This window comes from Pseudomonas atagonensis, assembly GCF_011369485.1.
GTDB lineage: Bacteria > Pseudomonadota > Gammaproteobacteria > Pseudomonadales > Pseudomonadaceae > Aquipseudomonas > Aquipseudomonas atagonensis.
In genome coordinates this window covers 69,454-125,106 of sequence record NZ_VXCA01000001.1, presented here as the reverse complement: position 1 = coordinate 125,106, position 55,653 = coordinate 69,454, and the positions used below count along the sequence as shown (strand labels likewise).

Genomic DNA, 55,653 nt, shown 5'->3' with positions numbered 1-55,653 from the left:
GTCGTCAAGGAAAACCGTCGCGCACTGCAGCTGGCAACCGATGCCAACGGCCGCCAGTTCGAGCTGATTGAGCTGTTTGAAGCCACCGACGCCGTGGACACCGAAGCCGAAGTGTTCTGCGCTTCGTACACCAATTTCTACATCGCCAACGGCGCGATCATCATGCCGGCTTACGGGATCGAGGCCGACAACGTTGCTGCCAAAGTGCTGGAACAGGCCTTCCCGGGACGCGAAGTGGTGCCGGTGCGCATCAACCATCTGGCCCATGGCGGCGGCGGTGTGCACTGCATCACCCAGCAGCAGCCAGCCTGGCCGGTGGAGGGTTGAAACATGACGATGCTGACCGTCGCCGCTACGCAGATGCCGTGCACCTGGGATTTGCCGGGCAACCTTGACCGCGCCGAACAACTGGTGCGCGAGGCCGCTGCCAAAGGTGCGCAAGTGATCCTGTTGCAGGAGCTGTTTGCCACGCCGTATTTCTGCATCGAGCAGAACCACCAGCATCTTGCGCTGGCGCAGGAGTATCGCGACAGCCACGTGCTTGATCGCTTTGCCGCGCTGGCCCGGGAGTTGGGTGTGGTGTTGCCGCTGAGCTGGTTCGAGAAGGCCGGTAACGCCTACTTCAACTCGCTGACCGTGGCCGATGCCGACGGACGCTTGCTGGGCGTGTATCGCAAGACGCACATTCCCAACGCCATCGGTTATCAGGAGAAGGAATATTTCAGCCCCGGCGACACCGGTTTCAAAGTCTGGGACACCGCGTTCGGCCGTCTCGGCGTGGGCATCTGCTGGGATCAGTGGTTCCCCGAGACCGCGCGGTGTCTGGCGCTGATGGGCGCCGAGGTGCTGCTGTTTCCTACGGCAATCGGCTCTGAGCCGGGCTGCGCAACGCTGGATTCCCGCGACCATTGGCAGATGACCATGCGCGGTCATGCGGCGGCGAATCTGCTGCCGGTGGTGGCGTGCAACCGGGTCGGGCGCGAAACCGCGAGCACCGATCCGATGCTGCAAATGGGTTTCTACGGCTCTTCGTTTATCAGCGATCACAAGGGCAAATTGCTCGCCGAAGCCGATCGCGACAGCACCGGCGTGCTGGTGCACAGCCTCGACCTGGCGGCCATGCGCGAAGACCGTTTGACCTGGGGCATTTACCGCGACCGCCGTCCAGACATGTACGGCGCATTGCTCACCCAGGATGGCCGTCACCTCCATGCACGCTGGAATACTCAAGGGGTTTGACATGACCACGAACCACAAGCGGTTACTCGGCGCGATGGGCCTGGCGCTGACTTGCTTCATGCCTGCGCTGCATGCCGAGGACAAGACGCTGCGGCTGTACAACTGGGCGGATTATTTTGCCGAAGACACCCTGAGCCGCTTTACCGCAGAAACCGGGATCAAGGTGATTTACGACGTCATGGACGGCAGCGAAACCCTCGAAGCCAAGATGCTTTCCGGTGGCAGCGGTTACGATCTGATCTTCCCCGGCGACACCGTGGCCGAACGCCTGATGCGCGCCGGCAGCCTGCTGCCGCTGGATCAGTCGAAGCTGACCGAACTGAACGACATCGAGCCCGGTTTGCAGAAGTTGCGCAGCCATTACGAGCACTCCAGCAAAGCCACGGTGCCTTACACCTGGGGCACCATCGGCCTGACCTACAACGCCGAACAGATCAAGCAGCGCATGGCCGATGCGCCGGTGAACAGCCTGGACATGTTGTTCAAACCGGAGCTGGCGGCGAAGTTCGCCGACTGCGGCATCTCGATGATCGACTCGCCGGACGAAGTGCTGGCAGTGGTGCTCAATTACCTCGGGCGTGATCCGCGCAGCGCGAAACCCGCGGATCTGGCGGCGGCCAGTGAAGTGCTGATGAAAATGCGTCCTTACGTGCGCAAGTTCCAGTCGCAACCGGTGACCGATCTGGTCAACGGCAACCTGTGCCTGTCGCTCGGTTACAGCGGCGACATGACCCAGGCGCAGCGCACCTCCGACAGCGCCGGCAAACAGACGAAATTCCAGTACCGGATTCCCCGCGAGGGCACCACGGTGTGGATGGACACCATGGCCATTCCGGTGGACGCCAAACACCCGGAGTACGCCTATGCGTTCATCAACTTCGTCATGCGCCCGCAGAACATGGCTGCGATCAGTAACTTCACCGGTTACCCGACTTCCAATGCCAAGGCACGGCCGAACGTCGATGCAGCGATGCGCGACAACCCGGACATCTACCTCGACGAAGCGACCTATGCTCGATTAATCCCCGGCAAGGATATTCCCCAGGCCGACATGCGCGCGCGCATGCGCACCTGGACCAAATTCAAAACCGCCACTGGCCAATGATCCACGGCCGGCGAGCCATCGCCGGCCTTCACCGTTACTCAGGAAAACCCACATGACGACACGTCGCGAATTCATCAAACAGGCCTCGGTACTCGCCGGTGTCAGCGCCGCGGTCATGGGCCTCGGCCTGCCGGGCAGCGTGCTGGCCGCCGCGCAGGGGCGCTGGTTCATGCCCGACGAGGGCGACAAACACGAGCGCGCCTACATCGCCTTCGGCGCGCAGGATGCGATCTGGGAAGACTTCACCGAAGACGTCCAGGAAGCCCTCGGTCGCATCGCCCGCGCCATCGCCCGTTATGAACCGGTCACGGTGTTCTGCCGCAAGAACGAGCGCAGCCTCGCCGAAGAGTTTTGCGGCACCCGCAACATCACCTACGTGACCGCCGCGCTCGACGATATCTGGATGCGTGACATCGGCGCCAACTTCGTCATCGACGACAAGGGTGGCCTCGGTGCCGTCGACTTCAACTTCAATGGTTGGGGCGACAAGCAGCAACACAGCAAAGACGCACAAATCGCCGCGCTGGTAGCCGATGACGCGCAAGCCACTTACATCCGCACTGAGCTGGTGGGCGAGGGTGGCGGCATCGAAGTCGACGGCCACGGCACCGGAATCATGACCGAGAGCAGCTGGATCAACCGCAATCGCAACCCCGACTGGAGCAAGGCCGACGTCGAGGCAGAACTGAAGGAGCGCCTGGGCCTGCGCAAAATCATCTGGCTGCCGGGCATCAAGGGCAAAGACATCACCGACGCTCACGTCGATTTCTATGCGCGCTTCATCAAGCCGGGTGTGGTGATCGCCAACCTCGACACCGACCCTGAATCCTACGATCACAAGGTCACGCTGGCGCACCTGGAAATCCTCAGGAACGCCACCGACGCCGATGGCCGCAAGCTGCAGATTCATACAATTTCGCCGCCGCTGAAACCGCGTAACACCAAATTCAACAAGAACAACCCGGATTTCGCTGCCGGCTACATCAACTACTTCGTGATCAACGGCGCGATCATCGCCCCGGAATTCGGCGACAAAGCGGCGGACAAAAAGGCCTTTGACCTGCTGGCCAAGCTGTATCCGGATCGAGAAATCGTCCAGCTCAACATCGACGCGATTGCTGCCGGTGGCGGCGGGATTCACTGCGTAACCAGTCACCAGCCACAGGCGTGATTGACTCTGCGGCGGATCGGGCCAACTATCGGCGGATAACAACATGACCGATGGACCTGACCTTGATCGAACGACGCCAATTCAGCGGAGGCATGAAGGGGAAAAACCTCCGCTATTTGAATGAGCAATCGGCTGACACCCGCATGACGCGCACCGGTTTCCTGCTGCTCGAACACTTTTCGCTGCCGGCCTTCACCCAGGCGCTGGACACCATCATCACCGCCAACCTGTTGCGCGCCGAGCTGTTTGCGTCGCGCACGTTCGGCTTGAGCGAAGCCGAGGTGATCAGCGATCTGGGCCTGGTCATTCGCCCGGACGCACGGATTGATCTGGCGGCGCTTCAGGAACTGGATTTGCTGGTGGTGTGCGGTGGTTATCGAACCGAGCTGAAGGCAACGGATGAGCTGATCGGTTTGTTGCGGGCGGCGGCGGAGCGGGGCGTGTCCCTCGCCGGTTTGTGGAACGGCGCGTGGTTCCTCGGCCGCGCCGGATTGCTCGATGGCTACCGCTGCGCGATCCACCCGGAACATCGCCCGGCGCTCACTGAAATCGCCAAGTCCACCCAGGTCAGCAGCGAGCCTTACGTGATCGATCGCGACCGGCTCACCGCGTCGAGCCCGTCCGGGGCTTTTCACATGGCACTGGACTGGATCAAAGGTTTGCACGGCAAGGCGCTGGTCGAGGGTATTGAAGACATTCTGGCGTTCGAGGAGTCGCGTTATCGGCGGATCAAACCGGATGAAAACATCTGCGTCAGTGCGCCGTTGCGTGAAGTTGTGAAGTTGATGGATGCCAATCTGGAGGAACCGCTGGAGCTAGAACAACTGGCGGTTTACGCCGGTCGCTCTCGACGCCAGTTGGAGCGCTTGTTCAAGGAACAACTCGGCACGACGCCGCAACGCTATTACCTGGAACTGCGCATCACCGAAGCGCGGCGCTTGCTGCAACACACTGAGTTGTCGCAAGTGGAAGTGCTGGTGGCTTGCGGGTTTGTTTCGCCGAGCCATTTCAGCAAGTGCTACAGCTCGTATTTCGGTTATCGGCCGTCGAAGGAAAAACGGCTGGTCAAATAGCGCTAGTGTCGTGTTGGGAGCCCTTATCGGAGAGCCAGCAGACGCAGTCGGTGGCATACATCCTAAAAGTGATGTCACAATGCCTTGATTGTGCGGATCGCCCGGTCCGCGCAATACGTCAACCATGAGCAATCTAGAACAGGAGTTCAGATGAGTACTTTCGATAGCAATCACAAACTGATAATTGCTGCCTTCCTGGCCTTGAAGAACAAAGCCATTATCTTGGAAAAGCACACGCTGCGCGGCAATTACCAGATCAACAAGAACCGCCTGCCGTTTTTTATGGTGCATAACTACTACTCGCACCTCAGGGATGTTTGCGACCTGCCGATCGTTTTCATGATGAATGAAGAATTGTCCAACACCGCTGCGAGACACTTATGCTCTGAGTTGTTGGTTGAGATGCTTGAAGAGCGACATTTGACCCCTCGTGTACAGGTCGATGGAAAGGGGGCCAATCTGGAACATGACGATTTCAATGCGTCGTTGTCGGATATCAGAGCGCTTTTCTCCGGTCGTATCAATGGAATGGTGGGGAGCCTGATGCTGGACTTCACCGTTTCGGCGTATTCCTGCTTCGAACACTGGATTACGAAGCTCTACGACGGCTACGCTGAAAGGTTGGAAGCGGATTACGAAAAAAGCCGGAAGGATAAGTTCATCGGGTTGCTCAAGCGACATAGCGAATCGAACTCAGACGAGGATAGGTCGAAGTACCTGAACGAAATTCTGGAGGTGCGCGGCCCTCACCGATCTATCCCGGACAAGATTAACGCACTTTACAAAATGGTCGACCAGCAAAAATACGGGCGGGACATCAAACACGACAAGAACATCATTCAGTTCTTGGGTGCCTGCCGGAATACGGTGCATAACGCAGGCTATCATCGAAAGGCTCCGCTCCAGATCACCTGTAACGGAATCACCTATTCCCTGGAAACTGACAAGCCTTGGATTAGTGCTAGCTATCCTCAATCGATCGCGTTGCTGGGTGAGTTGGCGGATATCTATAGCCACCTCATCAGATCTCTGGATGATTGGCCGTTGGAAGCGGGTTGTGAGGAAATCACTCGACAGCCAGATATGAAGCTCTTCGAAAACGCTGTCGAGCTTGCCTATAAGTCTGATGAGCAAACAGCGCTCGAGTATTTCCTCGTCGAGGAACTTGAGGTTGGCGAAGTGCAGGCGGCTAACATTGCGAAAAGTCTGGCAAGGATCAAGGCCGATACTTCCCGGGATCCCGACGAGTTTTGCATCTTTGAGATCCTTTCAGGCGACCTGCTGAAACCCGTCGAGCCTCAACCTGTGCCCTGATCCTCGCCGCTCATGAGCGCACCGCGCCGCAGCTCTTTCAGGGGCTTGGAAAACATCTCTGATTAGGCTGCTGCGCAGCCCTTTGCGAGTAATTCCGCACCTCGGCCACAGTGTTTAAACATCGTTACGCACACCCGTTTAACTTACACGCACTGTTACGCCATAACGGCTACAAAACCTTGCGCCGTTGCCTACGCGTACGCCAGAATCCGCCGGCTTACGCGGCTTGAGGCGGGCTGTATCGTTTCCTTGTCACTGCAAAAAAACAGTGGTCGGGTTTGGTAGCCCGCTTCATTTACAGTTATTGCGTCGCCATGTGCAGCCTCGTTTTTTAAGGCTGAGATTTATATGGTGGCCATGCGTGGGGCTCCCTCGGGAGCGCCGGGTTTACTGTTTTGACCGGTCTACCAACCCACAAATGGCCGCCACCCTTCGTTTGGTAGCGAGAGTGATGGCTCCTTTTATCTTTTAAAACAGGTGTCATTTATGTTCAAAATTACGCCCAACCCACCAGAATCCGACCCAATCCCCTACGACGCCGCGCTCGAACCTCAGAACATCAAAGAGGCCACAGAACGCGCCATCAACTTCTATCTCAATCCTTCAGCACTAAAGACCTCAATCCCCACCCGCAAGACCGGCAGGATCTACCTCGTCGCCCCCACGGTGGATGACGAAACGCTGCTCGTCGAGGCGACTGAAACGTTGTCCTCTGCCAGTGACATGGCGCGTGAACTCGCAGATTCGATAGACATTTCGCAGCGCCGAAAGATGCTGATCCTGCAACAGGTGATCATGCTCAGTGAGTTGGTCGTGGGTCGAGTCCTGGACAACCAGCGCTTGCCGCATTAGTCGCGGTGCAGATGGGTGAGGGGGCGTGCCTCCTCATTGCACGGAAGCATCCGCGAGTGCGCTTGACCATTACCTGTTGCCTGCCGCGATCATGGCCACACCCTACACGCCCAACGCTCTGTTCATGGCCAACCCGCATGCAGACACCGAGTCGTTGCTGACCAATGCTTGCGGATCCTTGGCGTCTGCCTCGGTCATGCTCGGCAATTTTGCCGGGGTGCTAGAAGGATCACACCGCCATACGCTGCTGGGCATTGCGCAAGTGGTCATGTTGGGAGAGTTGGCGGTGAACAAGGCGTTGGATCTTGTTGTGCCAACCGAGTAATCACGCACGTTAGTCAGGCTTGTGGGTGTCTGGTCAAGCGTCATCGCGAGCAGGCTCACTCCTACATTTGGAATGCGGTCTCCTGTAGGAGTGAGCCTGCTCGCGATGACGCCAGTTCAGACAAAGAATCTGCAAAACTCTTACACCGCATCTGACCATCCCTTGAGCCTCAACCCCACCATCAAACAGCCAGCGTTTGCTGCTGAGTGCTTTTTTGTTTACAGATGATCGGCGTCGATCACAGCCTTGGCAAACGCCTGCGGATCTTCCTGCGGCAAGTTGTGACCAATCCCGCCGTTGATCAAGCGGAACTGATACTTGCCGGTGAAGCGTTTGGCGTAATCCTCGGGCGCCGGGTGCGGTGCGCCGTTGGCGTCGCCTTCAAGGGTGATGGTCGGCACGCTGATCGACGGCGCGGTGGCCAGTTTCTGTTCCAGTGCGGCGTATTTCGCTTCGCCCTGCACCAGGCCCAGACGCCAGCGGTAGTTGAACACGGTGATGTCGACGTGATCCGGGTTCTCCAGGGCTTTGGCGGAGCGGTCGAACGTGGCGTCGTCGAATTTCCACTGCGGTGAAGCCAGTTGCCAGATCAGCTTGGCGAAGTCGTGAGTGTTCTTCTCGTAACCGGCGCGACCACGGTCGGTGGCGAAGTAGAACTGATACCACCACTGCAATTCAGCCTTGGGCGGCAGCGGATTCTTGCCAGCGGCCTGGTTGCCGATCAGGTAACCGCTGACCGAGACCAGCGCCTTGACCCGTTCCGGCCACAGCGCCGAGACGATGTCCGCCGAACGTGCGCCCCAGTCATACCCGCCGAGCACCGCTTGCTTGATCTGCAGCGCGTCCATGAAATCGATGACGTCACTGGCCAGCGCCGCCGGTTGGCCGTTGCGCAGGGTGTCTTTGGAGAGGAACTGCGTATCGCCATAACCCCGCGCATACGGCATCAGCACGCGATAACCCTTGGCTGCCAGCAACGGCGCGACCTCGTCGTAGCTGTGAATGTCGTAGGGCCAGCCGTGCAGCAGAATCACCACCGGGCCATCGGCCGGGCCGGTTTCGGCGTAGGCCACGTCGAGCACACCAGCCTTGACATGTTTCAACGGGCCGAAGGGCGAGGGCGCCGAATAGCTGACCGCAGCAGGTTCAGTGGTTTGTGCCTGAGCCGTGCCAAAAGCGCCGAACAACGACAGCGCCAGCATCGAAAGTCCGAAAGCGGTTTTGCGGGTGTGCAGTGCCATCTTCATGGTGACGTCTCCTGTGCGAGCCTTTGGCCAAGGGTTCCGAATGAATCCTTCAAACCTTGAGGGCATTTGAACGCGGGGACGTATCTGGTCTGTGTCGGAGAGGGGCGTAGTTGAATGGCGATGTATCGCGGCGGCGTTCGTACACAGTGTGATACACAGCGCCAAACGGGCAGATCATGGCCGGAATCCAGCCAAAATAATAAGTCGCTGTTTTAAAACAAAAAATATTTCACTTCGTGCTTCACAAAGTAAAAAAACCTTGGTAAATTGCGCCCCGTTCTCACAGCAAACCTCAACGAGGCGCTGGAAAGAGCAGTAGGGGCGTCGCCAAGCGGTAAGGCAGCAGGTTTTGATCCTGCCATGCGTTGGTTCGAATCCAGCCGCCCCTGCCATATTCGAAAAAAACGCCAACTTCGCAAGAAGTTGGCGTTTTTTTATGCCTGCGATTTGTCGCGCCGCGAAGCGGGGCAGGCGGGTACGGCGCCGGAGCGCCGTACCCGCCAACCACTCAGTGCGGTGCGCGCGGGATGGTTTTCATCAGGTCTTCGGGGCTGATGTGGCCGACCACGCTACCCGGTTGCGGCAGGTTGAGGATGTGGCCTTTCATCTTGCCGATGATGTGCATCTCGCACGGCTTGCAATCGAACTTCAGCGTCAGCACTTCATCGCCGTGAATCAACTGCATCGGCGCGACTTTGGTGCGCACACCGGTCACGCCTTTGGCCTGTTTCGGGCACAGATTGAAGGAGAAACGCAGGCAGTGCTTGGTGATCATCACCGGCACTTCGCCTGGCTCTTCGTGCGCTTCGTACGCGGCGTCGATCAGCTTCACGCCGTGACGGTGGTAGAAGTCGCGGGCCTTCTGGTTGTACACGTTGGCCAGGAACGTCAGGTGCGAATCCGGGTACACCGGCGGCGGGCTGGTTTCGGCTTTGCGGCTGCCACGCGGATGCGCGGCGACACGGGCAGCGGTCAGCGCTTCGATCACTTCACGGCGCAGGGATTTGAGCTGCGAGTTCGGGATGAAGAACGCCTGTGGCGCATCGAGTTTGATGTCGGTGGCGTGGTACTGCGTGGTGCCGAGCTGACCGAGCAGATCGCGCAACTGTTCCAGCGCTTGCTCAGGTTTGTTGGCCACGCCGAACGGCCCGTTCAGGGTGACGCTGGCGCTGATGCCTTCTTCGCTGGTGGCGGTGATTTCCAGCTGATCTTCGCGTAAGCGAGCCGTCCAGCTCAGGGCCACACGACGCTCGGAAGAGGTCTTTTGCAGCGCCTGTTGCCAGTTGTGGTCGAGGTTGCGATTGAGCGGGTGGTTCGGGCGCAGCTTGAACAGGCCTTCAGGCATTTCGTTCGGCTCGACGCGGTAGCGGTAGCGCTTCTCGCCGTCTTCTTCGAACTCACCTTTGGCTTCGGCGATGTTGGCGCGGAAACCGACCACTTCGCGCTTGACCAGCACGTTCAGGCCATCGCCGTTGGACAGCGCTTCGTGAGTCACGACCTGCATGTCACGCTTGCCGACTTTCTCGACGGTGCCTACCGGCAGGCCGGTAAAGGTTGGCGAGTCGAACGCGCCGATGTCGATCTTGCGATCAGTGACGAAGTAGTCGGTGCTGCCCCGGTGGAAAGTCTTTTCCGGGTCCGGCAGGAAGAAGTGCGCGGTGCGGCCGCTGGAGGCGCGGGCCAGGTCCGGACGGTCTTCGAGCACGTCGTCGAGGCGCTGGCGGTAATAGGCCGTGATGTTTTTCACGTAGCCCATGTCCTTGTAGCGACCTTCGATCTTGAACGAACGCACACCGGCCTCGACCAGTGCGCGGATGTTGGCGCTCTGGTTGTTGTCTTTCATCGACAGCAGGTGTTTTTCGTAGGCGATTACGCCACCCTTTTCATCTTTAAGGGTGTACGGCAAGCGGCAGGCCTGCGAGCAGTCGCCACGGTTGGCGCTGCGCCCGGTCTGCGCGTGGGAAATGTTGCACTGCCCGGAGAACGCCACGCACAACGCGCCATGAATGAAGAATTCGATGGCGGCGTCGGTTTCGTCGGCGATGGCGCGAATTTCTTGCAGGTTCAGCTCACGAGCTAAAACCAACTGCGAGAAACCGGCCTGATCGAGGAACTTCGCTCGCTCAAGGGTGCGGATGTCGGTCTGGGTCGAGGCGTGCAGCTCGATGGGCGGAATGTCCAGCTCCATCACGCCCAGATCCTGGACGATCAGCGCATCGACGCCAGCGTCGTACAACTGATGGATCAGCTTGCGCGCCGGCTCCAGTTCGTTGTCGTGGAGGATGGTGTTGATGGTGGTGAAGATTCGCGCGTGATACTTGCGGGCGAACTCCACCAGATCGGCGATTTCGCTCACTTCGTTGCAGGCGTTGTGGCGGGCGCCGAAGCTCGGGCCGCCGATGTAGACGGCGTCGGCGCCGTGCAGGATCGCCTCACGGGCGATGGCCACATCGCGGGCAGGGCTGAGCAATTCCAGATGATGCTTGGGCAAGGACATAGTTTTTTTAGTCAGGCTGTCACGGTTAGGCGCGCATTCTACCCCCGAAACGCGCGCCCGGCACGCCTGTGCTGCCCGAAGGTTGCTCCATGCAGAGCGATACCGAACCTGTGGTAGCGGGCTTGCTCGCGAAGGGGGCGGTACATTCAACATTGTTGTTGTCTGACCACCGTCTTCGGGAGCAAGCGCCCTTCCACAGGGATTTACCCCGTCGAATCAGGCTTTGGCGGCCATCGCGGTCACTTCGACGCGCATGCCTTCAACGGCCAGAGAAGCAACGCCGACCGCTGCACGCACAGGCCACGGCTTGGCGAAGTAGCGTTTGTAGACTTCGTTGAATGCGGCGCGATCGGCCATGTCGGTCAGGTAGATGGTCAGGTGCATGACGCGATCCATCGAACTGCCGGCGCGCTCCAGTGCGACTTTGAGGGCTTGCAGCGTGCATTCGCTCTGCAGGGTGATGTCGCCCAGTTCCAGGCTGCCATCGGCGCGGGTCGGGATTTGCGTGGAAACCATGATCCCGCCAAATGTGGTGACGTCGGAAGAAATGGAGTCCGCATCCAGGTCGGGCGTGAAGATGATGTCTTGATTGGCCATGGTGATCCTTCGATTGAGCGAGTAAAGATCGCGCCAGTTTACAGATTCGACCGGGACATGGCCCGTTTGGCCAAACGGTTCCATTTGACGCCGAGCGCACGGGTAAATGATCGCCCGACAAAGATGACCTGACGATTACTCACACCGGTTGCGTCGCCGCTTCTGCCGCGAGGGCAGAAAGTACGCTGGTGCGGGTGGCGACGCGGTGCTGATAGGCGGCCAGTGCTGGCCAGTCGTTCAGCTCGATGTTGAACGTCGGCAGCCACGTCAGCACGGTAAACAGGTAGGCATCGGCCACACCGAACGTTCCCATCAAATAGTCCTGATCCGCGAGCGTGTGGTTCAGGTAGTCCAGGCGATTGAACAGTTTTTCCCTGAAAATCGCTTTGATCGTTGGCGGAATTTGCGTATTGAACAGCGGTGCGCTGGCGCCATGGATTTCCGAGCTGATGAAATTCAGATGCTCCTGCAAACGTGTGCGTTGCCAGGTGCCATTGGCCGGCGCGAGCGAGTTGCCGGGCACCTGATCGGCGAGGAACTGCAGAATCGCCGGGCCTTCCGTGAGCACTTCACCGTTCTCCAGTACCAGCGCTGCGACGTAACCCTTGGGATTGATCTCGCGAAAATCACGGCCGTCGGCGGTGCGTTTGCTCTGGTTATTCACGCGAACCAGTTCGAACGGCAGGCCCAGTTCCCGCAACACAATGTGCGGGGACAGGGAACAAGTCATCGGCGCGAAATACAGTTTCATTGGTGCTTCCTTAAAGTGAGAAAGCTTGAGAATCCGCCGCCGCGACCGGACTTCGCAAAGGTCATTTCCGGTGATAGCGTATGACAAAATCTCATGAGCAACGATTGCCCTATGGCCAGCAGACTTCCCTCACTCAACGGCTTGAGAGCTTTTGAAGCCGCCGCACGGCACATGAGCTTCACCCAGGCGGCTGAAGAGCTGAACGTCACGCAAACCGCGATCAGTCACCAGATTCGCCGGCTCGAAGAGGAGTTGGGCGTATCCCTGTTTCTGCGGCTCAAGGACGGATTGGCGCTGAGCGAGGATGGCCAGGCGTATTTGCCCGGCATTCGAGCGGCGTTCCTTGAACTGCGTCGTTCGACGGAGCAACTGCTCGAGTCGCGCAGCCACAGCGTCCTGACCATCAGCACGTTGGTGTCAGTGGCGTCCAAGTGGTTATTGCCGCGCCTGCCAGCGTTTCAGCGGGCATTTCCCGATATCGATGTGCGGGTCAGCGCTTCCACCGATCTGGTGGATTTTCGCAAGGGCGGGATCGACGCAGCGATCCGATATGGACGCGGCGACTGGAAGGGTTTGCGTGCCGACTTTTTGATGTCCGACGAGATCTTTCCGGTGTGCAGCCCGGCGCTGCTCGCGGTATCCGGGACCATAAGCACGCCCGCGGATCTGCTCAACCAGACGATGCTGCAAGTCAGCGGCATGACCGCCAGTGACTGGAACACCTGGCTCAGCGCGGCGGGCGAGTCTGCACAATTGGCCCAAGGGCCACGGTTGACCTTCGACCTGGCGATGATGGCTGTGCAGGCGGCGATCGACGGGCAGGGCGTGTGCATCGGGCGTTCGACCTATGTCGACGATGATTTGCGCGCGGGGCGATTGGTGGCGCCGTTCGATCTGCGGCTCAAGGATGACCTGGGGTTCTATCTGGTAACGCCACACGAAACCGCAGACTCAAAGAAAATCGTCGCGTTACGCTCGTGGCTGCTGGCGCTCTGACGCACCCATAAAAACTGTGGTGAGGGCGCGCATTTGTATTGACGTGTATCCATCCCGGCCACTGACACACGGATATACCCAACTCCTCGAAACCGACACATTCCTCATACATGCCGCACTCAACGTAGAGGCCTCCCCACCACTACGTTAGAGAGGGCAACACCATGCGCCGTCCACTATTTCTGGCATCCGCCACTGTATTCGCTTGCATGATCGGCATCGCACACGCCGCCGACACTCAGCCCAAGAGCTGGCAACAAGGCCTGAGCCGCACGGATCTGGTTCGTCAGGATCTCGGCGCCGGTGACCGTGAAGTGATTCAAGCGCGGGTCGATTTCGAACCGGGCGTGACTTCGCCCCGGCACGCACATCCGGGCGTGGAAGTCGCCTACGTGATCAGCGGCACCTTCGAATATCAATTGCAGGGCAGGGCGCCCGTAACGCTCAAGGCCGGGGATTCGCTGTTCATCCCGGCGGGCGTGGCGCATGTCGCGAAAAATATCGGCGAGGACAAAGGCTCGGAGCTGGCGACTTACATCGTCAAGAAGGGCGAGCCATTGTTGATCCTCAAGCCGTAGCCCATCCTAATGCAGGGTGACGACCCTGCGACTCTCGCCAATCCGGATCCTGTCCAGTGCCCGGTTCAAGGCATCCAAGGCATCGAGAAGCGCTTTGGCCTCGGCTTCTCGATCATCCCCCCACAGGCGTTCGGCCATTTTGTTCAACGCCTGAATGGCACGCTCGATATCTGCGGCGCTCGCAGGCTCCTGACTGGCCGGCTGTTTCTTCGGCATTCGAGCCTCCTTTGGTAACGTGTGGCGGATCAGGCAAACCAGCCTTTCACCGGGATTTGTCCAAGTATGTCGCGGTGGGTCTCGCTTATCAAAAGTGTTAACGAGCAAGCTTCTTCGCGAGAACTCCGAACTTGGTAATGCGACGGCGCCCAATAAAACTAGCTAAGCAAGTTAGCTAAATGCTGACGTGCCTTCCTTGCCGAAATGAGCCTTTGAATTCCCATGCCTGAACAAACGCCAGCCTCCGAACAAGTGTCGGTTGAAGACCTGCGCAACCTGCAGATCGCTACCGATCCTGTTGGCCAACAACTGCAACAGATCGCCATCCTCACACGCAAAGCGGCCAGCAATCTGGGCGTGGCGCTGGGCATTAATCAAACTGATGTCGCGGCGCTTGAGCACCTGATCACCGATGATCCTCTGCCGCCGACCGAACTCGCCGCGCGGCTTTCGGTGACGACCGCCGGCATCGATATTTACTGACATTCGCCAGCCGTGCACCGAGCATCGGCAGCCAGACATCGCGCTACGAGGATGAGGCCACAGACTCAATGGAATGTTTAGCTTGGGCGACGCTGAACCTGCGCGGCAAGCTCGCACCATTCTTGGCCGCAAGAATCTCGGCCATCACGCTCACGGCGATTTCCGCAGGTGTCTTACTGCCGATGTAAATGCCAATCGGCCCTCGCAGACGCTGAAGTGATTCATGGGTCTCACCAAAATGCTCAAGCAGCCGTTCGCGGCGCAGTTGGCTGTTGCGCCGCGAGCCGATGGCGCCGATGTAAAACGCCGGGCTGTGGAGTGCTTCGAGCAAGGCCAGATCGTCGAGTTTGGGGTCATGACTCAAGGCGACAATGCAGGTGCGCAGGTCGACCGCGAAGTCGCGGACCACGTCGTCCGGCATGCCGACAATCTGCTCCACGCCATCCACCGTCCAGGTCTCGATGTACTCAGGACGCGGATCGCACACCGCCACCTTGAAACCGTTGAACAACGCCATAGTGGCCAGATACTCGGCCAGCGCACCGGCGCCGATCATCAGCATCCGATAGCCCGGCCCCAAGGTGTTGATCATCTGTGCGCCATCGAAGCTGAACTGTTCCGGCGTCGCGGTCGGTTCAAGCATGACATGACCGCGCTCCAGCGTCAGGTGACGGCGAACCAGTAGCCCGGCGTCCAGTTGCGTCAGCAGGTCATCGAGTGACTGCCACGCCGGGTTGAACTCAAGGATCAGTTCAAGCGTGCCACCGCAGGGCAAGCCGAAGCGATGCGCTTCATCGGCGCTGACGCCATAGCGCACCACTTGCGGCGCGCTGTCGCAAAAAACGCTGCCGCCATGGGCCGTGGTGTAACGATGGATCAGGTCGTCCTCGATGCAGCCGCCGGACACGCTGCCCACCACGCGACCGTCGTCACGCAAGGCCATCATCGACCCCGTCGGGCGGGGCGAAGAACCCCAGGTACGCGCCACCGTGGCGAGCAACACACGCTCGCCGGCGGCGAGCCAGTCCCGCGCCGTGCGCAGGACCAGCAAGTCGATGCTTTCCATCAGGTTCTCCTCTAGCGCATCTGCAGAATGATCGGGCTGCTGCTGGCCGGATCGGTGTGTTCACGCAGTTTGCCCACCGTCTGTGCATCAACAGCACCGCCCTGATTACCCCAGGTGCTACGCATGAAGGTCAGTACTTCGGCGATCTGCTGATCCGACAGCTGCTCACGGAAGGCCGGCATGCGATAGGAATCCGGCACGCCGGCCGCCACCACGCGTTGCGAACCGTTCAGGGTAATGTTGATCGCCGAGGCGCTTTCCTTGGCCAGTGCCGAAGTCGCGCCGGCCAGCGGCGGCATCCATTGCGCTTGACCCTTGCCGTCCAGGCCGTGGCACGACGCACAGCGCGTCACATAGGTATGCGCACCGGGCGAGTCCAGACGTTCCGCTGCCGAAACTGCTTGATACTGCCAAGGCGTACCATCACGTTCGCGATCCCCGGGAAGCGACTTCAGGTAATGCGCAATCGAGGTCAGATCGTCATCGTTCATAAACTGCGTGGAGTTGTTGAACGCCTCGGTCATCGAGCCGTAGACCACCGCATGTTGGTTGCGCCCGGTCTTGAGGAACTGCACGATTTCTTGCTCACTCCAACGGCCCAACCCGGTGTTGTGGTCATCGCGCAGGCTCGGTGCGTACCAGCCATCAAGCAGGGCGCCGGCGAGATATGGCTTGCCGGACTCATCCAGTGCCTTCTCGTTGAAAGCCAGGCTGCGCGGCGTGTGGCAACTGCCGCAATGCCCGGCGCCCTGAACAAGGTAAGCGCCACGGTTCCACCGTTCATCCTGCGACGGTTTGGCTGCGTAGGGCTCGGCGTCGACAAACACACCGTTCCACAGTGCAATCGGCCAGCGCAGGTTCAGCGGGAACGGAATCGCACTGGGGATGTTCGCCTGTTTGACTGGCGCCACGCCTTTCATGAAGAACGCATACAGCGCTCGTACGTCGTCATCACTGAGCTTGGCGTAGGACGGGTAGGGCATCGCCGGGTATAAACGGCGACTGTCGGGCGCCACACCGTGACGCACCGCCCGGTCGAAGTCCGCCAGGCTGTAGTGGCCGATGCCGGTTTCCGTGTCCGGGGTGATATTGGTCGCATGGATCGCGCCCAGCGGCGTGGCCATTTCCAGGCCACCGGCGAACGGTGCTCCGCCCGGCACGCTGTGACAGGCCACGCAATCACTCAACCTGGCGACGTATTCGCCCCGAGCGACCAATGCCGGGTCGATGTCGGCCACGGCGATCTGATGGTTTTCCAGGCGCGAGACGGGCTCGCGGGTGACATACCAGGCCAGCAGGCCTGCCGCGACCAGACACGGCACGGCCAGCCAGCCAGCGGTTCTTGCGAATCGGCTGTTATTCATGAACGCTCCGGCGCTGATCAAGTGAAGGTGTGTCGGCTCAGGGGCAGGCTGCGTACTCGCTGCCCGGTCAGCGTTGCCACCGCATTGGCGACAGCAGGCGCGACGGCAGGCAACGGCGGTTCACCGATGCCACCCATTTTTTCCCCGCTCTCGACCACACGCACATGAACCCGTGCCATCCGCGCAGGCGGCAGGATCGGATACAAGTCGTAGTTGCGCGCCCGGGGTTTGCCATCCACCCACACGGCTTCTTCCACCAATGTCTGCGACAGTCCCAACGCCACGGCGCCGTTCACCTGAGCCTCGACAATCGCCGGGTTGACGATGCTGCCCGGATCAATCGCTTGCCAGATGTCATGCACCTTGACCTGGCCGTTCTCGATGGAGACCTCGGCGATCACCGCCGTCTCCGTACCGAACGGCGAAGCCATGGCCACGCCGCGTGCACGTTTGCTGCCATCCTCGGCGGTAAACGGCCCGCGCTTCCAGCCTCCGGACAGTTCACCCACCGCTTGCAGCAGCGTGGTCAGGCGTTTGTTGTCACGCAGCAAATGCAGGCGCAGCTCGAATGGGTCTTTGCCGCCCTTGTCGGCCAGTTCATCGAGGAACGATTCATAGAAGAAGTCGTTGAGCGAATTACCCACCGAGCGCCAGTAACCGAGCATGGCCGGGCCTTTGACGTAGATCTGCGCGATGCGTTTGTTGGGGATCGCATAGGACTTGCCCGACAAGCCTTCAAGCGCAGTCGGGTCGAGCTTTTCACCTTGCTTGCCGGCGAGGGCTTCGGTCGGGCCTTCGGTGGCACTGATCGCTTCGATTGCCAGCGGCCAGCCGTCGGCGTCCAGAGCGCCACGGAAATTCACTGCGGCAACCGGACGGAGCACATCACGCAGGAACTCTTCTTCGCGACTCCAGATCAGTTTGACCGGACGGCCAACCGCTTTTGCCAGCGTGATCGCCTGAGGGTAGGGACTGGCCGAGTCGTAGAGAAAATGCCGGCCGAAGAACCCTCCCAGCAGCGGTGAGTGCAAGGTGATGCGCGAAAGATCGAGGCCCGTGCGTTTGGCGATGTCGGCACGGAACATGTCCGGCGCCTGATTCGGCAGCCAGACTTCCAGCGAACCGTCCGGATTGAATCGGGCCAATGCCGACGGAGGCTCCAGTTGGCCGTGGTTCAAATACTGGTTGTGGTAAGTGGCATCGATCAGGGTTTTGCTTCCCTTGAGCATCGCAGCCACGTCGCCTTCGTTTTCATCATCTTTGGCCGGGCCTTTGTCTTCGGCGAGGCGCTTGAACCAGGCATCGCTGGAAAAGTCGGCGGGCATCGGCCGCACTTTGCTGTCAGCCGTTGGTTCTTGCCAGTCAACCTGGATCGCCTCGACGGCACGTTTGGCGTGCCACCAGCGCTCGGCGACCACCGCCACAGCACCCGGCAGGCGATGCACGGAATGCACGCCTTTCATGGCCTTGACCTGATCTTCGTTGCGCAGGTTGCCGACCGTCATCCCCAAACGTGGGGCATGTTGCACGGCGGCATGCAGCATGTCGTCAACCTTCAGATCAATGCTGTACAGCGCCTTGCCTGTGGATTTGTCGTAGGCATCGAGGCGTTTTACCGGTTTGCCGATCCAGCGGAACTGGCTTGGATCACGCAGTCGCACAGAGGCCGGATCGGGAACCGGCAGATCCATCGCCCGTTCGGCCAGTTCACCGTAGGCCAACGAGCGCCCGGACTTGGCATGCACGACCTTGCCTGGCTCGGTGCTCAACTCGCTCACCGGCACGCCAAGTTGCTGCGCGCCCGCCTGCAACAGCATGGCGCGGGCAAGGGCACCGAGGCGGCGCATGACCGGGTAACTCATGCGTACCGACATGCTGCCGCCGGTGATGCGCATACCGTTTTCCATTACCACATAGGCTTCACCGGGCGGGGCGGCTTCGACCAGAAAGGTCGCCGGGTCGGCATCCAGTTCTTCACCGACAATCTGCGACATGGCGGTGAACGTGCCTTGTCCGCCTTCCATGAACGGGCAGAGCAGACGCACGCGGTTGTCCGGGCGGATCTCCAGGAACGCGGGGACTTGGGTGCCACGCTCGGCAGTCGCAGAAGCAGCAGCTTGTACGCGCGTCGTACCCAGCGGCAGACCGAAGCCGAGGACCAGCGCGCCGACGGCGGTCCCGGTCAGGAAACGTCTGCGCGAAACATTGATCGGTTCGTGCAGATCCAGTGCTGAGGCTTGCAGTGAAGGGTCGATTCGAACGTTCATCACGCTTCTCCCTTACCGGCAAGCTCATGCACGGCGGCATGGATGGCGTTGTAAGTCCCGCAGCGGCACAGATTGACCATCGCGGCCTCGATCTGCGCATCACTCGGTTTGGGGTTTTGCTTGAGCAATGCGGTGGCGGCCATCACCTGCCCGGACTGGCAGTAGCCGCACTGGGCGACCTGCAGATCGACCCAGGTCGAGACGACTCGTTTGCCCACGTCATCGCTTTCGATGGCTTCAATGGTGGTGACCTCGCGGCCAACCACACCCGCCACCGGCGTGACGCACGAGCGCACGACGTTGCCGTCCACCAGCACCGAGCAGGCGCCGCATTGCGCTAGCCCGCAGCCGTACTTGGTGCCGGTCATGCCCAGATCATCGCGGATCACCCACAACAAGGGCGTATCGGCGTCGGCATCGACCTGATAGGTCTTCTGGTTGATTCGTAGTTCCATGATTCACCCGCTGATCATCGGTTGACGTGCATTGTTATGAGCGGTGACAGGCGGCGAGGCGCATCACCGGTGAAGCTGGTTGTTTATTTAATTCGCTACGCTGCCGAGCGCTTCTGCCTCGAATGGCTGCCCGCGCAGGAGGGCGATGTCACGACTCGGCGCGGTGCCGAACAGCCGGCCATATTCGCGGCTGAATTGCGAAGGGCTTTCATAGCCGACCGCAAACGCCGCCCGCGACACATCGAGGCGCTCTACCAGCATCAGTCGCCGTGCTTCGTTGAGCCGCAGCCATTTCTGGTACTGCAGCGGACTCATGCCGGTGAGCTGGCGGAAATGATGGTGAAAGGTCGGCGCGCTCATCTGCACACGCGCGGCCAGATCGTCGATGCGCAGGGCGTCGGTGTAGTTGACCTTGAGCCAGTCAATGGCCTTGGCGATGCGATAACCCTGGCCATCGACAGCCGTGATCTGCCGCAGCCGTGGGCCTTGATCGGTGTGGAGCAGCCGATAGTGGATTTCCCGCAGAATCAGCGGCGCCAGAACCGGGATCGCCTCGGGTTCATCGAGCAATGCCAGCAGGCGATCGAGCGCGTCCTCCAGAGCAGACGACAGGCTGCCAATCGCGGCGCCCGTACCCGTTGCTGGCTGGCGTTTCGCGGGCAAGCCGCTCTTGGTAATGACCTCGGCAAGCATGCTGACATCCAGCTTCAGTACGAGGCCGACACAGGGCTGTTCGGGACTGGCGAGCATCACTTCGGAGTTGGCGGGCAGATCCAGCGACGTGACCAGAAATCGCGAAGGGTCATAGCTGTAGCCCTCACCACCGACCCACAAGCGCTTTTCGCCGCGACCCACGAGAATCAGGCTGGGCTCGATCATGCACACGGTGGGCGGCGCCGGCTGGTCGCGACGAAACAGCGTCAGGCCGGGTATCGACGTGGAGAAGTCACCCGGTACGCTCATGCGCGGGTCGATGTGCAATGCCAAAGGCGATTCCTGGGGCAGAGGGGGCCGGATCATATGGGGTCACTCCTGTTGACCGAACTCTAATCCGCGCGCGAGACGTTTCCTATCCATCACCCTGCATTGCCAGAGGATCAGGCAAGCATTCAAGAGGAATGCGCTAGGGAAGCACCGGATTGACCGGGAGAATGTGTCTATCTGTTACAGGGGCACTGCTCGGATGGGCAACAAACTGCTTGCCCCTGCGCATCATCCCCCTCGTTATTTCGCACCACAGGTAGTTTTCATGACGTTACCTTCTACAGATCCTTCTAAAAGAACAGGCGGCTGGAGCGCCGTGCTGGCCATGTCGCTGGCCGCATTCGCTCTGGTCGCTTCAGAGTTCATGCCTGTCAGCCTGCTGACGCCGATTGCGGCAGACCTGCACATCACCGAAGGCCAGGCCGGGCAGGGGATTTCCGTGTCAGGTGCGTTTGCCTTGATCACCAGTTTGTTGATCGCCTCGGTCGCTGCTCGCGTCGAACGCAAGAAGCTTCTGCTGGGCCTGACCTTGCTGATGATCGTCTCCGGAACGGTCGTCGCGTTCGCCCCGGGCTACCCGTCATTCATATTTGGGCGTGCCTTGATCGGGATAGCGATTGGTGGTTTCTGGTCACTGTCGGCGGCGACCGCCATGCGCCTGGTGCGACCTGATCAGGTTTCCCGTGCGCTGGCCATCGTCAACGGCGGCAACGCTTTGGCCACGGTCATTGCCGCTCCGGCGGGCAGCTTCCTTGGCTCGTTGATTGGCTGGCGAGGTGCATTCTTCTGTGTGGTTCCGGTCGCGGTGCTTGCCGCCGTGTGGCTGCTGATCAGCCTGCCGTCCTTAAAGGCCGAACGCCAGGCAGGTAGCGGCAACGTTCTGCGTCTGATGAAGCAATTGCCAGTGGCTTTGGGCATGGTCGCCGTGAGTGTCTTTTTCATGGGGCAGTTCATGCTGTTCACCTATCTACGGCCCTTTCTTGAAGGCGTGACTGGCGTCAGTGTCTCAACCTTGACCTTCATGCTGCTGGGGCTTGGAGTGGCAGGTTTTATCGGCACCTTTCTGATCGAACGATTTATGGGTCGCGGCCTCTACCGCACGCTGACCGCCATTCCACTGATCATGGCGGTGATCGCACTGGCGTTGGTCAGCTTCGGCAAATCTCCGGTACTGACCGCCGTGTTGCTCGGACTCTGGGGACTGGTTGCCACGGCCGCGCCGGTCGGCTGGTGGACATGGCTGGCGCAGACGCTTCCGGATGATGCGGAAGCGGGTGGCGGCTTGCTGGTGGCCATCGTCCAACTGGCGATTGCCGGCGGCGCAGTCATTGGCGGCCTGGCGTTTGATCTGAGCGGTTACAAAGCCACCTTCGAGCTTAGCGCCGCTGTTTTGCTCGTCGCGTCTGTGCTGGCCTGGCTGGCCGGGCGCAATGCCACGCAAGTTCATCTTGTCGAGTCGAGCGCGGCAGCCTGACGAGAACACATGCAACCCGTTTCGCCCTAGGGCTCAAGCATCAAACTGCGCCAAACGATAACGGGCGGTTCAACCCGCGCAACATCCGGTTGAAGCGCTTGCTGTTCCTCTGGCGAAATTACTTCGGCTGATGAGCACTCAAGTAGTAAAAACTGTGCAGTTTCTTCGGTCGATTCATGAGCAGGCGGCGTGGTCATTTGAGCAAAACAACGACCTTGCCCTTGGCGCGTCCCTGTTCAACGTACTTCAATGCCTCGGCCGTTGATTCAAAGGGGAAGGAACGATCAACCACAGGTTTGATGATCCCGTCCTCCACGAGCGCGGTGATGTGTTGCAGTTGAGCGCCATTGGCCCGCATGAACACGAACGCGTAGCTGACATCCTGTTTGCGCGCTTTGCGACGAATGCCAAGGCTCAGCAGGCGCATGACTTGCTGCAATGGCCAGGACAAACCTTGCTCCTGCGCGAACTGTGCAGTGGGTGGCCCCGAGATGGAAATGAGCTGACCACCGGGCTTGAGGACCTTGAGCGACTTCTCCAGCACGTCGGCACTGAGGCTGTTAAGCACCACGTCGTAGTCATGCAGCACATTTTCGAAGTTCTGCTGTGTGTAGTCGATCACCAGATCGGCGCCCAGCGCCTTGACCCATCCGACATTGGCGGTGCTGGTGGTTGTGGCGACAAACGCACCGAGGTGTTTGGCAAGCTGAATAGCGATGGTGCCGACGCCGCCGGAACCCGCGTGAATCAGCACTTTTTGGCCCTTTTGCAGCCGAGCGGTTTCAACCAGTACTTGCCAGGCGGTCAGTGCAACCAAGGGCAGGGATGCGGCTTGTGCCATGTCGGTATTGGCGGGTTTCAGGGCGACCGCGTTTTCGTTCACGGCGATCAATTGGGCGAACGTCCCGATCCGCGCTTCGGGCGGGCGAGCGTATACCTCGTCTCCCGGTTTGAAGCGTGTCACCTGCGGGCCGACTTCAACCACAACCCCTGCCAAGTCATTGCCCAGGATCAACGGAAAGGCGTAGGGCAGGATCAGCTTGAAGTCGCCTTTGCTGATCTTCGAATCCAGCACGTTGACACTGCTCGCATGGCCCTCGATCAAGACGTCGTGGGCACCGACTGCGGGCGCGGGTGCTTCGCCAATGCGCCCGGGGTTTTTGCCATAGCGATCAATCAGAAATGCTTTCATCGTGGTGCGGCTCTTGCTGGTTATATGGAGGGTAGTCGGTGGGGTTGGGGTGTTGCTGAGTGACGTGGTCAAGCATCGAGAAACGCCTGCGCCTTGGCCACAAAGTCGGCGTGATGCTGGAAAATCCCGCCGTGCCCGGCATCCTCATAAATCACCAATTGTGCGTTGGGGATACGCTCGGCCAGCTCAAACGAGTTAACGCTGGGCACCATGATGTCGTTGTCGCCGTTGACGATCAGCGTCGGCGTCCGCAAGCGCCCGAGGTCTTGCCGCGGTTGTTTGCCCCACGCGGTAATGGCTTTCAATTGCCGCAGGAAAGCGCGGGGCGTCGGGCCCTTGTCGCGATTTTTCTTGCGTGCCTTGAGGCGTTGTAAATACTGCGAGGCGGACCGTCGTCCATTCGCCGTCGAAGTGAAGAAAAGGTAGAACTTGGGATCGCGCAGGGTCAGCAAGCCTTTGAGGATCAATGGCCACGACACCATGCCGACCTTGTCGATACCAGTGCCGCCCGCCGGTCCGGTGCCGGTCAGAATCAAACGGCGCACCCGATCAGGTGCCTTCAGGGCGATCTCCTGAGCGACGAAGCCGCCGAGGGAGAAACCGAGCACATCAACGGTTGTCAGCTCCAGCGCCTGGATCAGTTGGATGGCATCGTCGGCCATTTCACCCACCGTCAGTGGCGCGGTTCCACCCGAGTTGCCGATGCCGCGATAGTCGGTGGTGATGACGCGTCTGGTTTGCGCCAGACCATCGATGATCGCCGGGTCGAAGTTGTCCAGTACTGCGCCCCAATGGTTGAACAGTACCAGGGGCATGCCGGTTGCGGGCCCAGTGTCGCGGTAGGCGAAGGGAATGCCGTTGACCGTGATCGACTGGTTCGCCGCGTCGATGAATGACGTCGGCGAACCCGAACGGGAATTTGTCTGCATTGAATTCATTGTTACTCCGGACAACGGGCTGGATTCGACGCAGTGCCATGCCCCTGCATCAAATCCTGCGCATGCTCGCTAGCAAAAAATCACTGTGGCGTCTGATAGCGCTGGGCAACCGCAGACTGGCGGATTTGTCCCAGCAGGCCCTGGCGTGCGCCCTGCAGGTCATCCCAACGCTCAGCTTCTTGCAGCGGCGGGATGGTCACAGGCTCGCGACGATCGAAACCGACCAGTGCGGCATCCACCAGATCACCCACTTCCATGATTTCGCTCAGGGTGTTGATGTCGACGCCGGAGCGATCCCAGATTTCCGTGCGAGTGGCGGCGGGCAACACGGCCTGCACGTAGACGCCCTGAGGCGAAAGCTCCAGGCTCAGGCCCTGGGACAGGAACAGCACGAAGGCCTTGGTCGCACCGTAGACCGTCATGCCGAACTCCGGCGCCAGACCCACCACCGAACCGATGTTGATGATTGCGCCGTCGCCGGCCTTGGCCAGGCGTGGGGCGATGGCGCTGGCGAGCCGCACCAATGCCGTGGTGTTGAGGGCAACCAGTTGCGCAACGCTGTCGGTGCTTTGGTCGACGAAGTGGCCAGATAGCGCGGCGCCGGCGTTATTGACGAGAATGCCGATGCGGGCGTCGTCGCGCAGGCGGCTTTCAACGGTGGTGAGATCGCTGAGTTGGGTCAGGTCTGCCGGGATGACATCGACGTCGATGTCGTGCTCGCTGCGCAACCGCGCTGCAAGTGTGTCCAGGCGAGCCTGATCGCGGGCGACCAGTACAAGATTGTGGCCGCGTTGCGCGAAGCGTTCGGCATAGACAGCGCCAATGCCGGTGGAGGCGCCGGTGATCAGAACAGTAGGGTGAGTGTTCATGGGGTATCTCTCTTTCAGGAGGTGAGAAACAAAACGCGCTCAGCTTGCGCTGGCGCTCGTTTAAGCCATTGTCGGGTAGTCGATGTAGCCCGCCGCCCCGCCGCCATACAGGGTGGCGGGATTGAACGCGGACAACGGCGCACCCTGTTTGAGGCGCTCCACGAGATCCGGGTTGGCAATGAACGGGCGACCGAAGGCGATCAGGTCGGCCTGGTCTTCGGCGAGCCTCGTAGTCGCCAGGTCGAGGTCATAGCCGTTGTTGGCGATATAGGTATTTTTGAAACGCTGGCGCAGGGCGGCGAAATCGAAGAGAGCCACGTCGCGCGGGCCGCCGGTCGCGCCTTCGACCACGTGCAGGTAAACCACCCCGAGGGCGTCGAGTTGCTCAACGACGTAATCGAATTGCGCCTGCGGATCGCTGCTGGATACGCCGTTGGCCGGCGACACTGGAGACAGGCGCACGCCAGTGCGATCCGCGCCGATCTCATTGACGACAGCCTCCGTCACTTCGAGCAACAGACGCGCACGATTTTCAATCGTGCCGCCGTAAGCGTCGGTGCGCAGATTGGCGCTGTCCTTGAGGAATTGATCCAGCAAGTAGCCGTTTGCACCATGAATCTCCACGCCATCGAACCCGGCAGCGACCGCGTTGGCCGCGGCCTGGCGGAAATCGGAGACGATTCCCGGCAATTCGCTGGTTTCCAGGGCGCGGGGTTCGGAGACGTCTTCAAAGCGGTTGTTGACGAACACTTTGGTCGCGGCACGCAGCGCAGAAGGAGCCACCGGTGCGGCGCCGTTTTCTTGCAGGTCTACGTGTGAGACGCGGCCGACATGCCACAGCTGCAGGAAGATTTTGCCGCCCTTGGCGTGGACGGCATCGGTGACTGTGCGCCAGCCATCAATCTGCGCCTGTGTGTAGATCCCGGGGGTGTCCTGATAACCCTGGCCCTGTCGGGAAATCTGTGTAGCTTCGCTGATCAGCAAACCGGCGCTGGCGCGCTGGCTGTAATAGGTAGCCGCAAACTCGCTTGGCACAAAGCCTTCGCCGGCGCGGTTGCGTGTCAGTGGCGCGAGAACGACACGATTCGACAACGTAAGGGCGCCAAGGGTGAAAGGGGTGAATATATTTTGCTCGCTCATTTGGTACGTCTTCCGTGCCCGTTGATGGAGATCGATGTTGCGTTCAATTAGGATGATGATCGAAATCTAAACTGTCAACGGTTTTGATTATGATCGGCATCTATGTATGATTAGGCACATGATTTCCCGGTAAACACGAGGTATTGCACGTGAGAGTGACCAAGGCGCAGGCACAGGCCAATCGAGAGCACATCGTTGAAACGGCCTCAGAGCTGTTCCGAGAGCGCGGCTTTGACGGCGTCGGTGTGGCGGATCTCATGGCGGCTGCCGGTTTCACCCACGGAGGCTTCTACAAGCACTTCGGTTCGAAGGCTGACCTGATGGCCGAAGCTGCGGCTTGCAGTCTCGGCAAATCGTTGACCGGCGCCCAGGCGCTCGATGTTCCGGGTTTCATCGACGTCTACGTGAACAGAGAACATCGCGACGGACGCGGCAGCGGTTGCACCATGGCCGCGCTGTGTGGGGACGCTGCGCGTCAGACGGACGATGTGAAAGCGACGTTTGCCGAAGGCATCGAACACACCCTGCAGACGCTAGGAGAGAAATACCCGACAGGAACGGATGCCGAGGCGGGTGAGGGAAGAAAGAAAATGATCGACCTGCTGTCTCGAGCGGTTGGCGCGATCATGTTGTCGCGAGCTTGCCCGGATGATTCCGCGTTGGCGGATGAGATTTTGAATGTGTGTCGCGCTGAAATGTTTGCGTCATTACCCGGTGTTGCCGGTCGATAAAGTGGAAAATTAGCAGAAGGACGGTTTCGACCCAGAGTGTGTAAAAATGCCATGAAGCGGGTCATGAAAATCATTGGTTCTAACGGTTTGATGAAGGCGCTGTCGGCATAAAAAAAGCTGGTTTGGCAGTGAGACAGGTGGAAAAAGACGGCAAACTTCACAGTAGGTATGAATGCAGATCACAGTCTGAGATTAATTAATGGCAGGCACTGTTTGATGGGCTATGCGACTTAAAGGCGCAGTCGCAGCAGTTCGACGTCGCGCTCGATCTTCTCTCAAACCGACGGTTGGACTCAGCCAGATGGAGGTGGCCGCAGATAAATTTTCAGCAAAGCTGCCGGCTTTTGGCTGAAAGTTACCGAGCTTGACTGGCTCTATTTCGAGATGTTCAGGCTGGGCGCCATTTGGTCCCGGAAAATGATGCATCGACGTTTTTGCGCAATGCCTCAACCAATAACGTAAACGCGGGAGACTGCTGACGTCGGCTGGGAAAATAAAGATGGTATCCCGCGAAAAAGGGGCACCACTCATCAAGTACTTGAACAAGCTGACCAGAACATAGTTGTTCCTGGACTACATCCTCAAACAAATAGGCCAGGCCGAAACCTTCCACCGCCGCTTGTTGCACCAGGCGCAGGTTGTTGAACGTAAGCGGTCCATCAACCCGCACATTCAGGTCGCGCCCATCCTGATGAAACTCCCAGACGTAGAGCGCTCCCGATGACGGAAGACGCACGTTGATACACGCGTGACGCGTGAGATCATGAGGCATCTTGATTGCAGGAGCGCGCGCCAGATACGACGGCGATCCGACCACAATCATTCGCAAGTCAGGCCCGATTCGCACGGCAATCATGTCCCGATCAACCTGCTCCCCCAGGCGCACCCCGGCATCGAAGCGATCAGTGACGATGTCGGTGAGTGCCGCATCGGTCGAGATCTCTACATTGATTTCCGGATACTCGAGTAATAGACGTGAAACCGTGGGCCAGAGGATGCCTTCAGCCGCATGCTTGCTCGCAGTAATGCGAACACTGCCCGCCGGTTTCTGGCGCATTTCACTTAGCTCGCTCAGTTTGGCTTCAATGTTGCCAAATGCAGGTCGTACGGTTTCCAGTAACCGGTCTCCGGCCTCCGTCGTGGCCATACTCCGGGTGGTGCGAGCGAGCAATCTGACGCCCAGGCGTGCTTCGAGCCGGCGGATAGTCTGACTGACTGAAGACTGTGACGTAGCGAGTCGTGCGGCTGCTCGAGTGAAGCTCAGCTCCTGCGCTACGACCAGAAAAACAGCCAGATCACCGAGTTCAGATCGATCCATTTATTATCTCAAAGTATAAGTTCATGCAGATCCTACCATCTAATCATGTGGATGCTGCCGCTCTATATTGTCAGCCGCAACTCCCTGAATGGATGACTCGGCGCTTTGAGGGTGCGAGGTCTGCATCGTTATCCAGGCGCGTTCGCACCTTTCGATAAACGCTCACTGGATCAGTACATGTCGAGTTCGATGGAGCACGCAGACCAAAGCTCAGAGATCACTGAAGTCCTGAACGCTTACCACAACGCCATGATCGAGGCGCGTACATCTGATCTTGATCGCCTGCTCCATCCGGAATTCTCATTGGTACATATCACTGGCTACATTCAACCCAAGCACGAATGGCTGGACTTGGTTTGGTCGGGAGACTTCAACTACCACCGCATAGAGCTGGAACAGCGATCAATTGGAGTCGGCGTTATTGGCAAAAGCTCCACCGTGCAGGGCCGGGGTATTTTCAACGCCAGTATTAATGGCAAGACGGCCCCCTGGAGACTGCAGTTCACTTTAGAACTCACACAACACAAGGGCGTCTGGATGATCGCGAGCGCCCGCTACATCACTTTCTAAAGAACTGCGTTCGGGCATTCGCGGATATGGCTATAACCGAAGGAAATCATTATGAAAAGTGAGATTGTTGTTGTGATCGGTGCCGGTGGAATTGGCCTCGCCATTGCTCGCCGGCAGAGTTTTGGCAAAACGTTGTTGCTCGCCGATTTTAATGATCAGGCCCTGCAGGCAGCCGCCGACATTTTACGACGTGCGAGCTACACCGTAGAGACGCGTCTCGTGGACGTGTCGTCTAGAGTGTCAGTCAGGGCGCTGGCAAACGCAGCAGCAGCGTTAGGCAGTGTTGTCCAAGTGGTCAATACGGCAGGTGTATCGCCAAATATGGCACCTGCGGACCGTGTTTTGGCAGTCGATCTGTATGGATCTGCTGTCGTCTTCGAAGAGTTTGAGCGTGTCATTTCGCCCGGCGGCGCTGGGCTCATAATCTCGAGCATGGCGGCCCATATGATGCCTGCCTTCACTCCCGAGCAAGATTATGCGCTGGCTTTCACACCCACAGATGAATTGCTCGGGCTTCCGTTCCTTTCTGCGGATGCGGTGCCTAATTCCATGGTGGCCTACATGATTGCCAAACGTGCCAACAACCTTCGCGTGCAGGCGGCCGCGGTGACTTGGGGCGAGCGTGGAGCACGGGTCAATTCAATGAGCCCTGGAATCATCGCAACGCCACTGGCGCAACACGAACTCGACTCACCCATTGGTGACGGCTATAGAGCAATGATTGCTGCCTCCCCAACCAAACGTATAGCCTCCCCTGACGAAATCGCGATTGCGGCTGCTTATCTTCTTGGGGCTGATGCGGGCTTCGTGACGGGTAGTGATCTGCTGATTGATGGCGGTGTCATCGCGGCGATGCGCGCAGGCAAGCTGCCCACCCCGAGCTGAAATAATGGCCTGTGATTGCAAGCAAAAGCGTGCAACCAGATGCGTCAATTCAAGCCAGACCAGGGATCTATTCATGAAAAAAAATTTGAAAGTGATTGTCGTTATTGGCGCCGGTTCAATCGGCCAAGCCATTGCCCGCAGAGTCAGTGCCGGTAAGCACGTCGTGCTGGCAGATCTGAAGCAGGAGAACGCCGATGCTGCGGCCAAGGTCTTACTTGACGCAGGATTCGAGGTCACTACAGCCATCGTAGACGTCTCTTCTCGTGAGTCGGTTCAGGCGTTGGTGCAGACCGCAACGGCAATTGGAGACATCACCGGTGTCATCCACGCCGCTGGTGTTTCACCCTCTCAAGCACCAGTTGCAACCATTTTGCGTGTTGATTTGTATGGAACAGCGGTCGTTCTTGAAGAGTTCGGCCATGTCATCGCCGAAGGCGGTTGCGCAATCGTAATCGCGTCACAATCCGGACACCGCTTGCCCGCGTTGAGCGAAGAACAAAACAAGACGTTGGCGACAACTCCAGCAGAAGAGCTGCTCGCGCTGCCAATGCTTCAAGCGGATCAAGTCACCGATCCTTTAAACGCTTACCAGATCTCCAAACGTGGGAACTCGTTGCGGGTCATGGCAGAGGCTGTTCGTTGGGGAAAACGCGGTGCGCGAGTTAATACAATCAGCCCGGGCATCATCTTTACACCACTGGCGCGGGACGAGTTGAGCGGCCCACGTGGCGAGGGCTACCGGCGCATGATCGACGTGAGCGCGGCAGGACGCGGTGGAACACCAGATGAAGTGGGCGCTGTAGGTGCGCTGCTCATGGGTCCTGAGGGCACGTTCATTACAGGTAGCGATTTTCTGATGGATGGTGGTGTAACAGCTGCTTACTGGTATGGCGATCTGGCTCCCGAGTAAAGGTGGGCGTTTTGTCCTTTCAGCATTGTGGTTAGTGGCCTATTCCGCTGGCGAGGTTCTGCGCTCTATCGCAGAGGCCAAGACACCTGGTATCGGGCTGGGAGCATAAAAATCGCCAGAGCGAAATCCTTGTGAAGGATGTTGATGGTTATTTCGTAAGGTTGGTAGAGCATTTGGGCGAAAGACCGACTTACTCAATCTGAATTGGAGACAACCGACCTTCAGACTCTGGCCGGAAGCTGCCTGTTGAAGACAGTCACATCCCCCCGTGTGTCGAGGTCGAAAAGTCATATCGCAAGGGTATGGTTGCGGAAATGATCGAAAAGATGCGGAAACGATCTAGAAAGGGCAGCCCCCAAAACGCGAACGCCAGAAACAACAAAGCCCTGAATAATCAGGGCTTTGTCGGTACCAAATATGGCGGAGGCGATGGGATTCGAACTCATGGACCTGTTACAGTCGACGGTTTTCAAGACCGTTGCCTTAAACCACTCGGCCACACCTCCGTTGCGTTGCGGGCGCCATAATACCTGAATGAAACACACTGTCAAACTCTCTGCATGGCTTGTTACAGAGCGTCTGTTATGATCTTTGCGACTGAACGTTTCAAACCAACAGGAGTGTCGCCATGCGCGAACAGGATTACGCAGTTAATAACGGCGTGCAGGCTGAGCAGCTAGAGGTTAGCCGCGTCCTGCGCAACACATACGGTCTACTGGCTCTGACCCTTGCATTCAGCGGCGTGATGGCTTTCGTCGCCCAGCAGATGCGCGTCGGCTACCCGAACATTTTCGTGGTGCTGATCGGCTTTTACGGGCTGTTCTTCCTCACCAACAAACTCCGTGATTCCGCGTGGGGCCTGGTGTCCGCGTTCGCGCTGACCGGTTTCATGGGTTTCCTGCTCGGCCCGATCCTCAACCGTTATCTAGGTATGCAGGGCGGCGCTGAAGTGGTCAGCTCGGCGTTCGCGATGACCGCGCTGGTGTTCGGTGGTCTGTCGGCTTACGTGCTGATCACCCGCAAGGACATGAGCTTCCTCGGTGGTTTCATCACCGCCGGTTTCTTTGTGCTGCTGGGTGCAACGCTGGCGAGCTTCTTCTTCCAGATCAGCGGCCTGCAACTGGCGATCAGCGCAGGTTTCGTGCTGTTCTCGTCGGTCTGCATCCTGTTCCAGACCAGCGCCATCATTCACGGTGGTGAGCGCAACTACATCATGGCGACCATCAGCCTGTATGTATCGATCTACAACCTGTTCATCAGCTTGTTGCAGATCTTCGGCATCATGAGCCGCGACGACTGATTCAAGTCTGCGTTTCAACAGAAAACCCGCTTCGGCGGGTTTTTTGTTGCCTGCGAAACGTCATCAAGCTCAAGCCATTGGTGGTAAACGACGTTTGACCGGGGTCTTCTTGACGATCGCCGTATTGGTTTCCGCCAGCGTATTAAGACGGTCGAGCAAGGTGTCGAGCTGTTCCATCGAACGCACGTGAAGGCGAGCGATGAAGCAGTCTTCGCCAGTGACTTTGTCGCACTCGGTGAATTCGGGAATCGACATGATCTGCCGCTCCACCTCCTGCAACTGTCCCGGCAGCGGCCGTACCCGCACGATGGCCTGCAATTGATAACCGAAGCATTTCGGATCGATTTCGACGGTGTACCCCTTGAGTACGCCGCGCTCTTCCAGACGCCGCAAGCGCTCGGCCACGCTGGGCGATGACAGGCCGCTGATCTGCGCCAGCGCCTTGAGTGAGCGCCGCGAGTCTTCCATCAAGGCGCTGATGAGGATCTGGTCGATATCGTCGGTCATGAAGCAACTCCAGCATTAGGCAATTGACGGAAACCACCCTCGATAAAAAAGGCAGAAATCGAGTTTAGCCTGCTTTTTGCGCTGGAGAAGTGCCACGTCGACTTGGCATACTTTTGCCAAATGCGGAGGAGACAGATGATGGACAAAACAATCCGGCGCGGCTCGTTTGAAATGACTGCCGCCATGCTGATATCCGGGACAATCGGCTGGTTCGTGCTGGTGTCGGGGCAACCGGTGCTCGATGTGGTGTTCTGGCGTTGTGTGTTCGGCGCCGGCACGTTGCTGCTGATTTGCGCTGTCTTCGGTTTTCTGCGGCCGGGCATTTTGACCCGCTCAACGTTCTTGCTGGCAGTGCTCAGCGGTGTGGCGATTGTCGGTAACTGGGTACTGCTGTTCGCTTCGTATTCCCGGGCCTCAATCGCCATCGGCACGGCGGTGTACAACGTGCAGCCGTTCATGCTGGTGGGTTTGGCGGCGCTGTTTCTCGGCGAAAAAATCACTCTGCAGAAACTGTTCTGGCTGGCGATTTCCTTCATGGGTATGTTGGCAATTGTCGGTGCCCACGGCGGCCAGGGTGAAAGTGGCGATGACTACTTGATGGGCATTGCGCTGGCGCTGGGCGCGGCGTTTCTCTACGCGATTGCGGCGTTGATCATCAAGCGCCTGACCGGCACGCCACCGCACCTGATTGCGTTGGTTCAGGTCTGCACGGGTGCGCTGTTGCTCGCGCCGTTCGCGCACTTTTCGGCATTGCCGCAGGCACCGAGCGCGTGGGCCAGCCTGATCACGCTGGGCATTGTCCACACTGGTCTGATGTACGTGCTGCTGTACGGCGCGATCCAGAAACTGCCGACGGCATTGACCGGCGCACTGTCGTTCATCTACCCGATTGCCGCGATCTTCGTCGACTGGTTCGCCTTTGGCCATCAATTGCAACCGCTGCAATGGATTGGCGTGGCGGCGATTCTGCTGGCCGCTGCCGGCATGCAACAGGGCTGGTGTCTGAAGGCCCGACGTCTGGCCGCTCAGTAATCTCAGATGTTCCAGCGCGGCGCGGTTTTCCCCAGGCGCTGGCGCATTTCGCCGATGTTGGCCGCCAACTGCCGGGTTAACAATCGGTAGCCATCGAGTGCACTGTATACCGGCGCATCAAGGCTGGAGTCGGGCAATTCCAGCGGCCGCTCCAGGCGCTGTGAGGCACCGGTTTTCAAGGCCCGCGCCATGCCGATCAATTGCACGCGGATTTGCCGGTGCTCGGCCTTCAATGCCGATTGCAGTTGGGCCATGGCTTGCGGGTCGTTGGTGTCGGGGCGGGTATTGCCGAGGATTTCCAGGGTGCTGATGCACATGCGCAGATTGCGCTGGATCGCATCGAGTTCGGTCATGGAAATCTTCACTTCCTTGGACACCGACGGCATCAGCGAACGCAATTGCACCATCACCGCGCCCAGGCGACTCATCAGTTTCAGGTGCTCGTCGGCGCTCACCGGCTGGCCGCTGATGATCCGCCCGTACACGGTGGCGCAGTCGCGCAAGGCGTCGGCGAGGTTGTAGCGCCACGAGTACACGGCGTACAGCGGTAGGGCAAAAGAGAAGGCCAGGGCCAAGGCGATGCCGATCAGAATATCGACCCCGCGCCACAACCCGTCGGTGATCGGATTGTCGCCATGCCCTGCGACGATGAACACGGTGATTGCCGAGAGCAGGGCGGTGTACCCACCCTTGCCGATGGCGTGATAAGAGAAGAAACCGCAGACCACGGCCATGGCGAAGTAGGTCAGCCACGGCATGCCGAGCCATGCCTGCTGCGCCACCAGCAGCAACCCGACGCCGGCGCCGATCAAGGTGCCAGTGGCGCGCTCGGCGGCTTTCTTGCCGATGTTGCCGTGATGCTGCAAACCGCCGATCACCACCAGCATGGTCACTGACGCCCATTCGCCATGCGGCAAATTAATGCCGGTGGTCAGCAGGATGGTTGCCAGTAACCCAAGGGCAACCCGCACCGCATGAATCAGCCGTGCGTGTCGGTAACGTCGATAAGGATCAAGCAACGGACGCAAGACACGGCGCAACAAGGGCGGAAGTCGATGGGTGCTGTAAGTACTCAGTGCGGACCTCTCGTGATGGCGGTTCAGGTCAATGGAAAGGAAAAATGTAATTCATCCATGCTGCCATACGCAGGAGGATTTTGCGCATCGTACCAATGTGGTGGAAGTGCTGACTGTACAACGCGGCCTGCCCGTAAGCACCGCCCGGCATCAGCTTGCTGTACTGGGCGAAGTCCGGGTCGGTGATTTCGATGATCACCGGCACACGCCCGGCCGGCGGCGAACCGGTATAACCGATCAGCGTTCCGGAAGGCTGCACCTGGCCTTCGGCAATCACACCGATGACATTCTTCACACGCCCGGCGAAAACCTTGCCGGGAATGCCGTCGAACGCGACTTCCGCCTCATCCCCGACGGTCAGGCGCAGCAGGCTGTTCTGGCGCATCCACGCGGCAAAATATTGGCCTTCCTCAGGAATGAACACCATCGAGGGGCGCAACGGCAACTTGCTCGCCATCATGCCCGGCCGTAGCGAAACATGGGTAACGAAGCCTTTGCTCGGCGCGCGAACGGTGGTGTTGTCCAGTTCGAACTGGGCGTTATCCAGTTGCGCTTGCAGATCATCGGTGCGGGCGATGGCGGCATCCAGTTCGCGTTGGGTGCCGAAGTTACGGCGGATCAATTCGGTGATGCGGTAGCGATCACCCTTGGCGGCGACCAGTTGCGCTTTCAGCGATTTCACCCGGTTTTCAAACGGCGTGGGGTCGATGCGAAACAGCACATCGCCTTTTTCCAGCGGTTCGTTACCCTTCACCGGCACTTCGATCACCTGACCGCTGACGACCGGAATGACCGGCACGGAAACGAAGTAAGTACGCGCCACCTCGGAGTAGGGATGGTTGTAGTTCATGGTGAAAATCAAGGCGCCGATCATCAGGATGCCGCCCAGTACGGCGGTGGGCACCGTCCATTTGTTCAGCGGGATACGGAATATCTTGAACACTGCGACGCAGATCGCGGCATAAGTCAGGATAAGGAGCAGATCCATGGTGTTCAGCCCTCCCCGTTGTGGGGAGTAGTGGCATTCAGCGCTTCGAGTCGTTCGAGGCGTCCTTGCAGTTCGACCACCTGTTGCTCGAGGCGAACGACATGGTTTTGCACGGATTTACCGTCACCGAACCCCCAGCCGCGATCCTCTCGATAGGCCATCGCCCAGATCCACAGGAAAGGCCAGAGCGCATGCAGCGTGAACAGACTGACCCAGCCAGTGGCATGGATTGCATCCTGATGCGGGTGGTTACGATGAACGGCAATCTCATAGGGAATGTCGTGCAACACGATGATCCCGTAAAACAGTACGAGCCCGGCAAACACCAACACGCCCAACGCGAAGTAGTCCAGCATGATCAAGCTCCCGGCATCCAGCACAGTGCTGGGATCAGTGTAGACACTGATTTGCCGGGCGCCTTGCGACTTTGGATCAGAACCGCATGGACTCGCCTTCTTGCTTATTCACGATTCGGGAGACCGTGGATCAGAAGATGTAATCGGTGGTCAGGAAGCTCGAATCGCGTCCGCGAATGATCTCGCTGATCAGATCCTTGTTGCTGTCCTGGAACTTGGTCGCCACCAGCGTGCGGATCGAGAACACCCGCAGCGCATCGTGCACCGAGAGCGTACCTTCGGCGGAGTTCTTACGGCCATTGAACGGGTAAGTGTCCGGCCCGCGCTGACACTGGGCGTTGAGGTTGATCCGCCCGACCTGATTGGCGAAGGTGTCGACCAGACGGCCGACTGCCACCGGGTTGGTGCCGAAAATGCTCAACTGCTGACCGAAATCCGACTCCAGCACGTAATCGATTACCGTATCGAGGTGACGGTACGGCACGATCGGCACTACCGGGCCGAACTGTTCTTCCTGGTACACGCGCATCTGCGGATTCACCGGGTACAGCACAGCCGGGTAGAAGAACGATTCGCGGGATTCGCCGCCATTCGGATTGACCACTTCGGCGCCTTTGCTGCGCGCATCCGCGACCAGACCATGCAGGTAATCGACCTTGCCCGACTCCGGTAGCGGCGTCAGCGACACACCGTTGTCCCACGGCATGCCCGGTTTGAGGGTGGCCAGTTTCGCGTTGAATTTCTCGATGAAGCTGTCGACCACGTCTTCATGGACGAAGAGGATTTTCAGCGCGGTGCAGCGCTGGCCGTTGAACGACAACGAGCCGGTGACCGCTTCGCTGACCGCGTTGTCCAGATCGACTTCCGGTAACACGATGCCAGGGTTCTTCGCGTCCAGCCCCAGCGCCGCACGCAAGCGGTGCGGTTTGGGGTGCAGTTTCTTCAAGTCGCTGGCGGCCTTGTTGGTGCCGATGAAAGCGAAGATGTCGATCTTGCCGCTGGCCATCAGCGCGCTGACGGTCTCGCGGCCACTGCCGTAAATGACGTTGATCACGCCGGTCGGGAAGCTGTCGCGGAACGCTTCGAGCAACGGACGAATCAGCAGTACGCCGAGCTTGGCCGGTTTGAACACCACGGTATTGCCCATGATCAGCGCCGGAATCAGCGTGGTGAAGGTCTCGTTCAGCGGATAGTTGTAAGGCCCCATGCACAGCGCCACGCCGAGCGGTACGCGGCGGATCTGCCCGAGTGTGTCCTGTTCCAGCTCAAAACGGCTGGAGCGGCGGTCGAGTTCCTTGAGTGCATTGATGGTGTCGACGATGTAGTCGCAGGTGCGGTCGAACTCTTTTTCCGAGTCCTTGAGATTCTTGCCGATTTCCCACATCAGCAGCTTGACCACGGCGTCGCGCTGTTGGCGCATACGGCCGAGGAAGGCTTCGACGTGCTGGATACGTTCAGCCACGCGCATGGTCGGCCACAAGCCCTGACCCCGGTCGTAGGCGCGGACGGCGGCGTCGAGAGCGGTGAGGGCAGTGTCGGCGTCGAGCAGCGGTGTGCTGCCGAGGATCACTTGTTCGTCGCCGTTTTCACCGTGCAGATAGACCGGGCTGCGCACCGTGGCGAGCGGGCCGTCCCAGCGGCGCAACTGGCCGTCGACGAGGTATTCGCGTTGCTCGACCTGAGCGTCGAGGCGGTATTTTTCCGGGATGTCGCTGACAGAAGGGAACAGGTTGCCAAGGATGTTTGCTGTGGTCATGTCGCTACCCCGTGTTGATGTCCGCATGCAGATCAAAAGTCTCTACAGGTTATACGCCTGAATACGCCGAAATTTAAACCCGCAAATGTCACTCGAATGTCACGCCAAGGCACGAGGCAGAGCTGCAATTCGCCTATGGAACCCTTGTGAGAGGGGGCTTGCTCCCGAAAGCGTCAATTCAGGCGACATCACTGTCGAATGTGCCAGCCTCTTCGGGAGCAAGCCCCCTCCCACAATTCAATCGTGGTTATCCGGCAGACTTTCAACTGGCCCCGTTTGCCCCCCTCGCTGTCCCGCAATGCCCTCAACCCGCCACGGCCGCTGCCTTAAGGTGTGATCACAACAATAAGCGGTATCCCACGCGAGGGGCGTTATGCGTTCGATCCGATTCACCGCAATGCTGACGCTAGCGGTCGCACTGGCCGGCTGTGGCGATGACACCAAACCGACAAGCACTTCCGGCATCGCCGGTAACGCCATGCCCAAAGACCCGGCACTGGCGCAGATCTATGCCAACAGTTGCCAGCTCTGCCACGCCAACCCGGCCGCCAACGCACCGCTCACTGGTGACCGCAAGGCCTGGGAACCGCGCATCCAGCAAGGCGCCGACACGCTGCTCGACCATGCGATCAACGGCTATAACGGCATGCCGCCGATGGGCCAGTGCGTCGAGTGCTCGGAAGAGCAATTCCTGCAATTGATCGGCTTCATGGCCGACCAGCCTCTCCCACAATAAGGGTGCGCGCATGACGATGGATCTGACACGGCGGCAGTTGCTGCAACGGGCAAGTATCGTCGGCGCGTTCAGCGCGTTGGCCAGTAACCCGGCGCTGGGCCAATTGCTGCGCGCGCCTCGGTTGATTCCGTGGCGCAACTGGTCGGGCGGGCAAAGTTGTCTGCCGGCGGCACGACTGGCGCCGAAGAGTCTCGATGAACTGACGACGATCATTCAGCAGGCACCCGGCAAGATCCGTCCGGTCGGCTCTGCGCATTCCTTCAGCGCTTTAGTGCCCACCGACGGCACGTTGCTGTCGCTGAGTTACTTCAACGGTCTGCTCGATCACGATGCGAAAACCCTGCAAGCCGAATTCGCCGCCGGCACGCCGATGTCGCGCATGGGCGCGCCGTTGAAAGACATTGGCCAGGCTCTGCAGAACATGGCCGACATCGATTACCAGACCCTTGCCGGGGCGATTTCGACCTCGACCCACGGCACCGGCAAGAACTTCCAGTCCTACTCCGCGCATGTCTGCGGCCTGCAACTGGTGACCGCCAGCGGCGAGGTGCTCGACTGTGACCGTCAGCGCCATCCCGAAGTGTTCAACGCGGCCCGCGTGTCCCTTGGCGCCCTCGGCGTGGCGACAAAAATCCGCCTGCAAAACCGCCCGGCCTATCGCCTGCGCGAGCGCCAGTGGATCGCCAAGACCGAAGAACTGCTGGAAGACCTCGACAAGAACACCCGTGAAAACCAGCACTGGGAAATGCTCGTCGTCACCCATTCCGATTACGCCTTGTCCATCGCCCTCAACGAAACCGACGACCCGGCCACGCCGCCGATCCCGCCCGAAGAGGAGGGTGGTAATGAGTTCGTGACCCTGATCGAGAAGATCGACAAGTACGGCAGCGACTTCCCCGATCTGCGCCGGACGATGCTCAACAGCCTGCGCCATCTGGCGAGTTTCGATGATCGGGTCGGCGACTCGTTCGACATCTACGCCAACGTGCGCACGGTGCGTTTCAACGAGATGGAATATTCGGTGCCCGCCGAACATGGCCCGGCCTGCCTGCGCGAAATTCTCAAGCTGATTCAGGACAAGGACCTGCGTACCTGGTTTCCCATCGAGTACCGCTACGTCAAGGCTGATGACATTCCGTTGAGCATGTTCGAGGGGCGCGACAGCTGTTCGATCTCGGTGCACCAGCATTACCAGATGGATCATCACAACTTCTTCGCTGCCGTCGAGCCGATCTTCTGGAAGTACAACGGCCGCCCGCACTGGGGCAAGTTGCACACGCTCAATGCGCGCACGTTGCAGCCGCTTTATCCGCGCTGGCGCGAATTTGTCGAGGTGCGCCAGGCGCTCGATCCCAGCGGCAAGTTTCTCAATGCGCATCTGTCGTCAATTCTGGGGGTGAGCTGATGGCGGTCAATCGACGCAATTTTCTGCTTGGCACGCTGGGTGTCGGAGCGCTTCTGGTGGGGGTGGGCGCGTGGCTGCGGCCGGGGGATCGTGGCGCGCCGTACAGCGAATATTTCCGCGTGCTGAATAAAGAGCTGAAGGACAAAGGCCCGATGCGCCCGGTGCTGCTGATCGATCTGGATCGCCTCGATCACAACATTGACGTGGTGATGCATTCGGTCAAACGTGGCGGCAAGCAGTTGCGATTGGTGGAGAAGTCGTTGCCCTCGCCGGGGTTGCTCAGCTACATCGCCCAGCGTGCCGGGACGCAGCGGCTGATGTCGTTTCATCAGCCGTTTCTCAATCACGATGCGTTGACGTTCCCGCAATCGGACATCCTGCTCGGCAAGCCACTGCCGGTGCGTTCGGCCGAGATTTTCTATCAGGCCCACAAAGGCCCCTTCGACCCGGCGAAGCAATTGCAATGGTTGCTCGACGGGCCTGAACGCCTGCAGCAATACCTGGCGCTGGCGCAAGGGCTGGGCACGCGGATGCGCATCAATATTGAGCTTGATGTCGGCCTGCATCGGGGCGGGGTCAGTGACGTGAATGTGCTGGGGCAGATGCTCACGCTGATCAGTGCCAACCCGCAGCATCTGGAGTTTGCCGGGTTCATGGGTTACGACCCGTTCGTGGGCATGGGCGTGCCGGGGATTCTCGGCTCACCCGAAGAATTGTTTGCCAAGGTCATGGCGATTTATCAGCGCTGCGTGGACTTCACCCGACAGCAATTCCCGCAGTTGTGGCACGACGGCCTGTGCCTGAACACCGCTGGCAGCCCGAGTTACCGCATCCATGAAAACGAGAAACTCAGCACTGAGGTTTCGGTGGGCACGGCGATGCTCAAACCGACGCACTATGACCTGCCATCCCTGGCCGAACATGTGCCTGCGACCTGGATCGCCACGCCGGTACTGAAGAGCACCGGCGCGGTGAACATTCCGGCGCTGGATGACAAGTCGAAACTGTTCTCGTGGTGGGATCAGAACCAGCGCCAGACGTTTTTCATCTACGGCGGCAACTGGATGGCCGAGTTCGAATCGCCACCCGGACTTCAGAGCAATGGCGTTTATGGGCGCAGTTCAAATCAGGAGATGGTCAACGGCTCCAGTGCCGTTGGCCTGACAGTCGAAGACCAGGTTTTCCTGCGCCCGACCCAGACCGAAGCCGTACTCCTGCAATTCGGTGATCTGCTGGCCGTGCGCAACGGCAAGATCGTCGACATCTGGCCGGTTTATTCCTGACCAAGAACAAACTCCATTCCCTGTGGGAGCGGGCTTGCTCGCGAAGGCGTCCCGTCAGCTGAAATCTTCACGGCTGGTACACCGCTTTCGCGAGCAAGCCCGCTCCCACATTTAGTGTCAAGTACAGCCCGAATCCTCCATCGCCCACCTTCCGTAATGAAGCTTTTATGACAAAAGTTCGGTAGCACATCGCCAGTCCGGTCATGCCTATGTAACGCGCTTGAGGGGCCCAACGGGGCGCTTTTCACAAGCCGAGGCGGGACGCCGGGAGTGAGGCAATGGGGACTATGGAACGCTACTCGAAAGTGGGCATGCAGGAACTCGATCAGCGCTTGTCGAAGATCGTCGAAGCCGCGCGCAAGAAGCCGGTTTCGGTGTATCGCTACGGCGCGCCGTGGGTCTGGATCGTGTCGCAGGATGACTGGCAGGGCGCCTTGAAAGAAGTGTCCAGCTACATTCCGCCTGGCCATTCGCTGGTCTTGCTGCGCCCGCAGATCGACGATTTGCTCGATGCCCATCGCGAACTCCTGCACGACCTCAATGCCGAGCCTGGCATGTTGATCCCCGCGCAAACGGTCATGCATATCCTGTTGCTGCAACTGCTGTATTCGGTGCCCAGCGAACAGCAGCTTTATGAACAGCTCAATTACAACCTGCTGTTTCGCTGGTTCGTCGGCCTGGGTCTGAACCAGAAAGTCTGGAGCTTTAACGTCCTCAGTCGCGACATCGCCACGCTGCTCAACGAGCCGCGTGCGGTGCAGCTCATCCAGAAAATCATTGGCGAAGTGTTCTGCGGTGCCTTGCTGCAAATGCCCGAGTTCTCGTTGAACTTCGCGCTGCTGCACACCTGGCTCGGCAAGCACGCCTGCGCGCCGCACGTCAGCAACTAACAGCGGCAACACACAAGGCGCCGAAGCGCCAACAGGTCATCGCGAATTCAGGGGGTAGTGTGGAACCGATTTTCAAGTCACGGCTGGCGCTGTGGGGCTGGCTGCTGGTGACGGCGGGCGCGCAGCCGGCATTGGCCGAAGAGACCGCGCAAGCAGCTACGGCGCAGCGTCTGGTCGACGTCAACGAGTACTTCGTGCGCGGCAACACCGTGCTCGATGCGCGGGCGATTGAAGAAGCGGTGTACCCGTTTCTCGGCCCGCAAAAAGCCCTGAGCGACATCGAGGGCGCGCGGGATGCCTTGCAGAAGGCTTATCAGGAACGCGGCTATCAATCGGTGTTTGTCGAGTTGCCGGAGCAGGCCGTGGCCGACGGCATTGTCTATCTGCAAGTCAGCGAAACCAAGGTCGGCCGGGTGCGCGTGGTTGGCGCCAAACACTATTCGCCGCTGGATATCCGCGACAACGTCCCGGCGCTGAAGGAGGGCGAAGTCCCCGACTTCGCCAAGGTTCAGGGCGAGCTGGCGCAGCTCAACAAGACCCCCGGCCGGCAAGTGATGCCACTGGTTCGCGAAGGTCAGCGCCCGGGCACCATGGACGTCGATCTGCAGGTCGAGGATCAGAACCCGTGGACCGCCAGCGTCGGCCTCAACAACGATTACAGCGCCGACACCGAAAAACTCCGTGCTGTGACCAGCCTCGGTTACAACAACCTCTGGCAACTCGGCCACAGCATCAACCTGACGTACTTCACTGCGCCGCAGGACACCGACAACGCCAAGGTCTGGTCGGGGTCGTACACCGCGCCACTGACGGATCGCTGGAGCGTGCAGTTCTCCGGTTATCAGTCCGACAGCAACGTCGCCACCATCGGCGGCAGCAACGTGTTGGGCAAGGGCCACTCCTATGGGGTGTCGGCGATCTACACGCTGCCATCGAGTGGCAACTGGTCGAACTCGCTGTCGGCCGGCATTGACTTCAAGGACTTCGACGAACGCCTGACTCTGTCCGGTGAAAGCGACAAGGTGCCGCTGCAGTACGCGCCGTTCACCTTCGCCTACAACGGCTATCGCTACAGCGAAAAGAGCCAGCTCGGCCTCGGCCTGAGCCTGGTGGCCGCTACCCGCAGCATTTTCGGTTACGGCAGCTCCGACGAAGACTTCGACTACAAACGCTACCGCGCCAAACCGAGTTTTGCCGTGCTCAAGGGCGACACGAATTACACCTGGACCTTCGACAGCGACTGGCAGAGCGCGAGCAAAGCGGCGTTCCAGTTAGCGTCCGGGCCACTGGTTTCCAACGAACAATTCTCGGCCGGCGGCGCCACTTCAGTACGCGGCTATCTGGCGGCCGAACGCACCGGCGATGACGGCTTGCTGCTCAGCCAGGAAGTGCGTACGCCGTCGCTGGCCAAGTATGCCGGCACGTGGATGCAGGACTGGCGCTTCTACGCCTTTGCCGAAGGCGCGCAGCTTTACCTGCGCGATGAACTGCCGGATCAGGACGCCAATTACGCCTTGGCCAGCGTCGGCCTCGGCACCCGCGCCAGCCTGAGCAAATGGCTGTCCGGCAGCCTCGACTGGGGCTATCCGCTACTCGAAGGGCCGAACACCTCGAAACAGGAATCGCGCCTGCACTTCAACCTTCAAGCCACTTTCTGACAAGGAGCACGTTCATGCAGCGCCTCTTTCTTTCGTTGTTGATCTGCCTGGGCTTCGTGCTCCCGGCCACGGCTCAGGCCTGGTGGCAGGACGACTGGCATTACCGCAAACAGATCGCCGTCGACACCACGCCGCAAGGCGCCGGGATCAATCAGGCGCTGGGCCGCACGGCGTTGCTGGTGCGCCTGCACACCGGCAATTTCACCTTCGATGGCGTAAAAGAGGACGGCTCGGATCTGCGCTTCGTCGCCGCTGACGACAAAACCGTGCTCAACCACCAGATCGAAAGTTTCGACGCGCTGATGGGTATGGCGCTGATCTGGGTCGATGTGCCGAATGTCGAGGGCGGTCAGCGTCAGGACATCTGGATGTACTACGGCAACCAGAAAGCCCCGGCCACCGGCAACGGCCAACTGACCTTCGATCCGAATTACACCGCGCTGTATCACTTCGACGGCGCCACCGGCACTCCGGCCAAAGACACCACCGCTTACGGCAACACCGCACAGAGCGCGACCGGCGCTGCGATTGACGGCGTAGTAGGGCGGGCCTTGCAGTTCAGCGGTCAGCCATTGTTGCTGCCGGCCAGTCCGTCGCTGCAACACAACGCCGGCAGCGCGTTCACCTTCAGTGCCTGGCTGCGCCTGGATCAGGCCAGTGGCGAGCAACTGATCCTGGCCCGCCGTGAGGGCGCCAACAGCCTGCTGGTCGGTGTCAATCAGGGCGTGCCGTTTGTGGAAATCGATGGCCAACGCGCCGTCGCCACTCAAGCGCTGAATCCCGGCCAATGGCAACACGTTGCGCTGACCGCTGAGGGTTCGAAGGTCAGCCTTTACATCAACGGTCGCGAAGCCACCACGTTGACGCTGGCGATGCCGGCCTTCAATTCGGTCATGGCCATCGGCGCCGATCTGCACGAAGGTCCGTTCCAGCCATTTGTGGGCGCCATCGATGAGCTGCGCCTGTCGAAAGTCGCGCGGCCCGCGCCGCTATTGCTGGCCGATGCCACCTCACAAGGCGCCGAGTCGAAACTGGTCGCTTACGGCGTCGATGAAGAGCAATCCGGTTTCGGTTTCGGCAGCCTTGGTTTCCTGCTCAACGCCGTGCCGGTAGATGCCTGGGTGATCATCGCGGTGCTGGTGCTGATGATGTTCCAGTCGTGGATCATCATGCTGCGCAAGAACCGCACCCTCAGCCGCGTGACCGCCGCCAACGAAGACTTCCGCGTGCAGTTCGCCAAGGTCGGCACGCGTCTGGAGATGTTCGCCGACGACGCGCAACTGGCCCAGCGCCTGCAGCATTCGCCGCTGTGGCGCCTCTATCAAGTGGCGGTCAAGGAAATCCGTACCCGCCGTGAGCAGGGCGCTGATACGTCCTCCGTTTCTGCGGCAACCATCGAAGCCATCCGCTGCTCGATGGACGGCGTGCGTACCCGCGAAAACCAGCAACTGAGTTCGAAACTCTCGACCCTGTCCAACGCCATTGCCGGTGGGCCGTACATCGGCCTGCTCGGCACCGTGCTGGGGATCATGGTGGTGTTCCTCGGCACGGCGATGGCCGGCGACGTCAACATCAACGCCATCGCGCCGGGTATGGCCGCTGCCTTGCTCGCCACTGCCATGGGCCTGTTCGTCGCGATCCCGGCGCTGTTTGGCTACAACCGCCTGATCACCCGCAATAAAGAAGTCAGCGCCGACATGCGCGTTTTCGTCGACGAGTTCATCACCCGTCTGGCGGAGATGCACGGCGAAGGCCAGTCCAGTGAAGCGGCGCATCAGCGCGGCCATCACGCCAACCACTCCGTACCGGCCTGAGGAGCACTGACATGGCGTCCGTAAATGCCTCCCACGACGATGACGAAGATGCAGCGGTAGACAGTATCAACATCACCCCATTGGTCGACGTGCTGATGGTGGTGCTGGTGATGTTCATCCTCACTGCCACCGCACAGGTCTCGGGGATTCAGATCAACCTGCCCAAGGCCAGCGCTTCGGTGTCGTTGTCCGAGGCCAAGACCAAGGCGATTTCGGTCAACGACGGCGGTCAGGTGTTCCTCGATGCTTACCCGGTGACGCTGGCCGAACTGGAAGAGCGTCTGCGCATCGAGAAGGCGCAGAGCCCGGACTTCCCGGTGATCGTGCGCGGCGACGCGACGGTGCAGTATCAGAAAGTCATCGAAGTGCTGGATCTGTTGCGCCGGCTCGAACTGTCCCAGGTCGGTCTGGTGACCGGCAAACCGAGTCAGGGCTGAGTCATGACTGCACAACTCCCGATCGAGCCGTTGCCGGTGAAAAATCCGGCGCTGCGTTATGCCAAATGGGGCGCCGGACTGCTGATCGGCGCACTGGCCGCGTGGCTTCTGTGGCAGTGGGCCAACGACATGAGTGGCATCCGCCGCGAAGCGCCGAAGGTGCCGACGATCATTCCGTTGCCGCCACCGCCACCACCGCCGCCAGAGAAACCGCCGGAGCCGGAAACCCCGGTGGAAGAAAAAGTCGTCGAGCCCGAGCCGACCCCCGAACCCGAAGAGGTCAAGCCTGAGGAAGAGGCGCCACCATCGCCGGCGGACGATCTGGCCAACCCGATGCAAATGGACGGTGACGCGCAGTCCGGCAACGACGCTTTCAACATCGGCGCGGGCAAGGGCGGCGGCATGGCCGGCGCCGGGGGCGGACGGCTGGGCACCGGGACTTACAGCCAGTTCCTCGCGTTCACCTTCCAGAAGCTGCTGCGCGAGAACCCTGACCTGCGCAACCTCGCGTTTTCGCTGCAGGCCGATGTGTGGCTGAGCAGCGTCGGCGAGATCACTCGGGTCGAGCTGATCAAGTCCAGCGGCAACCCTGAAATCGATACGCAAGTGCTGGCCGCGCTACGCGGTGCGCCGGCCCTGAGCGAACGGCCTCCGGCCTCCATCACTTTGCCTGTGCGCCTGTCCCTGCAAGGGCGGCGTCCGGGTTAACCGAATTCTTAGAGTTTTGCCAAAAGGAGTTGTGTGCAGATGATTTCCAACGTGAATCGATTGTCCCTGGCGGTCGGCATGGTCATCGCGACCCTGGTCGGTCAGGCCGCGGCAGCGCCTGCGCCCTCGGAGAACGCCACGATCAATCTGATCCGCTTGCTGGTCGAGCAGGGCATTCTGAAACAGGACAAGGCCGACGCGCTGATCGCTCAGGCGCAGAACGAAGCCGCCCAAGCCAAACAGGCCGCCGCCTCCAGCGCCGTGGTCGCCGCCGGCCCCGTGGCCGCGCCGGGCGATGTCCGTGTGCAATACGTGCCAGCAGCGGTGCGTGACCAGATCCGCGATCAGGTCAAAGCCGAAGTCATGGCCACCGCCAAACAGGAAAACTGGGCCGCGCCCAACACCTTCCCGGACTGGGCGTCACGCATCAGCTTCGACGGCGATATTCGTCTGCGTGACGAATCGCGTTACTACTCGGACAGCAACAGCAACGAAATCGTCGACTTCGCCAAGCTCAACAACAACGGCCCGTACGACGTCAATCCGAACAGCAGCACCAACCTGCCGCCACTGCTCAACACCCGCGAAGACCGCACCAACCAGTTCCGCATTCGTGCACGTCTGGGCATGAAAGCGGTGATCTCGCCGGAATGGACCGCCGGCATTCGCATCGGCACCGGCTCGGACAACAACCCGGTTTCCACCACGCAAAGCCTCGGCGGCGGCTTCGCCAAAAAGGACATCTGGCTCGATCAGGGTTACCTGAACTGGAAGCCTACGGATGAGCTGACCCTGACCGGCGGGCGCTTCGCCAACCCGTTCATGTCCACCGACATGCTCTATTCCAACGACTTGAACTTCGACGGTGTGGCGGCGATTTTCGACCACAAGCTCAGCCGCGACTGGGGCGTGTTCGGAACCGTGGGCGCGTTCCCGGTGGACTACACCAACGACACCGCCAGCAGCAACGGCTTCGACAAGGAAGAGAGCGACAACAAGTGGCTGTACGGCGCGCAGATCGGCGCCAAATGGGCGATCAACAGCAACAACCGCTTGAAAGGTGCGTTGGCTTACTACCGCTTCGACGATATCGAAGGCCAACGCTCCAGCCCTTGCGAACCGTGGGCCGGTGCGCCGGGCTGCGACAGCGACGGCAGCCGCGCGGCGTTCATGCAGAAGGGCAACAGCGTGTTCCTGCTGCGCGACATAACGCCGAACCCGCTCAACCCGACCACCACGCCGCAGCCGCAGTTCGTCGGCCTCGCCTCAGAATTCAACCTGCTTGATCTGAACGTGGTCTGGGACGCCGACCTGCCGCAAGACTTCAAACTGCGCAGCCAGGGCAACTACATCCACAACCTCAGCTACGACGAGGGCGACATGCGCAAGCGTTCTGCCGGGCAGATCGTCAACAACCTCGACAGCAATGGCGACATCGAAAGTGGCGCCAATGCGTGGATGGTGCAGTTCACCCTCGGCAACGCGCTGGACTTGAAGAAGCAGGGCGACTGGAACCTGTTTGCCGGCTACAAGTACATCCAGCCGGACGCCTTGCCGGACGGTTTCAACGACTCGTCGTTCCACCTCGGCGGCACCAACGCCAAGGGTTATTTCATCGGCGGCAATTACGGCCTGGCGAAAAACGTTTACGCCACCGGTCGCTGGTTGAGCACCGAAGCGGTGTACGGCGCGCCGTTCGACATCGACGTCTTGCAGCTTGAGATCAACACGCGCTTCTAAAGCGCCGGGAGAGGGTTATGAACACGCGATTCTTATTGCTGGGGCTGGGAATGTTGATCGCGACAGGGGCGAGCGCCGAAGGCATGGAAGAGCGCTTGCGCACGCAGTTGCGCAGCACCACCCAGCAGTTGCAAGCCCTGCAAAGTCAGCAGGCCCAGGCCAGCGCCGCGCAACTGGCGGCGCAGAACGAGGCCAAGGCTGCGCAGGCGCAAATCAAGCAATTGACCGCCGAACTGGCCAAGGCCAAAGGCTTCGCCGAGCAACTGGCCGGGCAGCAGCAAAGTCTGCACAGCCAGGCCCAGGCGCAGGTGGCGGCCAGCAACGAGCAGACCGGCAAGTTCAAGAAAGCCTATGACGAGTTGCTGGTCATGGCCCGTGCCAAAGAGGCAGAACGGTCTAAGCTTCAAGCGCAATTGACTGAACGTGACACACAAGTGCAGCAATGTTCGGTCAAGAATCAGCAGATGTATGGCGTGGCCAGGCAGATTCTCACCGCCTACGAAAACATCGATGTGGCCGAGGTGATGAAGATCCGCCAGCCCTTCGCCGGCAGCGCCCGGGTCAAGTTCGATGAACTGGCTCAGGGCTTTGGCGATGAACTGTACAAGACTCAATTCGATGCGCCGCAAGCCGCGATTGCGCACTGATTAAAAGACTCATAGACAAGGAAGAAGTAATGACTCAATTGATCTCCCACGTATCCCCGCAATCCCTGACCGACGTGCTGCAAGCCGCCGGTTACCGCGTCAACCAGACCGAACAGAACGGCATCGTCCAGTTGCTCAGCGCCAGCCAGGGCATCGGTTACGCCGTGCGTTTCGGCAACCCTGCGGTGGCAGAGCAGGGCAGCTACGTCGACTTCACCTTCAGCTGTGCCTTGCGCGTGCAGGGTGAGTTGCCGGCCGGTGTGGCCGAGCAGTGGAACGCGACCCGCCGGTTTGCCCGGTTGTCGTTGCAGGGCGAGTTTCTGGTAATGGAAATGGACGTGGTGGTGGCCGCCGGTGTGAGCAACGATCACCTGCGTGGCAACCTCGAATTGTGGGATCGCCTGCTGCAAGAGTTCATTGTCTACCTGCGTGATTTCACCCAGAACGGCGCCGCGCAAACCGCGAAAGTCGCCGTTGCCGAGCAAGAGGAAGTCGCGCTGTGAAAAAGCCAGCCATGGTGATCGGCGCCGGTGCAGTGGCGCTGCTGGTGGTGGCCGTGGCGCTGGTGGTGCGACCGGGCAGTGACCCGGTCGCCGCCCAGCAATCGTCGCTGGTGGCGGCGGTTGCTACGGGGCCGGCGGTGGCGCGGTTGGGCAATCAGCAGGTGTCGCCTGAGGAATTGCAGGCGCTGTTGGCGACGGTGCCGCCGGAAACCCGCGAACAGCTGCGTGGCAATCGCGAGGCTCTGGAGCGCTGGATCCGTGCGCGTCTGGCCGAGAAAGCAGTGCTCGAACAGGCCGATGCGCAGGGATGGGCGCAGCGTCCGGACGTCGCGCGACAGACGCGCGCGGCGACTGAACAGATTGTCTTCCGTGATTATTTGCGTTCGGTCAGCCAGGTGCCGGCCGAGTATCCGAGCGCGGCCGAGTTGCAACAGGCGTATGACGCCGGCAAGGCCAACTGGCAGACGCCGGCGCTGTATCGGGTCAGTCAGATTTTTCTCGGGGTGAATGACCCGCAGAATCTGGAAGCCGTGCGCAAGCAGGCGGGGGAGTTGAGCAAGAAAGCTCAGGCCGCGCCGGGGGAATTTGCCGCGCTGGCGACGCAGTATTCGCAGGATCGCGCCACTGCCGAACGCGGCGGGGACACGGGGTTGCAGCCGTTGCAGCAATTGGTGCCGGAAGTGCGCGGGGCGGTGGCGCGGCTCAAGGTTGGCGCTGTGTCGGATCCCGTGCAAAGCGCGGCCGGGTTCCATGTGATCAAACTCACCGAGCAACAACCGGCGCGCATGGCGTCGCTGGACGAGCTGCGCGATCAGCTGACCCAAGCCTTGCGTGCCCAGCGGCAGGAGCAGATTGCCCAGGCGTATCTGGACGGCATGCTCAACACCGCGACGTTGAGTATCGATGGTGCTGAGCTCAATAAAGTCCTCGAGGAAAAACGCTGATCCTGATTGACCGAAAATCCCTTGTGGTAGCGAGCAAGCCCGCTACCACAAGGGGGCTGGTGAGCATTCATAAATACAAAGATCGACAGGGAGTCATCGATGTCATTCACCGAACCCGCAGGACGACAGGGAAGCGCCGAATTTCGCTGGCCGCAGGGCAACAGCGAACCGTGGCTGGCGCAGGCGTCAACGATCGAAGCCGAGGTCGCGCAATACTTTCTGGTCAGCGCTCGCTGTGGCTGTTTCATGCAAGCGGCGCGTAGCCTCAATGTGCGTTCGACCTTGTTGCGCAAGCAGTTGGCGCAGCTGGAGCAGGCGCTGCAACATACCTTGTTCAGTTTTCAGGGCAGCGCCTTGAGCCTGACTCGCGAGGGCCAGCAATTGCAGGCGAAACTGGTCGCTCTGGCCAACGAGCGCAAATTGCCGGTAGTCGAGCAACCGCTGATCCGTCTGGCCGTGGCCGAGTCGATTCTGCATGACATCCTCGGTCGCGATCTGATCGCACTGCTGCGGCGCAACGCCAGCGTGCGTCTGGAGATTATTGCGCTGGACAGCGAATTGTCCCTGCGCGCGGTCAGTGCCGACATCGTCCTCTGGCTGGCTCACGGTGAAACCGCACACCCCGGCCCGACCTTCGCCACCAGCGAGCCACAGCGACTGGCGCAATTGAACTACCTGCCGCACATTGCCAAACGTTATTCGCGCGTGACTGCACGCCCGGACACCCCCGACGACCTCGCCGATTTCATGCTCGTGCAATGGCAGCATGACCGGCAGATCGACAGCTTCCGGCCATGGAACGAGCTGGTCGAACAGAGGTTGGCCGGTGTGGTGCAGATGCAATCCTACGAGTTGATGCTGGAGATGATTCGCTGCAGTGCGTGCATCGGGTTGTTGCCGGCGTACATGAGCCGCTTTGATCGCGGGTTGGTAGCGTTGCCGGGATTGTTCGACGAGCCGATGCAATTGCAGGTGTGGCTGGCCGTTAACGCTGAGTCGCAGAGCGTGGCCGAAGTGCAGACCCTGATCGACCTCATCCACCACACCTTCGATGAACGCCAGGAATGGTTTCAGCCCTGATCCCATTACCCTCCTGAACTCCTAATTCCCGGTGGGAGGGGGCTTGCTCCCGAATGCGCTGGATCATTCAAGGATGAAGGAGGCTGACTGCTTTCGGGAGCAAGCCCCCTCCCACCTATTGATCTCGCCAGATTCGGGGTTCGCGGTTTACAGTGCTTGGCCACACATCGATCCAGGAAGGATCCGCCATGCCAGAGCACAACCCCGCCATCCACCTCGAACGCTCCAACGAATCCCACATCGAGGGCATCACCGCGCTGTACAACGACCCCGCTGTAGCGCGGCAGGTGTTGCAGATGCCGTTTCAGTCCACCGAAGTCTGGCGTCAACGGCTGCAGGCGGATAACGAACGTGCGGTGAAACTGGTGGCGCTGCACCAGGGCGTGGTGATCGGCAATCTGGGGCTGGAAGCCTTTTCGCGGATTCGCCGTGCCCACGCCGCCAGTTTCGGCATGGGCGTTGCGGTGGCGTGGCAGGGCAAAGGCGTGGGCTCCAAATTGCTCGCAGCAGCCCTGGACGTCGCCGACAACTGGATGAATCTGCACCGCGTCGAGTTGTCGGTGTACGCCGATAATGAGGCGGCCATCGCCCTGTACCGCAAGTTCGGTTTCGAGCCCGAAGGCCTGTTCCGCGATTACGCGGTGCGCGACGGGCAATGGGTCGACACCCTGAGCATGGCCCGTCTGCGCAAGCGTCCCGACGCCTGATTCAGTCGCCCAGCGCGAACGCCACCGCCGACTGTGCATGCAGTTCGGTGGTGTCGAGCAGGGGCAGGGCGCTGTGTTCGGGTTTGACCAGCAGACCGATTTCCGTGCAACCGAGAATGATTGCCTGAGCGCCGCGCGCCGTCAGCGATTCGATCACTTGTTGATAAATCTTGCGTGAGGCCTCGCTGATTACGCCGACGCAGAGTTCGTCGTAAATGATCCGGTGCACCTCTTTGCGCTCGCTTTCATCCGGCACCAGTACCGTCAGACCCTGGGCGATCAGACGTTGCTTGAGAAAATCCTGTTCCATGGTGAACGCCGTGCCGAGCAGACCGACGGTGCGTGCATCAATGGCCAGCGCGGCTTGCGCTGCCGGCTCGGCAATGTGCAGGAACGGAATGCTGATCGCGGCCTGAATCTGTTCCGCGACCTTGTGCATGGTGTTGGTACACAACACCACGCATTCGGCACCGCCGGCCTCCAGCCTGCGCGCGGCATCCACCAGAATAGCGGCAGCATCATCCCAGCGTCCGGCATGCTGAGCCTGTTCGACCGGGCCGAAATCGACGCTGTACATCAGCAGTTGTGCCGAACGTAACGGCCCGAGGCGGTCACGCACCTGTTGATTGAGGAGGCGATAGTATTCGGCGCTGGACTCCCAGCTCATGCCGCCGATCAGGCCGATGGTGCGCATTGGATTTCCCTTGGTTATTAAGGTTGGGCTTCGGCAGAGTGTCCATTTGTTCACGAGCGCATGCCAGTGCCAGGCAAACTGTACCGCTGATCCTTTTGCCAAGTGTCACGGTGTCGGCGGTCCAGGTTTAACGTACGCCGGCGTCTCGATCTGTCACTATCGACTATCGCAGGCTCTGTCCGAGGAAGGTACTGATGAACGACGTACAACAACTGGGCGAGATGCTTCGTCACTATGCCGAGAGTGAAGCGCACAAGAAGCAACTCTTCGAAACCCAATCACAGGTGTGGGCCACACGGATTACCGAACTGTTCGCGCAGATCCAGCAATGGCTTGCGCCGGTGCAGGCGCCGCATCTGCTGGAGGTCAGCCGCGAAGTTTATGTGGCGTTCGGGCCGGGCACGCCGGTCGAGACTTCGACCTTCAAGACTGAAAAACTAAGCATCGTGATCGCCGGCAAACCGGTGGAGTTCGTGCCGGACGTGATGGGCAGCGGTGGGCAGATTTCACTGGCGGTAATGGGCCTGACGGCGGCGCGGTACGGCAGTATTTCGCTGGTGGGGTTGCCGAGCGGTGATTGGCAGTGGCGCAAGACCAATGGTTTGAAGGATCCGGATACGTTTGTGTTTGATGCGAATTTTCTGGCGTTGCAGTTACAGAGCCTGATTCCCCGAGACCGCAGTTAAGATCAAAAGCTTACCCCCTCACCCCAGCCCTCTCCCCCAAGGGGGCGAGGGGGAAAGGGAGCAGATCTTCGTGGTGGTTGATATTGCATTCACCTTCGATATTTCAGGTCGGTGTATTTCGGATAAACAACTCGGTCAGTCCCCTCTCCCTTTGGGAGAGGGTTAGGGTGAGGGCAAATCGGCTGGCTCACTTCACATATCGAGGTTGATCCAGCCCGGTTTGGCTATCTCCGGCGCCACCGCCTTCACAGTTTTACCGGTGGCCAACTCCACCCGTCGCGCCACCTCCGGATCATCGGCAAACGGCACCATGCTCGCATCCTCCAGACTTTGCGCCGTCTCCCGCCGCAGGCAGTACTCCACCGCCAGCCACAGAAACACGACCCCCAACACATTGAAGAAAATATCCATATTGACCGGCTCCCTGCCTCACGCGATCTGCGCTTCACGGTGGGCAATCGCGACGTCGGCAACCCTCACCGTGCGCCACACGTTGTAAGCCATCAGCAACATGCCGCTGAGGAAGAACACCCCGCCGGCAAAGCGCACGATGAACCCCGGATGGCTGGCCTGCAACGCCTCGACGAACGAGTAGGTCAGCGTGCCGTCCTCGTTGATCGCCCGCCACATCAGGCCCTGGGTGATGCCGTTGACCCACATCGAGGCGATGTACAACACCGTGCCGATGGTCGCCAGCCAGAAGTGCAGGTTGATTAGCGGTGTGCTGTACATCTGCTCGCGGCCAAACACCTTGGGCACCATGTGATACGTCGCACCGAAGGTGATCATTGCCACCCAGCCGAGCGCGCCGGCGTGTACGTGGCCGATGGTCCAGTCGGTGTAGTGGGAGAGGGCGTTGACGGTCTTGATCGCCATCATCGGGCCTTCGAACGTCGACATGCCGTAGAACGCCAGTGACAGGACGAGGAAGCGCAGGATCGGGTCGGTGCGCAACTGATGCCAGGCGCCTGACAGCGTCATCATCCCGTTGATCATCCCGCCCCAGCTTGGCGCCAGCAGGATCAGCGACATCGCCATGCCCAATGACTGCGCCCAGTCCGGTAGCGCGGTGTAGTGCAAGTGGTGCGGGCCGGCCCAGATGTACAGAGTGATCAGCGCCCAGAAGTGCACGATCGACAACCGGTACGAATAAACCGGCCGATTGACCTGTTTCGGCACGAAGTAATACATCATCCCGAGGAACCCGGTGGTCAGGAAGAAACCCACTGCGTTGTGCCCGTACCACCACTGCACCATGGCGTCGGTGGCGCCGGAATACACCGGATAGGACTTGAACCAGTCCACCGGAATCGACAGGTGATTGACCACGTGCAGCATGGCGATCACCAGGATGAACGCGCCAAAGAACCAGTTGCCGACGTAGATGTGTTTGGTCTTGCGCTGCACCACGGTGGTGAAGAACACCACGGCGTACGCGACCCAGACCACCGCCATCCACACTGCGCCGGAGAATTCGATCTCGGCGTATTCCTTGGTGGTGGTGTAGCCCAGCGGCAGGGTGACCAGCATGATCACGATCACCGATTGCCAGCCCCAAAAGGTGAACGCGGCGAGCTTGTCCGAGTACAGCCGCACCTGGCAGGTACGCTGCACCGCGTAGTAGCTGGCGGCGAATTGCGCGCTGCCGGCGAAGCCGAAAATCACCAGGCTGGTGTGCAACGGTCGCAAGCGGCCGAAGGTGGTCCACGGCAGGTCCAGATTCATGTCCGGCCATACCAGTTGCGAGGCGATCCATACCCCCATCGCCATGCCCACGACACCCCAGAAAACCGTCGCGATGACGAATTGGCGGACGACCTTGTAGTTATAAGCCTGTCCGATTGTTGCTGTGCTCATGGTCAGTTCATCCACGGTTGCAAAGTCTTGCCAGGCCACCCGGTCTGGCACGAGCTGCACTGTAGAAACCCCGCCAGAAACAAAACAGGCTCAGGAAATGTTCATTTATGCGGATCAGATCGAAGCGCTGCCTGCGGCCATCTGCCGCGCCCTGATACGGTTTTTATGCGTTCAGGTGAATCTGTTGTGCACTGCGCCGTTCGTCCATAGTCAGGGAAAATACTGTGGGAACGGGCGAACCC

55 protein-coding genes, 2 tRNA genes and 1 pseudogene (1 of these 58 only partly in view) are annotated in these 55,653 nt (G+C 59.9%); 34 read left to right on the top strand and 24 right to left on the bottom strand.

Annotated elements, in window-relative coordinates; all coding sequences use genetic code 11:
* The 8 genes and pseudogenes from F2P67_RS00540 to F2P67_RS00505 all read left to right on the top strand — a co-directional run.
* Positions 1 to 327, top strand: partial view of an agmatine deiminase family protein gene (locus F2P67_RS00540; RefSeq protein ID WP_166215950.1) — the 3' end only. It extends 726 nt beyond the left edge of the window; only the last 327 of its 1,053 coding nucleotides appear in the window; its start codon lies beyond the left edge, outside the window; the stop codon is at positions 325 to 327.
* 3 nt (positions 328 to 330) lie between these two features.
* Positions 331 to 1,239, top strand: a complete 909-nt coding sequence (aguB, locus tag F2P67_RS00535) for an N-carbamoylputrescine amidase (RefSeq protein ID WP_166215947.1) — start codon at positions 331 to 333, stop codon at positions 1,237 to 1,239.
* Between the two features lies 1 nt (position 1,240).
* Positions 1,241 to 2,344 carry an extracellular solute-binding protein gene (locus F2P67_RS00530; protein WP_166215944.1) on the top strand — a complete coding sequence of 368 codons (1,104 nt, stop codon included), beginning with the start codon at positions 1,241 to 1,243 and terminating at the stop codon, positions 2,342 to 2,344.
* A gap of 52 nt (positions 2,345 to 2,396) precedes the next feature.
* Positions 2,397 to 3,515 (top strand): agmatine deiminase family protein, encoded by a 1,119-nt coding sequence (locus F2P67_RS00525; protein WP_166215941.1) that lies wholly within the window; start codon positions 2,397 to 2,399, stop codon positions 3,513 to 3,515.
* 50 nt (positions 3,516 to 3,565) lie between these two features.
* Entirely contained in the window at positions 3,566 to 4,588 is a 1,023-nt protein-coding gene (locus tag F2P67_RS00520) for a GlxA family transcriptional regulator (RefSeq protein WP_166215938.1), read from the top strand.
* Between the two features lie 150 nt (positions 4,589 to 4,738).
* Entirely contained in the window at positions 4,739 to 5,902 is a 1,164-nt protein-coding gene (locus F2P67_RS00515; RefSeq protein ID WP_166215935.1) for a hypothetical protein, read from the top strand.
* 486 nt (positions 5,903 to 6,388) lie between these two features.
* On the top strand, positions 6,389 to 6,754 hold the full coding sequence (locus F2P67_RS00510) for a DUF6124 family protein (RefSeq protein WP_166215932.1): 366 nt from the start codon (positions 6,389 to 6,391) through the stop codon (positions 6,752 to 6,754).
* Positions 6,755 to 6,797: 43 nt separating this feature from the next.
* Positions 6,798 to 7,079, top strand: a pseudogene (locus F2P67_RS00505) (DUF6124 family protein); the annotation flags it as partial.
* A 218-nt stretch (positions 7,080 to 7,297) separates the two neighbouring features.
* On the opposite strand, the gene F2P67_RS00500 reads toward F2P67_RS00505, so the two are convergent.
* On the bottom strand, positions 7,298 to 8,326 hold the full coding sequence (locus F2P67_RS00500) for an alpha/beta fold hydrolase (protein WP_166215927.1): 1,029 nt from the start codon (positions 8,324 to 8,326) through the stop codon (positions 7,298 to 7,300).
* 317 nt (positions 8,327 to 8,643) lie between these two features.
* Here F2P67_RS00500 and F2P67_RS00495 point away from each other — a divergent pair.
* Positions 8,644 to 8,718, top strand: a tRNA-Gln gene (locus F2P67_RS00495).
* A 116-nt stretch (positions 8,719 to 8,834) separates the two neighbouring features.
* Here the strand turns inward: F2P67_RS00495 and F2P67_RS00490 are convergent.
* From F2P67_RS00490 to gstA, 3 genes are all read right to left on the bottom strand, one after another.
* Entirely contained in the window at positions 8,835 to 10,823 is a 1,989-nt protein-coding gene (locus F2P67_RS00490) for a peptidase U32 family protein (RefSeq protein ID WP_166215924.1), read from the bottom strand.
* Between the two features lie 216 nt (positions 10,824 to 11,039).
* Complete coding sequence (locus F2P67_RS00485; RefSeq protein WP_166215921.1) at positions 11,040 to 11,420, bottom strand: RidA family protein; 381 nt, start codon at positions 11,418 to 11,420, stop codon at positions 11,040 to 11,042.
* Positions 11,421 to 11,559: 139 nt separating this feature from the next.
* Complete coding sequence (gene gstA, locus F2P67_RS00480) at positions 11,560 to 12,171, bottom strand: glutathione transferase GstA (RefSeq protein WP_166215918.1); 612 nt, start codon at positions 12,169 to 12,171, stop codon at positions 11,560 to 11,562.
* Positions 12,172 to 12,282: 111 nt separating this feature from the next.
* Between gstA and F2P67_RS00475 the strand changes: the two genes are divergently transcribed.
* Together F2P67_RS00475 and F2P67_RS00470 are read left to right on the top strand one after the other, a co-directional pair.
* A complete protein-coding gene (locus F2P67_RS00475; RefSeq protein WP_178120897.1) occupies positions 12,283 to 13,167 on the top strand; it encodes a transcriptional regulator GcvA in 885 nt (294 codons plus the stop codon).
* A gap of 164 nt (positions 13,168 to 13,331) precedes the next feature.
* Complete coding sequence (locus tag F2P67_RS00470) at positions 13,332 to 13,745, top strand: cupin domain-containing protein (protein WP_166215912.1); 414 nt, start codon at positions 13,332 to 13,334, stop codon at positions 13,743 to 13,745.
* 6 nt (positions 13,746 to 13,751) lie between these two features.
* On the opposite strand, the gene F2P67_RS00465 is transcribed toward F2P67_RS00470, so the two are convergent.
* Positions 13,752 to 13,961 carry a hypothetical protein gene (locus F2P67_RS00465; protein WP_166215909.1) on the bottom strand — a complete coding sequence of 70 codons (210 nt, stop codon included), beginning with the start codon at positions 13,959 to 13,961 and terminating at the stop codon, positions 13,752 to 13,754.
* Positions 13,962 to 14,183: 222 nt separating this feature from the next.
* Between F2P67_RS00465 and F2P67_RS00460 the strand changes: the two genes are divergently transcribed.
* The gene (locus tag F2P67_RS00460) at positions 14,184 to 14,444 is read left to right on the top strand and encodes a hypothetical protein (RefSeq protein WP_246226445.1); all 261 of its coding nucleotides are present in this window, start codon (positions 14,184 to 14,186) and stop codon (positions 14,442 to 14,444) included.
* Positions 14,445 to 14,487: 43 nt separating this feature from the next.
* Here F2P67_RS00460 and F2P67_RS00455 read toward each other — a convergent pair whose 3' ends face one another.
* From F2P67_RS00455 to F2P67_RS00435, 5 genes are all read right to left on the bottom strand, one after another.
* Positions 14,488 to 15,510 carry an XdhC family protein gene (locus F2P67_RS00455; protein WP_166215907.1) on the bottom strand — a complete coding sequence of 341 codons (1,023 nt, stop codon included), beginning with the start codon at positions 15,508 to 15,510 and terminating at the stop codon, positions 14,488 to 14,490.
* Between the two features lie 11 nt (positions 15,511 to 15,521).
* Positions 15,522 to 16,874, bottom strand: a complete 1,353-nt coding sequence (locus F2P67_RS00450; protein WP_166215904.1) for a c-type cytochrome — start codon at positions 16,872 to 16,874, stop codon at positions 15,522 to 15,524.
* A 17-nt stretch (positions 16,875 to 16,891) separates the two neighbouring features.
* Entirely contained in the window at positions 16,892 to 19,141 is a 2,250-nt protein-coding gene (locus F2P67_RS00445; protein ID WP_166215902.1) for a xanthine dehydrogenase family protein molybdopterin-binding subunit, read from the bottom strand.
* Complete coding sequence (locus F2P67_RS00440; protein WP_007955170.1) at positions 19,141 to 19,596, bottom strand: (2Fe-2S)-binding protein; 456 nt, start codon at positions 19,594 to 19,596, stop codon at positions 19,141 to 19,143. The genes F2P67_RS00445 and F2P67_RS00440 overlap by 1 nt, the downstream gene beginning before the upstream one ends.
* 87 nt (positions 19,597 to 19,683) lie before the next feature.
* Positions 19,684 to 20,616 carry an AraC family transcriptional regulator gene (locus F2P67_RS00435; protein ID WP_166215899.1) on the bottom strand — a complete coding sequence of 311 codons (933 nt, stop codon included), beginning with the start codon at positions 20,614 to 20,616 and terminating at the stop codon, positions 19,684 to 19,686.
* Between the two features lie 229 nt (positions 20,617 to 20,845).
* Here F2P67_RS00435 and F2P67_RS00430 point away from each other — a divergent pair, with 229 nt between their 5' ends.
* Positions 20,846 to 22,054 (top strand): MFS transporter, encoded by a 1,209-nt coding sequence (locus F2P67_RS00430; protein ID WP_166215896.1) that lies wholly within the window; start codon positions 20,846 to 20,848, stop codon positions 22,052 to 22,054.
* 193 nt (positions 22,055 to 22,247) lie between these two features.
* Here the strand turns inward: F2P67_RS00430 and F2P67_RS00425 are convergent, their stop codons facing one another.
* The 4 genes from F2P67_RS00425 to F2P67_RS00410 all read right to left on the bottom strand — a co-directional run bounded on the left by F2P67_RS00425 (position 22,248) and on the right by F2P67_RS00410 (position 26,193).
* Positions 22,248 to 23,246 (bottom strand): NADP-dependent oxidoreductase, encoded by a 999-nt coding sequence (locus tag F2P67_RS00425; protein WP_166215893.1) that lies wholly within the window; start codon positions 23,244 to 23,246, stop codon positions 22,248 to 22,250.
* A 68-nt stretch (positions 23,247 to 23,314) separates the two neighbouring features.
* On the bottom strand, positions 23,315 to 24,184 hold the full coding sequence (locus tag F2P67_RS00420) for an alpha/beta fold hydrolase (RefSeq protein ID WP_166215890.1): 870 nt from the start codon (positions 24,182 to 24,184) through the stop codon (positions 23,315 to 23,317).
* 80 nt (positions 24,185 to 24,264) lie between these two features.
* Positions 24,265 to 25,053 carry an SDR family NAD(P)-dependent oxidoreductase gene (locus F2P67_RS00415; RefSeq protein WP_166215887.1) on the bottom strand — a complete coding sequence of 263 codons (789 nt, stop codon included), beginning with the start codon at positions 25,051 to 25,053 and terminating at the stop codon, positions 24,265 to 24,267.
* Between the two features lie 60 nt (positions 25,054 to 25,113).
* Positions 25,114 to 26,193, bottom strand: coding sequence for an alkene reductase (locus tag F2P67_RS00410; protein ID WP_166215884.1), 1,080 nt, complete (start codon positions 26,191 to 26,193; stop codon positions 25,114 to 25,116).
* A 149-nt stretch (positions 26,194 to 26,342) separates the two neighbouring features.
* Here F2P67_RS00410 and F2P67_RS00405 point away from each other — a divergent pair, with 149 nt between their 5' ends.
* On the top strand, positions 26,343 to 26,924 hold the full coding sequence (locus F2P67_RS00405; RefSeq protein ID WP_178120896.1) for a TetR family transcriptional regulator: 582 nt from the start codon (positions 26,343 to 26,345) through the stop codon (positions 26,922 to 26,924).
* A 388-nt stretch (positions 26,925 to 27,312) separates the two neighbouring features.
* Here F2P67_RS00405 and F2P67_RS00400 read toward each other — a convergent pair whose 3' ends face one another.
* The gene (locus F2P67_RS00400) at positions 27,313 to 28,242 is read right to left on the bottom strand and encodes a LysR family transcriptional regulator (protein WP_166215878.1); all 930 of its coding nucleotides are present in this window, start codon (positions 28,240 to 28,242) and stop codon (positions 27,313 to 27,315) included.
* Between the two features lie 177 nt (positions 28,243 to 28,419).
* Here F2P67_RS00400 and F2P67_RS00395 point away from each other — a divergent pair, with 177 nt between their 5' ends.
* From F2P67_RS00395 to F2P67_RS00385, 3 genes are all read left to right on the top strand, one after another.
* Complete coding sequence (locus F2P67_RS00395) at positions 28,420 to 28,812, top strand: nuclear transport factor 2 family protein (RefSeq protein WP_166215875.1); 393 nt, start codon at positions 28,420 to 28,422, stop codon at positions 28,810 to 28,812.
* A 51-nt stretch (positions 28,813 to 28,863) separates the two neighbouring features.
* Positions 28,864 to 29,697 carry an SDR family oxidoreductase gene (locus tag F2P67_RS00390; protein WP_166215872.1) on the top strand — a complete coding sequence of 278 codons (834 nt, stop codon included), beginning with the start codon at positions 28,864 to 28,866 and terminating at the stop codon, positions 29,695 to 29,697.
* A 73-nt stretch (positions 29,698 to 29,770) separates the two neighbouring features.
* A complete protein-coding gene (locus tag F2P67_RS00385) occupies positions 29,771 to 30,607 on the top strand; it encodes an SDR family oxidoreductase (RefSeq protein ID WP_166215870.1) in 837 nt (278 codons plus the stop codon).
* A gap of 418 nt (positions 30,608 to 31,025) precedes the next feature.
* Here the strand turns inward: F2P67_RS00385 and F2P67_RS00380 are convergent.
* A tRNA-Ser gene (locus tag F2P67_RS00380) sits at positions 31,026 to 31,113 on the bottom strand.
* 122 nt (positions 31,114 to 31,235) lie between these two features.
* Between F2P67_RS00380 and F2P67_RS00375 the strand changes: the two genes are divergently transcribed.
* Positions 31,236 to 31,907 carry a Bax inhibitor-1/YccA family protein gene (locus tag F2P67_RS00375; RefSeq protein ID WP_053120677.1) on the top strand — a complete coding sequence of 224 codons (672 nt, stop codon included), beginning with the start codon at positions 31,236 to 31,238 and terminating at the stop codon, positions 31,905 to 31,907.
* Between the two features lie 69 nt (positions 31,908 to 31,976).
* Here the strand turns inward: F2P67_RS00375 and F2P67_RS00370 are convergent, their stop codons facing one another.
* Positions 31,977 to 32,414: an Lrp/AsnC family transcriptional regulator gene (locus F2P67_RS00370; protein WP_038368669.1), complete on the bottom strand. Its 438-nt coding sequence runs from the start codon at positions 32,412 to 32,414 to the stop codon at positions 31,977 to 31,979.
* Positions 32,415 to 32,552: 138 nt separating this feature from the next.
* Between F2P67_RS00370 and F2P67_RS00365 the strand changes: the two genes are divergently transcribed.
* Complete coding sequence (locus F2P67_RS00365) at positions 32,553 to 33,446, top strand: DMT family transporter (protein WP_166215867.1); 894 nt, start codon at positions 32,553 to 32,555, stop codon at positions 33,444 to 33,446.
* 2 nt (positions 33,447 to 33,448) lie between these two features.
* Here the strand turns inward: F2P67_RS00365 and F2P67_RS00360 are convergent, their stop codons facing one another.
* The 4 genes from F2P67_RS00360 to F2P67_RS00345 all read right to left on the bottom strand — a co-directional run bounded on the left by F2P67_RS00360 (position 33,449) and on the right by F2P67_RS00345 (position 37,622).
* Positions 33,449 to 34,489 carry an FUSC family protein gene (locus F2P67_RS00360; protein ID WP_178120895.1) on the bottom strand — a complete coding sequence of 347 codons (1,041 nt, stop codon included), beginning with the start codon at positions 34,487 to 34,489 and terminating at the stop codon, positions 33,449 to 33,451.
* Between the two features lie 61 nt (positions 34,490 to 34,550).
* Positions 34,551 to 35,510 carry an HlyD family secretion protein gene (locus F2P67_RS00355; protein ID WP_166215864.1) on the bottom strand — a complete coding sequence of 320 codons (960 nt, stop codon included), beginning with the start codon at positions 35,508 to 35,510 and terminating at the stop codon, positions 34,551 to 34,553.
* Positions 35,511 to 35,515: 5 nt separating this feature from the next.
* Positions 35,516 to 35,866, bottom strand: coding sequence for a DUF3302 domain-containing protein (locus F2P67_RS00350; RefSeq protein WP_166215862.1), 351 nt, complete (start codon positions 35,864 to 35,866; stop codon positions 35,516 to 35,518).
* Between the two features lie 130 nt (positions 35,867 to 35,996).
* Positions 35,997 to 37,622 carry an NADP-dependent glyceraldehyde-3-phosphate dehydrogenase gene (locus tag F2P67_RS00345; RefSeq protein ID WP_166215859.1) on the bottom strand — a complete coding sequence of 542 codons (1,626 nt, stop codon included), beginning with the start codon at positions 37,620 to 37,622 and terminating at the stop codon, positions 35,997 to 35,999.
* 373 nt (positions 37,623 to 37,995) lie between these two features.
* Between F2P67_RS00345 and F2P67_RS00340 the strand changes: the two genes are divergently transcribed.
* The 14 genes from F2P67_RS00340 to F2P67_RS00275 all read left to right on the top strand — a co-directional run bounded on the left by F2P67_RS00340 (position 37,996) and on the right by F2P67_RS00275 (position 52,174).
* The gene (locus F2P67_RS00340) at positions 37,996 to 38,358 is read left to right on the top strand and encodes a c-type cytochrome (RefSeq protein WP_166215856.1); all 363 of its coding nucleotides are present in this window, start codon (positions 37,996 to 37,998) and stop codon (positions 38,356 to 38,358) included.
* A 76-nt stretch (positions 38,359 to 38,434) separates the two neighbouring features.
* Positions 38,435 to 39,763, top strand: coding sequence for a D-arabinono-1,4-lactone oxidase (locus F2P67_RS00335; RefSeq protein WP_166216007.1), 1,329 nt, complete (start codon positions 38,435 to 38,437; stop codon positions 39,761 to 39,763).
* A gap of 74 nt (positions 39,764 to 39,837) precedes the next feature.
* Entirely contained in the window at positions 39,838 to 41,046 is a 1,209-nt protein-coding gene (locus F2P67_RS00330) for a DSD1 family PLP-dependent enzyme (RefSeq protein ID WP_166216004.1), read from the top strand.
* Positions 41,047 to 41,324: 278 nt separating this feature from the next.
* Positions 41,325 to 41,936 carry a transposase gene (locus F2P67_RS00325; protein ID WP_166215853.1) on the top strand — a complete coding sequence of 204 codons (612 nt, stop codon included), beginning with the start codon at positions 41,325 to 41,327 and terminating at the stop codon, positions 41,934 to 41,936.
* 59 nt (positions 41,937 to 41,995) lie between these two features.
* Positions 41,996 to 43,594, top strand: a complete 1,599-nt coding sequence (locus F2P67_RS00320) for a ShlB/FhaC/HecB family hemolysin secretion/activation protein (protein ID WP_166215850.1) — start codon at positions 41,996 to 41,998, stop codon at positions 43,592 to 43,594.
* A gap of 14 nt (positions 43,595 to 43,608) precedes the next feature.
* Entirely contained in the window at positions 43,609 to 45,408 is a 1,800-nt protein-coding gene (locus F2P67_RS00315; RefSeq protein ID WP_166215847.1) for a DUF2341 domain-containing protein, read from the top strand.
* An 11-nt stretch (positions 45,409 to 45,419) separates the two neighbouring features.
* Positions 45,420 to 45,845 (top strand): ExbD/TolR family protein, encoded by a 426-nt coding sequence (locus tag F2P67_RS00310; protein ID WP_007915482.1) that lies wholly within the window; start codon positions 45,420 to 45,422, stop codon positions 45,843 to 45,845.
* Positions 45,846 to 45,848: 3 nt separating this feature from the next.
* Positions 45,849 to 46,553, top strand: coding sequence for an energy transducer TonB family protein (locus tag F2P67_RS00305; protein WP_166215844.1), 705 nt, complete (start codon positions 45,849 to 45,851; stop codon positions 46,551 to 46,553).
* Positions 46,554 to 46,592: 39 nt separating this feature from the next.
* A complete protein-coding gene (locus F2P67_RS00300) occupies positions 46,593 to 48,293 on the top strand; it encodes a putative porin (RefSeq protein ID WP_166215841.1) in 1,701 nt (566 codons plus the stop codon).
* Positions 48,294 to 48,310: 17 nt separating this feature from the next.
* Positions 48,311 to 48,940 carry a DNA repair protein gene (locus F2P67_RS00295; protein WP_166215838.1) on the top strand — a complete coding sequence of 210 codons (630 nt, stop codon included), beginning with the start codon at positions 48,311 to 48,313 and terminating at the stop codon, positions 48,938 to 48,940.
* A 29-nt stretch (positions 48,941 to 48,969) separates the two neighbouring features.
* Complete coding sequence (locus F2P67_RS00290; protein ID WP_166215835.1) at positions 48,970 to 49,443, top strand: YbjN domain-containing protein; 474 nt, start codon at positions 48,970 to 48,972, stop codon at positions 49,441 to 49,443.
* Positions 49,440 to 50,387: a peptidylprolyl isomerase gene (locus F2P67_RS00285; protein ID WP_166215832.1), complete on the top strand. Its 948-nt coding sequence runs from the start codon at positions 49,440 to 49,442 to the stop codon at positions 50,385 to 50,387. Before F2P67_RS00290 ends, F2P67_RS00285 begins: the two co-directional genes overlap by 4 nt.
* Positions 50,388 to 50,486: 99 nt before the next feature.
* Complete coding sequence (locus F2P67_RS00280) at positions 50,487 to 51,467, top strand: LysR family transcriptional regulator (RefSeq protein WP_166215829.1); 981 nt, start codon at positions 50,487 to 50,489, stop codon at positions 51,465 to 51,467.
* A 188-nt stretch (positions 51,468 to 51,655) separates the two neighbouring features.
* Positions 51,656 to 52,174, top strand: a complete 519-nt coding sequence (locus F2P67_RS00275) for a GNAT family N-acetyltransferase (RefSeq protein WP_166215826.1) — start codon at positions 51,656 to 51,658, stop codon at positions 52,172 to 52,174.
* A 1-nt stretch (position 52,175) separates the two neighbouring features.
* Here F2P67_RS00275 and F2P67_RS00270 read toward each other — a convergent pair whose 3' ends face one another.
* The gene (locus tag F2P67_RS00270; protein WP_166215823.1) at positions 52,176 to 52,868 is read right to left on the bottom strand and encodes an aspartate/glutamate racemase family protein; all 693 of its coding nucleotides are present in this window, start codon (positions 52,866 to 52,868) and stop codon (positions 52,176 to 52,178) included.
* A gap of 194 nt (positions 52,869 to 53,062) precedes the next feature.
* On the opposite strand from F2P67_RS00270, the gene F2P67_RS00265 reads away from it, so the two are divergent.
* Positions 53,063 to 53,554, top strand: coding sequence for a hypothetical protein (locus F2P67_RS00265; RefSeq protein WP_166215820.1), 492 nt, complete (start codon positions 53,063 to 53,065; stop codon positions 53,552 to 53,554).
* Positions 53,555 to 53,746: 192 nt separating this feature from the next.
* On the opposite strand, the gene F2P67_RS00260 is transcribed toward F2P67_RS00265, so the two are convergent.
* Entirely contained in the window at positions 53,747 to 53,965 is a 219-nt protein-coding gene (locus F2P67_RS00260; RefSeq protein WP_103302163.1) for a CcoQ/FixQ family Cbb3-type cytochrome c oxidase assembly chaperone, read from the bottom strand.
* 18 nt (positions 53,966 to 53,983) lie between these two features.
* A complete protein-coding gene (ccoN, locus tag F2P67_RS00255; protein WP_166215817.1) occupies positions 53,984 to 55,411 on the bottom strand; it encodes a cytochrome-c oxidase, cbb3-type subunit I in 1,428 nt (475 codons plus the stop codon).
* Between the last annotated feature and the right edge of the window lie 242 nt (positions 55,412 to 55,653).

Excerpts from the sequence above, each read along its gene's own strand:
- F2P67_RS00390 (WP_166215872.1), top strand. The coding sequence starts at position 28,864 with ATGAAAAGTGAGATTGTTGTTGTGATCGGTGCCGGTGGAATTGGCCTC.
- F2P67_RS00450 (WP_166215904.1), bottom strand. The coding sequence starts at position 16,874 with ATGAATAACAGCCGATTCGCAAGAACCGCTGGCTGGCTGGCCGTGCCG.
- F2P67_RS00515 (WP_166215935.1), top strand. The coding sequence starts at position 4,739 with ATGAGTACTTTCGATAGCAATCACAAACTGATAATTGCTGCCTTCCTG.
- F2P67_RS00455 (WP_166215907.1), bottom strand. The coding sequence starts at position 15,510 with ATGGAAAGCATCGACTTGCTGGTCCTGCGCACGGCGCGGGACTGGCTC.
- F2P67_RS00460 (WP_246226445.1), top strand. The coding sequence starts at position 14,184 with ATGCCTGAACAAACGCCAGCCTCCGAACAAGTGTCGGTTGAAGACCTG.
- F2P67_RS00470 (WP_166215912.1), top strand. The coding sequence starts at position 13,332 with ATGCGCCGTCCACTATTTCTGGCATCCGCCACTGTATTCGCTTGCATG.
- F2P67_RS00435 (WP_166215899.1), bottom strand. The coding sequence starts at position 20,616 with ATGATCCGGCCCCCTCTGCCCCAGGAATCGCCTTTGGCATTGCACATC.
- F2P67_RS00310 (WP_007915482.1), top strand. The coding sequence starts at position 45,420 with ATGGCGTCCGTAAATGCCTCCCACGACGATGACGAAGATGCAGCGGTA.
- F2P67_RS00420 (WP_166215890.1), bottom strand. The coding sequence starts at position 24,184 with ATGAATTCAATGCAGACAAATTCCCGTTCGGGTTCGCCGACGTCATTC.
- F2P67_RS00440 (WP_007955170.1), bottom strand. The coding sequence starts at position 19,596 with ATGGAACTACGAATCAACCAGAAGACCTATCAGGTCGATGCCGACGCC.
- F2P67_RS00350 (WP_166215862.1), bottom strand. The coding sequence starts at position 35,866 with ATGCTGGACTACTTCGCGTTGGGCGTGTTGGTGTTTGCCGGGCTCGTA.
- F2P67_RS00520 (WP_166215938.1), top strand. The coding sequence starts at position 3,566 with ATGGACCTGACCTTGATCGAACGACGCCAATTCAGCGGAGGCATGAAG.
- F2P67_RS00415 (WP_166215887.1), bottom strand. The coding sequence starts at position 25,053 with ATGAACACTCACCCTACTGTTCTGATCACCGGCGCCTCCACCGGCATT.
- F2P67_RS00300 (WP_166215841.1), top strand. The coding sequence starts at position 46,593 with ATGATTTCCAACGTGAATCGATTGTCCCTGGCGGTCGGCATGGTCATC.
- F2P67_RS00265 (WP_166215820.1), top strand. The coding sequence starts at position 53,063 with ATGAACGACGTACAACAACTGGGCGAGATGCTTCGTCACTATGCCGAG.
- F2P67_RS00375 (WP_053120677.1), top strand. The coding sequence starts at position 31,236 with ATGCGCGAACAGGATTACGCAGTTAATAACGGCGTGCAGGCTGAGCAG.
- F2P67_RS00425 (WP_166215893.1), bottom strand. The coding sequence starts at position 23,246 with ATGAAAGCATTTCTGATTGATCGCTATGGCAAAAACCCCGGGCGCATT.
- F2P67_RS00475 (WP_178120897.1), top strand. The coding sequence starts at position 12,283 with ATGGCCAGCAGACTTCCCTCACTCAACGGCTTGAGAGCTTTTGAAGCC.
- F2P67_RS00345 (WP_166215859.1), bottom strand. The coding sequence starts at position 37,622 with ATGACCACAGCAAACATCCTTGGCAACCTGTTCCCTTCTGTCAGCGAC.
- F2P67_RS00465 (WP_166215909.1), bottom strand. The coding sequence starts at position 13,961 with ATGCCGAAGAAACAGCCGGCCAGTCAGGAGCCTGCGAGCGCCGCAGAT.
- F2P67_RS00395 (WP_166215875.1), top strand. The coding sequence starts at position 28,420 with ATGTCGAGTTCGATGGAGCACGCAGACCAAAGCTCAGAGATCACTGAA.
- F2P67_RS00275 (WP_166215826.1), top strand. The coding sequence starts at position 51,656 with ATGCCAGAGCACAACCCCGCCATCCACCTCGAACGCTCCAACGAATCC.
- F2P67_RS00290 (WP_166215835.1), top strand. The coding sequence starts at position 48,970 with ATGACTCAATTGATCTCCCACGTATCCCCGCAATCCCTGACCGACGTG.
- F2P67_RS00410 (WP_166215884.1), bottom strand. The coding sequence starts at position 26,193 with ATGAGCGAGCAAAATATATTCACCCCTTTCACCCTTGGCGCCCTTACG.
- F2P67_RS00400 (WP_166215878.1), bottom strand. The coding sequence starts at position 28,242 with ATGGATCGATCTGAACTCGGTGATCTGGCTGTTTTTCTGGTCGTAGCG.
- gstA (WP_166215918.1), bottom strand. The coding sequence starts at position 12,171 with ATGAAACTGTATTTCGCGCCGATGACTTGTTCCCTGTCCCCGCACATT.
- F2P67_RS00365 (WP_166215867.1), top strand. The coding sequence starts at position 32,553 with ATGGACAAAACAATCCGGCGCGGCTCGTTTGAAATGACTGCCGCCATG.
- F2P67_RS00295 (WP_166215838.1), top strand. The coding sequence starts at position 48,311 with ATGAACACGCGATTCTTATTGCTGGGGCTGGGAATGTTGATCGCGACA.
- F2P67_RS00315 (WP_166215847.1), top strand. The coding sequence starts at position 43,609 with ATGCAGCGCCTCTTTCTTTCGTTGTTGATCTGCCTGGGCTTCGTGCTC.
- F2P67_RS00270 (WP_166215823.1), bottom strand. The coding sequence starts at position 52,868 with ATGCGCACCATCGGCCTGATCGGCGGCATGAGCTGGGAGTCCAGCGCC.
- F2P67_RS00385 (WP_166215870.1), top strand. The coding sequence starts at position 29,771 with ATGAAAAAAAATTTGAAAGTGATTGTCGTTATTGGCGCCGGTTCAATC.
- F2P67_RS00430 (WP_166215896.1), top strand. The coding sequence starts at position 20,846 with ATGACGTTACCTTCTACAGATCCTTCTAAAAGAACAGGCGGCTGGAGC.
- F2P67_RS00340 (WP_166215856.1), top strand. The coding sequence starts at position 37,996 with ATGCGTTCGATCCGATTCACCGCAATGCTGACGCTAGCGGTCGCACTG.
- F2P67_RS00355 (WP_166215864.1), bottom strand. The coding sequence starts at position 35,510 with ATGGATCTGCTCCTTATCCTGACTTATGCCGCGATCTGCGTCGCAGTG.
- F2P67_RS00530 (WP_166215944.1), top strand. The coding sequence starts at position 1,241 with ATGACCACGAACCACAAGCGGTTACTCGGCGCGATGGGCCTGGCGCTG.
- F2P67_RS00280 (WP_166215829.1), top strand. The coding sequence starts at position 50,487 with ATGTCATTCACCGAACCCGCAGGACGACAGGGAAGCGCCGAATTTCGC.
- ccoN (WP_166215817.1), bottom strand. The coding sequence starts at position 55,411 with ATGAGCACAGCAACAATCGGACAGGCTTATAACTACAAGGTCGTCCGC.
- F2P67_RS00260 (WP_103302163.1), bottom strand. The coding sequence starts at position 53,965 with ATGGATATTTTCTTCAATGTGTTGGGGGTCGTGTTTCTGTGGCTGGCG.
- F2P67_RS00325 (WP_166215853.1), top strand. The coding sequence starts at position 41,325 with ATGGGGACTATGGAACGCTACTCGAAAGTGGGCATGCAGGAACTCGAT.
- F2P67_RS00370 (WP_038368669.1), bottom strand. The coding sequence starts at position 32,414 with ATGACCGACGATATCGACCAGATCCTCATCAGCGCCTTGATGGAAGAC.
- F2P67_RS00490 (WP_166215924.1), bottom strand. The coding sequence starts at position 10,823 with ATGTCCTTGCCCAAGCATCATCTGGAATTGCTCAGCCCTGCCCGCGAT.
- F2P67_RS00500 (WP_166215927.1), bottom strand. The coding sequence starts at position 8,326 with ATGAAGATGGCACTGCACACCCGCAAAACCGCTTTCGGACTTTCGATG.
- F2P67_RS00525 (WP_166215941.1), top strand. The coding sequence starts at position 2,397 with ATGACGACACGTCGCGAATTCATCAAACAGGCCTCGGTACTCGCCGGT.
- F2P67_RS00485 (WP_166215921.1), bottom strand. The coding sequence starts at position 11,420 with ATGGCCAATCAAGACATCATCTTCACGCCCGACCTGGATGCGGACTCC.
- F2P67_RS00510 (WP_166215932.1), top strand. The coding sequence starts at position 6,389 with ATGTTCAAAATTACGCCCAACCCACCAGAATCCGACCCAATCCCCTAC.
- aguB (WP_166215947.1), top strand. The coding sequence starts at position 331 with ATGACGATGCTGACCGTCGCCGCTACGCAGATGCCGTGCACCTGGGAT.
- F2P67_RS00445 (WP_166215902.1), bottom strand. The coding sequence starts at position 19,141 with ATGAACGTTCGAATCGACCCTTCACTGCAAGCCTCAGCACTGGATCTG.
- F2P67_RS00305 (WP_166215844.1), top strand. The coding sequence starts at position 45,849 with ATGACTGCACAACTCCCGATCGAGCCGTTGCCGGTGAAAAATCCGGCG.